The following is a 57,671-nucleotide window of genomic DNA, read 5'->3' on the forward strand; positions in this document are numbered from 1 at the left end:
CCATTTTAATAGCTACAATTCCGGCTTCAGTACCTTTATTGCCATGTATCCCTCCGCTACGGTCTATAGCCTGCTGAAGAGTATTATCTGTAAGCACGCAAAACACTACCGGCACATCGGTTTGAACATTAAGGTCTTTTATCCCCTGCGATACAGCTTCACAAACAAAGTCAAAATGCTTTGTTTCACCCTGTATAACACTTCCTATAGCAATAACCGCATCTACATTCTGCGTATCGATCATTCGCTTAGAGCCATAAATAAGCTCAAAACTGCCAGGTACATCCCAGGAAACAATATTCTCCTTTAGAGCACCATTTTCAAGTAAAGCTTCTATTGCTCCTTTATAAAGGCCTGAAGTTATATTTTCATTCCATTCAGAAACAACAATCCCAAACCGAAAATCTTTCGCGTTTGGGACTGTGTTTTTATCGTATTGTGATAAGTTTTTATTTACTGTAGCCATATTTATTCAGCCATTGCAATATAGGCATCAATAGTAGCTCCTTCCTGAGAAGTGCTGTATTTTTCTTTTATTTCTTTAAAATATTTAAGAGCATCCTCTTTTTGGTTTAAAGCAAGTGCAGTTTGTCCTGCTTTGAAAAGATAACGTGGCGTTATAAGATCGTTAGTTATACCTTTAGCCGCTTTATCATAAAACTCTAATGCCGACTTATTATCTTTTAACTGTGCAAAAGCATCGCCTGTAGCACCTTTTGCCATAGCATTAAGAACTTCATCTTTAGAATCAAATTGCTCTAACTGATCTACAGCCTCTTTATATTTACCTGTGTTTAGGTAAGCAGTACCTGCATAGTAATGTGCAAGGTTAGCAGCATCTGTACCCGAATTGTTTTCTATTATTCCAAGGAAACCTAATTTACCCTCTCCCCCGTTAAGGGCAAGATTGTATAAAGAATCGCTTGCTGTTGGTGCATTTACAGCCTGCTCAAAATATTGCTGAGCCTGGAACATATCTTCTGCAGCAGTGTTCTCTTTTGGATCTACTACCATTTTATTATAACCAAAATAAGCAACTGCAGCTAAAGCTATTACAACTACACCAACAATAATGCCTTTTTGGTTCTTAGCTACCCACTCTTCTGTTTTCGAAGCACCTGCATCAAGGGTGTTAAACACCTCTGCTGTTGTGCTTTTGCCGTCAAAAGTTTCTTCTACAGGTTCAACTTCGTTAATTTCTGCGGGTTTGGGAGCTTTATAGCCTCTTTTGTTGTACGTTGCCATTTATGTTATTTTAATGAGTGGCAAAAATAAAATTTTTATTGAATATTAAAATATCTTTTGTCGATAATTTTCGATAATTTGCGGCTTCTCTATAAAATAGCCCTAAATTATACAAAGTTCTCACAATCAGGATTCCGTTTGCTTCATGTACTTAAAGAATTTATCACTGCTTAACTATAAGAATATTGCCGAGGCAAATTATGAATTTGACCCCAAGATTAACTGTTTTACCGGAAAAAATGGTGTGGGAAAAACAAATGTGCTTGACGCTATATATCATTTAGCTTATGGTAAAAGCTATTTTAACCCGCTGGCAGTACAAAACATAAAACACGGCGAAGATTTTTTTGTAATAGACGGTACTTTTGAGAAAGAGCAACGCAATGAGCAGATTGTATGCAGCCTTAAAAAAGGCATGAAAAAAGTTCTGAAACGCAATGGTAAAATTTACGATAAGTTCTCTGAACATGTAGGCTTTATTCCTTTAGTTATTATTTCACCTTCGGATAATGACTTAATTGTAGAAGGTAGTGAAACCCGCAGAAAATTTATTGACAGTGTAATATCTCAGCTTGACGCCGCATATCTTCAGGAGCTTATAAATTACCAAAAGGTGGTAGCACAGCGTAATGCACTATTAAAATACTTTGCACTTAATCATACTTTTGACAAAGACACCCTTTCTATTTATAACGAACAGCTGGATACACTTGGACAGGCTATTTTTGAAAAGCGAAAACAGTTTCTGGAAGATTTTATACCTATTTTTAATAAACATCATCAGTCAATAACCAATGCTACCGAAAATGTAAGCCTTGTTTATGACAGCCATCTTCATAGTAAACGATTATTAACCCTGTTTGATGAAAACCTGCAACGTGACCGCGTACTGCAATATACCAGCGTAGGCATACATAAAGATGATCTTCTGTTTGAAATTGACGGGCATCCAATAAAAAAGTTCGGTTCACAGGGACAGCAAAAATCTTTTTTAATAGCCTTAAAGCTGGCTCAGTTTGAATTTATTAAAAAACAAAGCGGTGTATTGCCAATTCTTTTATTTGATGACATTTTTGATAAACTGGATGAAACCCGTGTTGCTAAAATTGTACAGATGATAGATGACAAGGTTTTTGGGCAGATATTCATTTCTGACACCCATCCGGAGCGAACAGAAAATATAGTTAAATCCACACATCAGAGTTATAAGATCTTTAATATGTAATTATCCATACTATAATTTGTTTGTTGGACAATGAGTTAAAAATCAATAATTTTACGATACTAATCCAGACATCATGATATCAAAAGACAGCCTTCAGTTTCTTGAAGATCTTAAACAAAATAACTATCGGGAATGGTTTCAGGCCAATCAAAAAAGATACGAAGAATATAAAAAAGACTATCGCCGGATGGTTGAAGCCTTTGTTGCAGAAATGAGCAAAGGAGATGAATCGCTAAGCCATTTGGAATTTAAAGACTGTTCTTTCAGGATCAATAAAGACATCCGGTTCTCTAAAGACAAATCGCCATACAAAACCAATATGGGTATATGGATGAGTACAGGCAACAAAAACACAAACCTGGCAGGTTACTATGTACATATAGAAAAAGGTGCCGGTTTTATTGCTGCCGGAGTTTATAATCCTGACGCTAATGACCTTAAAAAAATACGCAGTGAAATAGCCGGTTTTTATGAAGACCTTGAAGATATTGTTGCAGATGCTGATTTCAAAAAAATATATGGAGGTCTTGAACGCACTGAAAACAACTCGCTTAAGAAAGCCCCAAAAGATTATCCTAAAGACCACCCAGCTATAGAATTTCTTAAACTAAAAAATTTTGTAGCTGTGGCAAAAATCTCTGATAAAGAAATTGAAAGCAAAGACTTTATTAAAGAAACATCTAAAAAACTTTTAGTATTAAAACCGCTCGTAGAATTTTTAAACCGCGGCCTAACTACAGAATAAGCTTTTAAACTACTTTTGCACCACAAAAACCAACCGTACATATATTATGGAAATCATTGCTAATTATCCTTTAAAAAACCACAATACATTTGGCATAAGTGCATTGGCAAAAGAATTTATTCAGGTACATACTATTACTGAGCTTGCAGAAGTACTTAAACAGAATAAAAACAAAAAACTGTTTATACTCGGTGGAGGCAGCAACATGCTGCTTACACGAGATATTGATGCTCTTGTAGTACATATAGATTTAAAAGGTAAAGAAGTAATAAAATCTGAAAATGGTTTTGCTGAAGTAAAAGCAATGGCAGGCGAAAACTGGCATGAATTTGTTCAGTTCTGTATAAGCAATAATCTTGGCGGTTTAGAAAATCTTTCGCTTATTCCTGGCAATGTAGGCACTACCCCTATTCAGAATATTGGCGCATACGGCACTGAAATTAAAGACACTTTTGTTTCTTGTGAAGCTATGGATATTGCTACACAGCAAATTAAAACCTTTACTAAAGAAGAATGTGAATTTGCCTATCGTGAAAGCATTTTTAAAGGCAAACTAAAAGATCAGTACATTATAGTATCGGTTACTTTTAAGTTAACCACAGAAAATCATAAAATCAACACTTCTTATGGAGACATTGCAGCAGAACTAACTAAAAACAATGTTGTTATACCAACTATTAAAGATGTAAGTGAAGCTGTTACGGCAATTCGCCAAAGCAAATTACCTAATCCGGCAGAACTAGGCAACAGCGGTAGTTTTTTCAAGAACCCCATTATAACAGCCCAAGAATTTGAGAAGGCCTATTTACTCCATCCTACGATGCCACACTACAAAGTATCTGACACTGAAGTTAAAGTACCTGCCGGCTGGTTAATAGAACAAAGCGGTTTTAAAGGCAAACGTTTTGGCGATGCCGGAGTGCATGCAAAACAGGCTTTGGTACTTGTAAATTACGGAAATGCTACAGGCACGGAAATACTTGATCTTTCTAAAAAAATTCAGAATACTGTATTTGAAAATTTCGGTATTGCTATTGAAGCAGAGGTTAATATAATATAAAAATGCGATTCAAAATTAAACGTTCAAAAAACTGATTACTTAACAGCAAACAGTGAACACTTTTAACTAATTTTGCAGCTGAAAACAAAAATGCCGCCCCGCCTATATGCTTAACATTATTTTTTATGCATTTATAGCTGTTGTTGTAATACAGCTGGTATATTACCTTATAATTTTTGGAAAATTTGCTTTTGCACATGCACAGGAAATTACTCCTAAAAAAGTTCCGGTTTCTGTAATTGTATGCGCTAAGAATGAGGCGGAGAAAGTGAAACAATTTATTCCGCTGCTGGCAGAACAAAACTATCCTGACTTTGAAATTGTACTTATTGATGATGCTTCAAGTGATGACACATTGGATATTTTTGAAGAATTCGAAAAGCAGTATAGTAATATACGCCTAGTAAAAGTTGCCAACAATGAAGCTTTTTGGGGTAATAAAAAATACGCGCTTACTCTTGGCATAAAAGCGGCCCGTAAAGAATATCTGCTGTTTACAGATGCTGACTGCTACCCTACTTCTAAAGACTGGATAACTCACATGACATCTCAGTTTACAGCAAACAAAACTATAGTTTTAGGATATGGTGCTTATGAAAAGGTAAAAAATTCTTTTCTAAATAAACTTATCCGTTTTGATAATATGCTAACGGCTACCCAGCATTTTGCATGGGCAAAAATTGGCAGCCCGTTTTCAGGTGAAGGCCGAAATCTGGCTTATAAAAAAGATGAGTTTTTTAAAGTAAACGGATATATAGACCATATGAGTATCCGTATGGGTGAAGATGCACTTTTTCTTAATCAGGCGGCTACAAAAAAGAATACCAAAATTTGTTACACCCCTGAAAGCTTTACGCATTGTGAGCCTAAAAAATCTTTCGGAGCATGGAAAAAACAAAAGAGAAGACAGGTTTTTATTTCTAAATTTTTCAGGTTTGGAGACAGGTTTCAGTTAAGGTTATTTTTCCTTTCACAGTTTTTGTTTATCACATTAGCCATAGTTCTTTTTGCGTTGCAATACAACTGGATGTTTATGGTTCCTGTTGTTGCTGTCAGGTATCTGGGAAGCTGGCTTACAATGGGCTATAGTGCGGCTAAATTAAAAGAAAAAGATACCGTTTACTGGTATCCGGTTATTGAAATAATCCTTATCTTCACACAACTGAACGTTTTCTTTAACAATTTGTTTTCAAAACCTGCCCATTGGAAATAAACTCTCAAATAATACAGCAACATATAGAAAAAGGAAAAACAGGCGACCAGGTTGCCTTTACCTTTTTGCTTGATTTTTTCTGGAACGAGGTTTATGGTTTTATGCTAAAACGTACAGAAAACGAAGCTGACACAGAAGATATAGCAATTGAAACTTTTGCCAAAGCATTTGACAAAATAGCTACATACAATCCGGAATATGCTTTTAACACCTGGCTTATTGCTATTGCAAAAAATGTACACATAGACCTGCTTCGTAAAAAACGATCATCGCTGTTTATTGAAATTACTGACGAAGAAGATCAGCAGGCTTATAATGTTGCAGACAGCTCCCCTTCTCCGGAAGATAAACTTATTAAAGAGCAAAATCTTTCAAGCCTTTTAGAGTGTATAAAAAAACTAAAGCCTCAGTATCAGGAAGTAATTCAGCTTCGCTATTTTCAGGAACTCAGCTATCAGGAAATTGCCGGCCAGCTTAATGAACCTCTTAATAACGTAAAAGTAAAATTACTACGTGCTAAAAAACTGCTTGCAGAAATCATCAGCAAGAAAAATTAATCTCCATTTTTTTGAAGCAGCTTTAAAGTATGTTTCAATGCCTTATTTCCTTTAGAACCTTTAAAATGGCCCGGAAGCACATACTTAGGAGAAGGGTATTTTTCCATTAGTTTAATAACAGACTCATCCCAGGCTTCTACATTCGCATCAGCAATATTACCCAGACTGTTATTTTCAACACTTTTAATAAAACACCCTCCATAAAGAAATTTTTCCTTTGGAAACCATATTACTATATTATCGCGGGTATGTCCTTCTCCGGGATAAAAGGTTTCAAAACGATAACCACCAACATTAAAAACAGTATCTTTTTCAAAAGTATGCTGCGCTATCTTATTACCATTTTTAACCGAGAGCTCTTTTGTATATTTTGATGTATAAGTTGCAATACCTTTATTGGCAAAATATTCAAGCCCTGCAGATCTGTCATCATGAAAATGAGTGGCAATACACATTATTACTTTCTTATTATGCTTTTTCTCTATGCTATCTAAAAGTGGCTGAAACTGGGTTTCATCCCAAGGGGTATCAAACAACACCACCCCTTTATTTGTTACCAAATAAGCACTGTTTGAAGGAAAAGGATTTCCGGAAAATAAGTGATACGTTGTATAACTGTAAATAGTATTGCTGATTTTAGTAAATTTTAGTTTTGTATTTCCGTTTTGCGCCAAAGCTAAAACAGAAAACAACATAGCAATCATTCCTATTAAAATCTTTTTCATAGTTCAAATATAATAATTATTGAAAAAACATCCCCTTCTATTAATCTTACAAATATTTATGAATTTATTTACAATATAAATGTTTTCGAAAACGTTTTAGTTAATATAAATCATTATTAACAACCAAAATCATCTTACAATGTCAAAAGTTAGTGTTTTCGATCACGGATGGATTGACCTTGTTTTTGAAGGTCGCAATCAAAATTACGGAGCCTACCAACTACGTAAACAAGACTCAAAAACTACCATACTTGCTTTTTTTGCAGGTCTTGGTGTAATTGCTCTGTTAGTAGGAATACCTGCTATTGCAAGTCGCTTAAAGCCACTGCCAATACCAGACGAACTTACAGGTGTAGAAATTACTCCCACAACTATAGAAGTAGAGCCTTTTAAAATGCCTGAAACACCCAAACCCAAACCTGAACCAATTGTAGAAGAGCCTGCTGCTCCGGCAGCAGCACCTGCACAAAGTAATGTACCTACGATAGAATTGAGGCCATTTACAGCAACATCAGAACCTACGCCCACCCTACCCACAACAAGTGATTTTGAAAATGCTGTTCCGGCTGCAAACTCTACTCAGGGGACCAGCACACAAATTTCTTTAACACCGGGTACAGGAACATCTTTAACAAGCACAACAACTACTACAGCCGGTACAGGTGATGCAATTGAAACTTTTGTAGACGTTGCTCCTCTTTACCCGGGCGGTTTGAAAGAGTTTTATAAAGATGTTGCTGACAGATTCAGAACTCCCGATATTGAAACCTCAACAGTAAAAGTTCTCGTATCATTTGTAGTAGAGACCGACGGAACGCTAAGCAATATTAAAGCTACAAGAGATCCCGGCTACGGCTTGGGAGCAGAAGCGGTAAGGGTTTTAAAATCTCTTAAAGCTACATGGAAACCGGGAATGAAAGGTGGTAAAGCTGTAAGGACTGCATACAGTCTGCCCATAACCGTAAAAACGCATTAAGAAGTAAGCCCCTTTTTAGGGGCTTACTTCTTAATATTATTATCTGCTAAATATCTATTGAGGCTGATTCTCCTCAAAAACTACCGGTAAACCGGTTTTTTTTATAGTAACCGCATGATAAGGCTGAGAATCTAAAGCTGGCACAGGCTCTCCTTCCTGAGGTTCAGTCTTTTTAATTTTTACTGTTACTTTTCCATCCTGTTTAGTAACAGATGTTATTTCAATATCGTATCCCAATTCATGCCTGTATTGATCAAATACAGCTATAACCTCATAATTTGAAAAATTCACAACTGTATTGCTAAACGTTTTAACTTTAAATTTAAAGTCATTCCATTTCTCATCAGTTCGTATTATATAATAATAGGGTGTAATTTCAGCATTTGAACCACTTCCATCACCTTTTTTTAAAGTTGTAAACTCAAGTTCCACAGGAGTATTATTTGCCCCTCCGGTTTGTTCATTATTATCACTACTGCATCCAATAAGAGAGATTAATACAAAAGCTGCTAAAACAATTTTTTTCATAAATAATTGGTTTGATTAAATTAAGTTGCCGAAATTAAGAAAATAAATAACATCCCTACCAATGATTGTGACAGCTTTGCACATAAGTCAAAAATAGCTGCTGTTATACAAATAAGTAGTATCTTTGCATCTCAACGTTTTTATCTATGGAAACTGTTTTAGACACTATAAAACCTACTGCCTCTAACGGATTGCTTACACAAAAGCCCAAATGGCTTAGAGTAAAGTTACCTACAGGCAAAAAATATACTGAACTTCGCGGCCTTGTGGACAAATACAAGCTGCATACTATATGTACATCGGGCAGTTGCCCAAACATGGGCGAATGCTGGGGTGAAGGAACTGCTACATTTATGATACTGGGTAATACCTGTACACGTTCATGCGGCTTTTGCGGTGTTAAAACCGGACGCCCGGAAACGGTAGATTGGGATGAACCTGAAAAAGTAGCCCGTTCTATTAAGCTTATGAATATTAAGCACGCTGTAGTAACCAGTGTAGATCGTGATGACCTTAAAGACGGTGGCTCTATAATTTGGGCAGAAACCGTTAAAGCTATCCGCAGAATGAACCCTAACACTACGCTTGAAACACTAATACCGGATTTTCAGGGTATAGAAAGAAATATAGACCGTATTATTGAGGTTGCTCCTGAAGTTGTATCACACAATATGGAAACTGTAAAAAGGCTAACCCGTGAGGTACGTATTCAGGCAAAATATGAGCGTAGCCTTGAGGTATTACGCTACCTGAAAGACAACGGTATTAATCGTACAAAATCAGGCATTATGCTTGGCCTTGGCGAAACTGAAGAGGAAGTGATACAGACTATGCACGACCTTCGCAGTGTAAACCTTGATGTACTTACTATCGGGCAATACCTGCAGCCAAGTAAAAAACACCTTCCTGTAAAAGAGTTTATTACTCCTGAACAGTTTGAAAAGTATGAAAAAATAGGACTTGAGCTTGGTTTCCGCCATGTAGAAAGCGGTGCGCTTGTACGTTCATCATACAAAGCACAAAAACATATATTATAATTTTTTAAGTCAGAATGTCATTCTGAATGCAGTATAACGGAATGAAGAATCTCTATTGAGATTCCTCCTATCGTCGGAATGACAACCGTACGAAACAAATGACTACAAAAACAAAAATTGCCATTAACGGTTTTGGCCGCATAGGCCGAAACCTTTTCAGGCTACTGATAAACCACCCTTCTATAGAGGTGGTTGCCATAAACGATATTGCAGATGCCCGCACTATGGCGCATCTTATAAAATACGACAGCATACACGGCATATTACCTTATGATGTATCTCATACCGAAGACAGTCTGATAATAGACGGTAAACCCTACCTTTTTTTAAGAAACAAAAATGCTGCCGACCAAAACTGGAAATCATTAGGAATTGATATTGTTGTAGAATCTACAGGAAAGTTTAAAACACTTGAAGATGCTAATGCACATCTGGAAGCCGGAGCTAAAAAAGTAATTCTTTCTGCCCCGCCGGAAGATGACCGTATTAAAACAGTAGTATTGGGCGTTAATGAACACATACTGGACGGCACTGAAACTGTAATATCTAATGCCAGCTGTACCACAAATAATGCTGCTCCTATGATGAAAATCATTAATGATTTATGCGGAATAGAACAGGCATATATTACAACGGTACACTCTTACACTACAGACCAAAGCCTGCACGACCAGCCCCATAAAGACTTACGCAGAGCACGCGGAGCATCACAATCTATTGTACCTACTACAACTGGTGCTGCTAAGGCACTAACAAAAATATTCCCTGAATTTGATGGTAAAATAGGCGGAAGCGGAATACGCGTTCCTGTACCTGACGGATCACTTACAGATATTACCTGTTACGTAAAGCGTGAAGTAAGTATTGAAGAAATAAATGCTGCTTTTAAAGCGGCTGCCGAAAATGAGCTGGAAGGCATATTAGCATATACAGAAGACCCTATAGTATCGGTAGATATTTTAGGCAACCGGAACTCCTGCCTTTTTGATTCTCAATTAACATCAGTTATAGACAGAATGGTAAAAGTAGTAGGCTGGTATGATAATGAGATAGGATATTCGTCAAGAATAATAGACCTTATTTTATTTTTAGAAAGGTAAATTTTAATCGTTTTTTTGTCATTAGGACGAGAAGCAATCTCTATAGAGATTCTTCACTCCGTTTCATACGTTCAGAATGACAAAAAATAAAACTTTAATATTTAATAATAAGCTCCTTTATAAGTGCTCTCACTTGGGGTTCTGCTTTTTTTGCAGCTTCAAGCACCTCATCATGGCTTAGAGATTCTATACCTTCTTCATTACCCATATCGGTTATAACTGAAAGTCCGAAAACTTCCATATTCATGTGGCGCGCCACAATTACTTCCGGCACTGTTGACATTCCAACACAATCAGCTCCCACTATTTTAACCATTCTGTATTCAGACATCGTTTCATATGTAGGTCCCTGCAAACCCAGATAGATACCATCTTTTACATCTATTTCTTTTGCTAATGCAATTTCTTTAGCTTTGGCAATCATTTTTCTACTATAAGCTTCATGCATATTTAAAAATCGCGGACCAAAACGCTCATCATTTTCACCCCTTAACGGATGCTCAGGAAAAAAATTGATATGATCATAAATAATAACAATGTCACCTACTTTATAAAATGGATTTACACCTCCCGATGCATTCGACACAATAAGTTTATCTATTCCCAAAGCTTTCATTACCCTAACCGGAAAAGTAACCTCCTGCATAGTATAACCCTCATAGTAATGAAAGCGTCCTTTCATAGCTACAACATTATTTTGGCCTATCTTCCCAAATACGAGGCAGCCTGAATGACCCTTTACAGTTGACACAGGAAAATTAGGTATCTCGTTATAATTGAGTGTAAACTCTACATCAATATCATCTGTAAAGCTACCTAATCCTGAGCCTAAAATAACTCCATACTTCGGTGCAAAACCTGTTTTATCCGAAATATATTTAGCTGTTTCCTGTACTTTTTCCCACATACTCTAAAATGGTTTTATCAAAATCATCACTATCAGAAAGAAAACGGCTTTTTATTGGGAGGTAAAACAACTTATCTTTCGGCAGTTTACCCCTTAACCTCATATAATCTTTCTCGGTTGTTATAATTATTTTTTTTCTTGAAAGTTCTTCTAAGTAAACAAGTTCACTTTCCGTAAAATCATGATGATCCGGATACGCTAATACTTCATCTTCAGGCTGATGTAAATAATTAAAAAACGGTTCAGGCTTAGCAATACCTGCAACCAGAGCCTTATTCATATATTTTACATCATTAACATTACGTCTGCCAATTTCAGAATATACTTCATCATCATATTCTATAGAGGTAAAAAATATTTTTTGGTATGGTAACGGTTTAATTTTTTTTATAATATCCTGCTGTTGCTTTTTACTTAAAGCAATCGGGCACTTGGTTACAATAATAATTTTAGCTCTTGTAGCTCCACTCCTGCTTTCACGAAGGTTTCCTGCCGGCAGCAGAAAATCATCCGGATAAATATCGCCATAAGAAGTAAGCAATATATAAAATCCGGCTTTCACGCTGCGATGCTGATAGGCATCATCTAAAAGAATTACCTGGGGCTTTGGCGAAAGTAAAAGCAATTGATCGATCCCATTTTTTCTGTCGGCATCTACAGCGACACGAATGTTAGGAAACTTTTTATAGAATTGAAAGGGCTCATCGCCAAGCATAGCAGCGCTACTGCTAGTACTTCCTAAAACATAGCCTTTTGATTTTCTTTTATATCCCCTGCTTAATGTAGCTACTCTGTATTTATCTGATAAAAGGCGTATAAGATATTCCGTTTGGGGTGTTTTACCTGTTCCGCCTGTACTTAAGTTGCCAATAGCTATTACAGGTTGAGAATACACAAAAGATTTAAAAAACCCTATATTGTATAAAAAATTACGCACTGCAGTAATTATCAGATAAATTAAAGAAAATGGTAATAAAAGCTTGCGTAAAAATTTCATTTAAAAATATATGGATTACTATAACAGCAAAGATAATTTTTTAGGTTCATAAATTTACGTCGATAGCACTTACATATATTTTTTACCTAAAACATTAGAAACCTTTTTAAATTAATTGCATATTTTTTAAACATAACCCAACAATAATTATTAATGCTACTTTTGCAACACATCAATTCCAATTATGAAAATAAAAGACATACTTTCAGTACTAGAACAAATGGCTCCCCTAGCCTATGCAGAAGATTTTGACAACGTAGGACTGCTTACAGGCAATGCCAGTGATGAAGCTACCGGAGTTTTAGTATGTCATGATGCACTGGAAACTGTAATAAACGAAGCCATTACTAAAAACTGTAATCTCATAGTTTGCTTTCACCCTATATTATTTTCGGGATTAAAAAAAATTACGGGTAAAAACTATGTTGAGCGGTCTATAATAAAAGCTATTAAAAATGACATTGCTATATATGCGGTACATACAGCATTAGACAACCATAAAAATGGCGTCAATAAAATATTTTGCGATGTTTTAGGACTAACCAACACCAAAATTCTTATCCCTAAAGAAAATTATATTCGAAAACTGGTAACCTATACAATACCAGAGAATCTTGAAAAATTGCGAAATGCACTTTTTGATGCCGGAGCAGGCAATATAGGTAATTATGAAAACTGTAGTTTTAACTCACAGGGATTAGGAACTTATCAGGGCAATGAAAACAGCAATCCTGAAATTGGTATTCCGGGTGAATTTGTAGAAGCGAAGGAAATTAAAATTGAAGTTACTTTTGAAAAACATCTTGAAGCGAAAATTCTTAAAGCCCTTTTTAATAATCACGTTTATGAAGAGGTCGCTTATGAGATTTACAGTTTGAATAACACTCATCAAAATATAGGTTTAGGAATGACAGGAGAACTGGAAGAACCTATGGACGAGACAGCTTTTCTTAATTTTGTAAAAGAAAAAATGGATGCAAACGGAATAAGACATAGTGCATTTACAGGAAAAAAAATAAAAAAAGTAGCTGTATTAGGCGGATCGGGTAGTTTTGCCATTAAGAGTGCAATTGCCGCAGGAGCAGATGCTTTTCTTACCGCCGATTTAAAATACCATCAGTTTTATGAAGCTGAAGGCAAGCTTTTACTGGCTGATATAGGGCATTTTGAAAGCGAAAGATATACAAAAAACTATATAGTTGATTATCTTACGAAAAAAATCCCTAATTTTGCATTCATTTTATCGGAAGAAAATACAAATCCAGTTAAGTACTTATAAATATGGCGAATATCAAGGAACTAAGTGTTGAAGACAAATTAAGGGCACTTTATGATTTACAGTTAATTGATTCAAGAATAGACGAAATCAGGAACGTGAGAGGCGAACTTCCTCTTGAAGTAGAAGATCTTGAAGACGAAGTTGCCGGATTAAGCACAAGGCTTGAAAAACTGAAAACAGACCTTGAATCTATTGAGGAGCAGATAAAAGATAAAAAAGTGGCTATTGAAGACCATAAAGCTGCTATAAAAAAATATACTGAACAGCAAAAAAATGTGCGTAACAACCGTGAGTTCAACTCTCTTACTAAGGAAGTTGAATTTCAGGAGCTTGAAATACAACTTGCTGAAAAGCACATCAAAGAGATGAAAGCTTCTATTGAACACAAAAAAGAAGTTATTGCCCAGTCTTCAGAAAGACTTGATGCAAAATCATCTCACTTAAGCCACAAAAAATCTGAGCTTGACGCAATTATGGCTGAAACTCAGAAAGAAGAAACTTTCCTTACTGAAAAATCTGCTGAATATCAGGGATTAATTGAAGAAAGACTTTTAGCTGCTTATAACAGAATAAGAAGTAGTGTTAGAAATGGCCTTGCTGTAGTTTCTATAGAAAGAGGAGCTTCTGCAGGTTCTTTCTTTACTATACCACCGCAGACACAAATGGAAATTGCAGCCCGCAAAAAAATCATTACTGATGAGCACAGTGGGCGTATTCTTGTTGACAGCGTGCTGGCTGAAGAAGAAAAAGAAAAAATGGAGCAATTATTCTCTAAAATATAATTACTGAAAATCCCCGCCAAGGCGGGGATTTTTTTTAGTTCTCAATGCAAAAAATACTAACCTTTCTCATTTCTAAATCTTTGGGGTTATACATTAATCTCCTGAGCTTTATATATCCTAAAAAGGCCAGCTGGCTTGCTTATAAGTTTTTTAGCCATCCGCGCGATGGTAAGCTTATAAAAGAAGATCTCCCAGAAATATTAAGGGAAGCTGATGCCGAAATGATTACCCACAATGATTTTGTTTTCCAGATGTACACCTGGCAGGGTAACAGCACTAAGGTGCTACTTATGCACGGCTGGGAAAGCAACGCATCACGCTGGGAAGAATTTATAGGCTACCTAAAAAAATCAGGGGCTACTATCATCGCTCTTGATGCCCCTGCGCATGGATTATCATCAGGTTCAGAATTCAGCATGCCGCGTTATGCAGAATTTGTGAATGTGGTAGTACAAAAAGTAAAACCCGATTATTTGGTAGGACATTCTTTAGGTGGAGCCACCGCTTTATATTTTCAGTCGCATTATCAAAATGATTATATAAAAAAGCTTGCTGTACTAGGCGCACCATGCGACCTTAATACTCTTCTTAAGAATTACGCAGGAATGCTCAGTCTTAACAGCAATGTTTTTCAACTGATGGAAAAACATTTTTTTGAGCATTTCAGGATAAAAACACATGAATTCTCAGGAAGCATATTTGCTTCTAAAATCAAAATAAAAGGACTTATTGCTCATGATGTGAATGACACTGTGGTTTCTTTTAAAGAAGGTAAAAAAATAGCCGCAGCATGGCCCGATGCAAAATTTATAACTACAAAAGGACTTGGGCACAGTATGCATGGTGATGCATTATACAATACTATATATTCTTTCTTATTTGAGAAATAAGTTACAATTGTCGTAATTTTGCAATATGGAAGAAACGAAACGCCTCAATAAATTTATATCTGAAACCGGTTATTGCTCCCGAAGGGAAGCCGATAAACTTATTGAAGAAGGCCGTGTTACCATTAACGGTATTGTACCCGAAATGGGAACTAAAGTTACACCGGAAGATGAAATCCGAATAGATGGAAAGCTTATTAAGGAAAAAGCCGGTAAAAACATTTATCTGGCATTTAATAAACCCGTGGGCATAGAATGTACAACCAATCCTGATGTTAGGGATAATATTGTAGATTATATTAATTATCCTAAACGTATTTTCCCGATAGGCAGGCTGGACAAAGCCAGTGAAGGCCTGATTTTTATGACTGATGATGGCGATATAGTAAACAAAATACTTCGTGCCAGGAACAATCATGAAAAAGAATATATAGTTACCGTAAATAAACCCATTACCGATAGGTTTATCCAACGTATGGGTAATGGCGTACCTATTCTTGATACTGTTACCCGCAAATGTAAAGTAGAACAAATAAGCAAATACATATTCCGTATTGTGCTTACGCAGGGACTTAACCGCCAGATACGCCGTATGTGTGAATACCTGGGTTATGATGTAACAGCTTTAAAGCGCATACGAATTATAAACATCTCTTTGGATGTACCCATTGGCAGGTACAGAGAACTTACTGCCGCCGAAATAAAAGAACTGAATACACTTATAGAACCGTCCAGTAAAACAGAAGAAGCCAGCTTACCAAAAGAACAGCCCACACAAAGAATATCTGCAGCACGCAGGCCATCAAATCCTAACAGGCCACAAAGCAGAAATAACGGACCTGCTAAGCCTTTAAATAATAACAGAAGACCCGGCGGACCTAAAAAGAAGGACTAAAATTTTAGATTAAAACTTAAAGACTGAGCATATCTTTAAATAAAGATGACTGACGGCGTGAAATTTCTATTTCGGCACCGTTTTGCATTGTGGCTTTAAGTTTACCATTAAACCAGTTATCTACCGTATTTATATATTTAAGGTTAATAATCTGCTGCCTGTTTGCCCTGAAGAATATATGGTGAGGCAAACGCTCCTCTACCTGATGTAGTGACTTATATATAAGAGGTTTGCAATCTTTAAAGTAAACGCGTGTATAATTGCCTACTATTTCAAAAAGAAATACTTCACCAATTTTTACAAGCCAGCATTTTTCAGCATCTTTTATAAATATCTGACTTTCTTCATTCAAAAAGTCAGTAGATGAGTTATTTGGTGTCGGTTCACTATTAATTTTATCTTTTATTTTTTGTACAGCATCTGTAAACCTTTTTTGGTTTATTGGTTTAAGAAGGTAATCAAGAGCATTATACTCAAATGATTTTATAGCATACTCATCAAAGGCAGTAGTAAAAACCGTTACAGGAACCTCATCAAGCATTTCAAGTAATTCAAAACCATCTTTTTCCGGCATATTTATATCCAGAAATATAAGTTGTGGCTTCAACTCATTAATGAGTGTATAAGCACTGTCAACATTTTCAGCCTCTCCCACAATTTCGATTTCCTCATGCATTTTAATAAGCTCTTTCAGCTCATTGCGGGCAAGTCTTGAATCTTCTACTATTATCGTTTTTATGGTATTCATACCAAAGGGATTATAATTTTAGCTTCTACAAAATTATCGTTTTCTATGAGTGTAAAACTGGCTTTTGCACCATATAATAATAAAAGCCTTTGTTTAATATTTGCAAGCCCGAGTTTTGTTGACTCCTGTGCAATTGAAAGTGTACCGCTGTTTTCTACTAAGATAATAAGCTCATCGTTAATTTTAGCAACGTTTAATCGTACCTCTCCCCCATTTTTAATATTTCCAATACCATGTTTTACCGCATTTTCTATGAGCATCTGTATTACCATTGGAGGAATAACTATTGCCAGTATTTCAGGGGCTACATTCATACTAAACTTAAGGCGTTCTTCAAACTGAATCTTAGATATTTCTATGTAATTCTCTACAGTTTGCAACTCCTCTTTTATAGTAATTGTATTTACATCATTTTTGGTAAGGCTGTAACGCAGCATCTCAGAAAGCCTGGTTATTATATCCCTTGCCCTGGGTGCATCTTCAAGTATAAGCCCTCTTATATTATTAAGGCTGTTGAACATAAAATGAGGGTTTATTTGTCCCTTTAGCGTATTAAGCTGCGATTCTCTTAAGTTAGACTCCAGCTTAAGCTGATTCATTTTGACCTCATTAATATGCCTGTAAGCTTTTATAGCAATAATTATAAAGAGCCAAATAGTAAAAACAGCACTAAAATAAGGAATATTCAAAACCATCATAAAGGTTGTAAGCCCGGCGTGTGTATGCATAAAACCAAAATAAACAAGATCTAGTAAAGGCCAGATCGCAAAACTATAGGATATTACAACCAAAAAAAAGACCAGAATAACTTTTAAAATAGCCGCATTTTTTAGATCGTCAAATTTTATGAGGCGTTCTACAAAATATAATATAATGTTAGATAACATATATGCTACAATACCACATACCACACCCTCGCATATATAATAAGGTATTACAGTACCGTCCATCATTTTTTCGGGATACTTTATACGGTAAGAAACTTTGCTAAGTGTTAGCGAACATAATATATATATAACAAATATAAGCGAAGTGTAAATGTGATATTTTGTGCTTTTTAATAACTGCATTCTTTTATTTTCTAAAAAAATCAGGCAATGCTTTCATTGCCTGATAATAACTACTCAAATTAAAAAGATTTTTTTGATTGATGATTTAATTTATTTGAGCATTAAAAAAAAGACATAATAAAGTGTACAATGGTCTCTAAAATATAAATAGCCAGTGTTATCATAACTTTTTGTGTTTTATACCTTTTCAGGCTGGTTGATTTTGATATTTCAAATATAGGCCAATAAATTTCTTACATAATTAAATTTATGATGAGTGGCAATTTATTTAGGATGAATGGTTTCTAAATAATAAAAGTCTCACTTCATAATTTCACAAATAATACTATTTAAGAAAACGTATTCGTAGATTATTATATAAATAATAAAAAATATAACATTTAATAATACTTTAACAAGAATTGAACATTTGCGTGTTCAATTAGTCGAAGAGACCATAACCAAAACTTACCGAAATAAAAAATTCAATAAGGATATATTATTAAAAGCTTCAATTTTGTGATTTTATAATTTTTTATTAGGTAAAAACCTATATATGTAACAATAATAATAATTTTGTTATATATACATATTACTGATAATCATAAAGTTAACTTTATATATTAGCAAAACTTCTAAATTAAATAAAAAACTATGAAAAAAATTACCTTATTTTTTGGGCTGCTGCTAACAGCTCAAAGCTGGGCTCAGGAGTGTGACGCGCTGAGCTATTACACAGAAGATTTCGAATCTGTAACCGTTCCAGCCATTCCCGAATGTGCTACAGCAACTGCATCAGGCGGCAGTAATAGCTGGATGACTGCAAACAATCCGGGTAATGGATTTGAAAACAATGTTTTACAATATTCCGGAAATGCAAATACTGCTGACGCCTGGTTTTTTACCAAAGGCATTGTTATGACAGAAGGAACATGGTATAAAATATCTTATAAATATGGAAATAACAGTACAACTACCAGCGAAGATCTTGTAGTAACTTATGGTACCGATACAGGTGTATCGGGAACTGTTTTTCAAACACACGCCGGTATAACAGGCGGAGAAGCACAAACTCTTTCTATAGATTTCTTCCCTGCTCCGGGAACAGGCACTTACTATTTTGGATTTCACGCTAATAGCGCAGCCTCACAAGGCAATTTATATTTAGATGATATAGTTATTGAGCCTTCTACATGTAATACACCTACAGGTATAAGTGTTTCTAATCTAACCTCTACTTCTGCTACGTTCTCATGGAATGCAACTGAAAACAATAACAATGATTCATTTAGTGTATATCATTACGCTTATATGAATACTAATACACCACCTGCAGGCCCACCTGATTTAAAATATGAGCCTACAACCAGTGTAAACGTTACAGATTTAGCTCCGGGAACTACTTACTATCTTTTTGTACGCAGCCAGTGTGGACCAGTGTATGGTGACTGGAATGAAGCAGTTACTTTTACAACTCCGGAATGTGCGGCAACTACAGTTCCGTATTCTGAATACTTTGAAATAGCCACCGCACCAGAGCTTCCAATATGTATTGCTACATCTGAAGCAGAAACAGGCAGCCAGTGGGTAACTGCAAATAATCCTGGAAACGGTTTTACAAACAATGCTATGGAATATGCCGGTAATGATGAACCTGCAAACGCATGGTTCTTTACACAAGGCATAGAACTTACTGCAGGTAATTTTTACAAAATAAGATATACTTATGGTAATGATAGTGAAGAAACATCTGAAAAATTACAGGTTGTAATGGCTACCAGTCCTAATGCCGCTTCTTCTATTGGAACTATAAGTGATATGACTGATATTACAGGAGGCACAGCTGCAACATATACATCAGGAATCATTACAGTACCTGCCTCCGGTGTTTATTATTTTGGATTCAATGCACATAGCGATGCCTCACAAGGCAGCCTTTATGTAGATAATATTGAAGTTAAAGACTGGGATTGTGGAGTTCCTGTTAACGTATCAGTGTCTGACATAACTACAACTTCGGCTACAATTACATGGGAAACACCTGAAGAAAACACGAGCTTAGGATATCTTGTAGCACATCCTACGGAAAATGCAGCTCCGGAAAGCGGTGAATATGTAACCGGATTAACTAAAGAGCTTACAGACCTTGCACCAGGAACAACATACTACATTTTTGTTCAAAGCCAGTGTGGCCCGTTATTTGGAGACTGGAGTGAGAGTATAACATTTACAACTCCTGCATGTGAGACTACAACTGTTCCTTATTCATTAGATTTTGAATCGGTTACTGCACCTGCAATACCGGAATGTACAATAGCCTTAGATGCTCCAACAGGCAGCAACTGGGTAACAATTAATAATCCGGGCAATGAATTTACAAGCAATGCACTTGTGTATACAGGTACAGAAGAAGCTGCAAACGCATGGTTCTTTACCCAAGGTATAGAAATTACTGCCGGTACATTATATAAAGTATCTTATAAATACGGTAACAATAGCGAAACAACTACAGAGAATCTTAGGGTAACTTTAAATTCAAACCCTAATCCTGAATGGATAATAGGCAATAATTTTGCAACTCACGAAGGTATAACAGGTGGCACTCAGTCTCAAAATTCTATTGAATACTTTAACCTACCGGAATCAGGCGTTTATTATTTTGGCTTTAATGCGTACAGCGAAGCAGGACAGGGAAATATTTATGTTGATGATTTCTTAATTGAGGAAATAGATTGTGGTGAACCAACTAATTTACAAGCGACCAATGTTACTGACACTACAGCTACTATAACATGGGAAGCTGCTACAACAGGCAATGCTACATTAAGTGTTTATCAGTATTACGTTTCTACTACAGATACCCCTCCAACTGAAGGTGAAAATAGTTCGGAATTAACAGTTAATCTTGACGAACTTGATTCCGAAACTACCTATTATGTATATGTTAGAGCACAGTGTGGCCCTTCATGGAGCGGATGGGAATCTGTAAGTTTTACTACAGATGCAGTTGCAGGTCTTGGCAATGCAGACCTGAAAGGCCTTACAGTTTATCCTAACCCCGTAAAAGATGTGCTTAATCTTGACGCCAACGTTACGATTGAAAAAGTAGAAGTATACAGCATTACAGGCCAGCTTGTACATAGCGAAAATGTAAACAGCCAAAACACTACACTTAATCTTCAAAAGCTTTCTGCTGGCGCATACCTGGTGAATATTATAGGCGAAGGTCAGTCAAAAAGAATAAAAATAATTAAGGAGTAACATAATTTGATTAATTAAACTCCGTACAGGCGCTTTAGGGCGCCTGTACTTTTTTCTTATGTTTGATTTATACAATTAAGCATTTGAAGCCTGCAACCAAAGCCTTATATTATTTTGCGTACTTTGTAGTATTAAACAATATATATTATGAAAACTAACAAGCAACAAAAAATATGGTTTATAACGGGTGCTTCCAAAGGATTCGGATTACTACTGGTAAGGCAACTACTGGATTTAGGCCAGAAAGTAGCAGCAACATCACGTACTACAGATGAACTCATTAAAGCTGTTGACAGCACAAGTGAAAACTTCTTACCCCTGCAGGTAGATTTAGCCAGTGACACATCGGTAAAAGAAGCTATAGCAAAAACTGAAACTGCATTTGGCGGTATAGATGTTTTAATTAATAATGCAGGTTACGGAATTGGCGGAAGTTTGGAAGATGTAAGCGACAATGATATTCGCAGTGCTTTTGATATTAATGTTTTTGGAGTATTCAATACAATACGTCATACATTACCTTTAATGAGAAAACAGCAAGCAGGGCACATTATTAATATAGCCTCTATCGCCGGTATTGCACCGGGTTCGGGCTGGTCGGCCTATTCTTCCACAAAGTCAGCAGTTATTGGTATGTCGGAAGGTTTGGCACAAGATGTAAAACCATTGGGCATTACGGTTACTGTTGTAGCTCCTGGTGCGTTCAGAACAAGTTTCCTGTCTAAAGAATCTTTATCATTACCACAAAAAACTGAAAGTGGTTATAAAACCATTAATGAAACACTTCACAATTATCAGAATATGGACGGCAAGCAGGCCGGAAATCCGGAAAAAGGAGCTGCCATTATGATACAGACGGCCTTTGAAGAAAATCCTCCCTTGTATTTATTACTTGGCAGCGATGCTTACCGCAGGGCAACTACTAAATTTGAAAGTCAGATGGCAGCGTTTGAGAATCTGAAAGAGTTGACAACATCTACTGATTATTAGTAAAGAAAAGAGTCAATTAATTTTTATTTTTTAAGGAATGTTATTTAATATTCAAATCCCCATAAATGGGGATTTTTTTATGATCAAAAGTTATTACTTTCGCGCCACCAAATTATTCAATCACATGAAAAAAATCATTTTATCTACAGCACTATTATTTGCTATTGGATTTACAGCAAAAGCTCAAGAAATTAAGTACGGTGTAAAAGCAGGTGTAAACTTTGCTACTCTAACAGGAGACATTCCTGACGATGTAAAAACGCGAACAGGTTTCCACGCAGGAGCTGTTGCGGAGTTTAAGCTTACAGAAGAATTCTCTATCCAGCCTGAATTACTTTATTCTCAACAGGGTATGAAGTATGATGGGATAGACGCAGACACAGGCATCAAGGTAAAAACCACATGGAAAATGGATTACCTTATACTTCCTGTTGTTGCCAAGTATTATATTATCGAAGGATTCAGTATTGAAGCTGGTCCTCAGATAGGTTATCGTCTTGGAGCTAAAATAAAAGCTGAAGCAAGTGGTTTTGGAGAGAATGAGTATGACTTTAAAGATGACACAAAAGCTTTAGATTTTGGAATTATAGGCGGTTTGGCATATGATTTACCAATGGGACTATTTTTCCAGGCACGCTATAATGCAGGTATTACAAAAATAAATGAGGGCGACGATAGTGTACAAAATGATGTATTCCAGCTTTCAGTAGGATACAAATTTTAATTATAATCTAAAAAATCCCGGACTATTAATTAATCCGGGATTTTTTGTATTTAAAAGAAAGTTATTTCTTTTCTCTTTTTAGTTCTCGTGCAAGCAATGTGTTTTTAAGGAGCATTGCAATTGTCATTGGCCCTACACCACCCGGAACCGGAGTAATAAAAGATGCTTTTTTACTTACGTTCTCAAAATCAACGTCGCCTGTAATGATGTAACCTTTTGGATTAGTTTCATCCGGTACGCGAGTAATACCCACGTCTATAATCACAGCATCATCTTTAACCATTTCTGCTTTAAGGTAATTAGGCACACCTAAAGCAGTAATTATAATGTCTGCCTGAGTAGTTATCTGCGCAATGTTTTTAGTATGGCTATGCGTTAATGTAACTGTAGAGTTACCTGGGAAACCTTTACGCCCCATAAGTATACTCATTGGTCGGCCTACAATATGGCTGCGCCCAATTACTACAGTATGCTTACCTGCTGTCTGCACATTATAACGCTCTAAAAGCTCAAGGATACCAAACGGAGTTGCAGGTATAAACGTTGTCATGTCCAAAGCCATTTTACCAAAGTTTTCAGGGTGAAAACCATCCACATCTTTACTCGGATCTATAGCCATAAGCACTTTCTGATCGTCGATTTGCTGTGGCAAAGGAAGCTGAACAATAAATCCGTCAATATTATCATCCTGATTCAGTTCCTCAATTTTTTTTAACAGCTCAAGCTCAGAAATAGTGCTTGGCAGTTTAATAAGCGTAGATTCAAATCCTACACGCTCGCAGGCTTTTACTTTGCTGCCAACATAAGTAAGGCTGGCACCGTCATTACCTACAATTACAGCTGCAAGGTGAGGTACCTTTTCGCCATTGTTTTTCATTTTACTTACTACTTCGGCAATCTCATTCTTGATATCTTCCGAAACCTTTTTCCCGTCCAGTAATTGCATTGTTCTTGTTTATTTTGAAATAGATGTTTCTGTTTTTAGCTTAAAGCTGAATAAGCTGTAATTAAAAAAGACGCGTTTAACCGCGTCTCTGTATTTTAAGGCCTCATTCCTTTCATTCCGCCCATCATTCGCATAAGATTCTTTCCCGCACCTCCCTGCATCATTTTCATCATTTTGCTCATCTGGTCAAATTGTTTTAGCAACTGGTTTACCTGCTGTACAGAAGTTCCCGATCCTTTTGCTATCCTGTTTTTTCTTTTCACATCAATAATGGCAGGTTTTGTGCGTTCGCCAGGTGTCATAGAGTGTATAATTGCTTCAATATGTTTAAAAGCATCATCTTCAATTTCTACATCTTTAAGCGCTTTTCCTGCGCCGGGTATCATGCCTACAAGGTCTTTCATGTTACCCATTTTTTTAACCTGCTGTATTTGTGAAAGAAAATCGTCAAAGCCAAATTCGTTCTTAGCGATCTTTTTCTGAAGCTTTCTTGCCTCTTCTTCATCATACTGCTCCTGAGCTCTTTCTACTAACGACACCACATCTCCCATACCAAGGATACGTTCTGCCATACGGTTAGGATAGAAAACGTCAATAGCTTCCATCTTTTCACCGGTACCAATAAACTTAATAGGCTTATTAACTACCGATTTAATAGATATAGCTGCACCACCACGGGTATCACCGTCTAATTTTGTAAGTATAACACCATCAAAATCAAGTCTGTCATTAAATGCTTTTGCAGTATTAACAGCATCCTGGCCTGTCATAGCATCTACTACAAACAGGGTTTCATGAGGTTGTATTGCTTTATGAACGTTAGCAATCTCGTTCATCATTTCTTCATCAACTGCCAAACGGCCTGCGGTATCAACAATAACCACATTAAATCCGTTTGCTTTTGCATGTTTAATAGCATTCTGCGCTATTTCTACAGCATTTTTATTACCTTCTTCAGAATAAACTTCAACGCCTATCTGCTCTCCAACAACATGAAGCTGATTGATAGCCGCCGGGCGATAAATATCACAGGCAACCAGTAATGGTTTTTTATTCTTTTTGGTTTTCAGGTAATTAGCAAGCTTTCCTGAGAAAGTAGTTTTACCCGACCCCTGAAGACCTGACATTAATATAACTGTAGGGTTGCCCGAAAGGTTTACACCTGCAGCATCACCGCCCATAAGTTCGGTAAGCTCATCTTTAACAAGCTTAACCATAAGCTGTCCGGGCTGCAATGTGGTTAATACATTCTGCCCAATAGCTTTTTCTTTTACTTTAGTTGTAAAATCTTTGGCAATCTTAAAGTTAACGTCGGCATCAAGTAAAGCCCTGCGGACTTCTTTCAGTGTATCTGCAACATTTACCTCGGTTATCTTTCCGTGCCCTTTTAATATATGAAAGGCTTTGTCTAATTTATCACTTAAATTATCGAACATAAAATCAGGGTTTCTTTATAGAGGTGCAAATTTAAGAATTTGATTTTTAAGATAGAGGATTTAACGCAATAAAAAAACAACTACTTTCACTACAGCAATACCTTATGTTTCTTAATTATAAAATATAATTATTATTAAAATATAAAATGAAAAACCGACCTGGGAAGGGGCCGGTTTCTCTCGGAAAAAAACTTGAATATTTAAAAAAACACAACTATTCTAAACATGTATTGCAATCGCCTTCAAGTTCAAACAAAATTTGTACTTCATCAGGCAATAGCGCTTTTTTATAGACTCTAAGGTCGTCCATATAACCTTTGCAGCCATCACCAATATAATAATCTAAAATATTGGCAGAAATATCAGCTTCAGAAAACTGTTGACTGGCTTTTAACTCACCATCACGATACAAACTAATAGTATTGGCAGTATCTACTGTAATAGTAAGATGATGCCAGTTTTGCGTATCTACCGGCAAGGCAACGTCTGTTTTCCAGTCTGTATCAATCAATTGTACAGTGCCTGCTTTGAAAACAGAAGCATTAAGATCGCGTGCAGCAATATTAAACCCCTCATCATCAGTATTGCCTTTTGCAAAAAACTTTTCAATATCGTTATTATTTACATTTTGCATCCTGAACCAAAAGCTAACACTAAAAGCATCCCCCTGAACTATACTGTTATTGGTATTCCCGTGTATTTGTAAGAACTGAGTGCCATTAAATACTATAGCACAATTTTGATTGCCATTTCTGTCTGCTGTAAAACTGATATCAGATGGCACTATAACTTCATTGCCTTTTAGATCTTTTGCAATTCCGTTAGAAAAAGTTAAATAAAACAATAAGTCATCCACTAATATCTGCGGGTTAGAGCATCCCCCCTGCTGACATCCTTCTAAAGCATTATTTAATGCATCTACAAGTTCATTATTATCATTAACAGTTACGCCTGCACCTTCATTTACATTTAACGAAACCGGATAACGTATAGAGTAATACTCATTTGGCCCTAATATATTAATGGCCTTATATAATTCTTCATTATTGTTTACTATATAAGTATCCTGCATCTGAAAACCACTATCATAACTATAAATGGTCATAGGAAAAACGAACGTAACACAATTATCACCTATATATTGAAATATTTCGGCACAGGAATCTTTTAATGCATCAAACTCCTGCTCATTATTCACTATCACCTCTTCGTAATCAGAATTTTCAAGAACTACCGGATAAACAAAAGATATACTATCTTCATCATTATCATCTGCATTGAAAACAGCTTCTACATTATTAAAATCAGCTTCAGAAACTATGTCCATTTGCAAATTATTAACTACAACCTTCACAGGCAGTTTAACTTTAAAGCAACTTGTACTGTCTAAAACATTATCTGAAGCAGTTTCATTTACCGCCATTGACTTAAGCATGGCCGTAAGTGATGAACTATTATTTAATGCTTCAGTATTTTCACTTATGGAATCATTCTGACAAGAAATTGCCATAAATGAAAACACCAAAACACAAAACAGACTTTTAATCATTTTTCATTCTAATATTATACAAACAGCTACGGACTGAAATACCCTACCCGCTTTTTTATTTTTTTATTAAAACTTAAAAACCACGCTGTAAAGCGTGGCTCTTAATAATTTACATTCTTTTTCATGTATTGTAAAGCAAAAATTTATTCTGTATAAATTTTTTTGCAGGATAACTTTTATTCATGGAATAAAACATTCAATATTTAAAATACCCTACTTCAAATTTTCAAAATTTTTTATTACTGCATAAATAAAGCTAGTTTTTTTCGAAGGTAAGGTAATCAGTACCTCCGTTACCGCCGCTAACATCTACAAGTTTAATTCTCGTACCTGTTCTTTCAGCTACATCCCAGTCATCTGTAAGATCGGCAAATTCTGCCGGAGAAGCAAAACCAATATTTACATCAATATCACTGTCAAAGCTGTCATCATCATCATCCATACTATTGTCATCAATAACAGACCATGTACCCGTGTAAACATTCGTTCCGTTTGTAGCTGTAAGTACATTATTTGTTCCGAATGTAAAATCGTAACCTGTAAAATCTGAGGTATGATCATCATTATCCTCTACAAAATTTGTAATTCTCCATGTGCCCGATTTAAGATTGTTTGCAACAGCAGTAGCATTACCATTTACTTTAGATTTATCATCATCATCGGAGCATGCCGCCATACCGGATAAAATCAGACATGCAACTAATAATTGTAATTTTCTCATTGTTTCTTCGATTTGGTTAAGTTTACGAAATTATTACTTAAACACACTAAATAACATCATTTTAAAAATAGTTTAAGTAGTTTTTTATATTATTTAACATTAATGCAAACATATAAATTTATACTCCGCCAACATTAAACCAATGAGTATATATACCCACTGATTTAGAATTTGAGATAAAAAAATTAGAATTCGCTAAGATACATGCGCACTATTGTCATTCAGCATTTTTTTTGCAGCTTTGTAGCATGATATAATTTTTTTTATAATTTACGCCCAATTTATAAGCCAGAATGAAAGAGAAATCTCTTAAAGGCATATGTGAGGAAATTGTTTTTTCTAATTTTTTCATGAGCCACGCAAAATCGCTCAGAAATTACCTGTTTTATAAATACGGTAATGAAGAGCAGGCAGAAGATGTTACACAAGAGGCTTTTATAAAGCTATGGGAAAATTGTGCAAATGTGCCATTAGAAAAAGCAAAATCTTTTCTTTATACCGTAGCAAATAATACTACACTAAACCATATTGCCCATCAAAAAGTGGTTTTAGAATATTCTAAAAAAAGTACTGTAACCGGAACTGACAGGCAGAGTCCTGAATTTTTAATGGAAGAGGAACAGTTTAAAGTAAAACTGCAAAAAGCCATTGCCAATCTTACCGAAGCACAACGAACAGCCTTTCTGCTGCATCGTATAGATGGGAAAAAGTATCATGAAATTGCGGAAATACTAGGCATCAGCGTTAAAGCTGTAGAGAAAAGGCTTCATGGAGCCCTTACAGAATTAAGAAAAGAAATTGATAACCTTAGGTAGGGAATTTTAAACTATAACTGTTATAGTAAAAAAGGGATTAAAAATGAAAGATGAAGTAATGTTAGCGAAGTGGCTTAACAACGAGCTTGACGAGAAGGAATTGAAAGACTTCATGGCTACTCCTGAGTTTAGTACTTATAGCAAAATAAAAGAATATTCGGCACAACTTACTGTACCTGAAGCCGATATGGATGCCCTATATCACCGTATAGAAACGAACAGAAATAAGCCTGTAAAAGTAAAAAAACTAACACCGTGGATAGCAAGAATAGCTGCAATGCTTGTTATTACCCTTGGTGCATCCTATTTTTTATATATAAACCAAACAACTACCCAACTGGCTGAAAGTGGCCATAGAACCGAATTTTTATTACCGGATAATTCTTCTGTAACTCTTAATGCGGGTTCTGAAGCTGATTATAAAGAGTGGAATTGGGAAAATAATCGTAAATTGCAATTAGATGGCGAGGCTTACTTTAAAGTAGCCAAAGGCCAGACTTTTGATGTTGTAACCTCTATGGGTAAAGTAACCGTAGTAGGAACACAGTTTAATGTAAAAGCAAGGGAAAACCGTTTTGATGTAACCTGTTTTGAAGGTAAAGTAAGAGTAACCTGTAACGGAAAAACTGTTCTGTTATCGCCCGGCAAAAGTATATCTTTTGAAAATGGAAAAATGCTGCAAATGCAGGTTGAACAGAATCACAAGCCGGGATGGCTTACTTATGAAGTTGCCTACAACAATGAAAAACTTACCAGTATTATAAATGAAATTGAGCGTCAGTATAATGTAACTATTGAACTTAATATTCAGCATCCGGAAAAATTAACCGGTTATACAGGCTTTATCCGCATGAATAATTTAAACGAGGCCCTTGAGAGTATTACAACTGTTTACAAATTAAAGTCACAAAATACAGGCAATAAAATCATACTCTCTGTTGAATAATGCTAAAAATCCGGCAGTTTTTGCTGTTCTTACCGCTCTTCTTCATCGTCCCCAAAGCTTTTGGACAGGACGAAAAGAAAAGTATTGAACTCAAAACAATACTGGATAACATTTCTCTTCAATACAATGTAAAATTCAATTATGCAGAGGGAGATATAAAAGGGCATTCTATTTTTCCGCCACCTAAAACATTACCATTAAGGGCTAAGCTTGTTTATATAGCAAACCGTACTAATTTAAACTATAAAGAAGTAGGTGAGTATATTGTAATTTACTCCGGAGACAAACCTGGTAAAAAACGTTGTGCCTACATAATTGATGAGTTTGGATATCCGGTAGGCAACGCAGTTATACAATTACCTGACAATGAAAAAATTGTCACCAGAAACGATGGTTATTTTGAACTTCCTTCCTCATTTACCGGCATCATATATATAGATCACCTCAACTTTGAACCTGTTAGTATTAATATCAGGGATTTTACAGATGACTGTAAGGAAATTGTATTGAAACTTGAAATTCTTGAGCTTGAAGAGCTTGTTGCCGAACGATATCTTGCAACAGGTATCTCTAAAAAAAGAGATGGCAGTTTTACCATTAAACCAAAAAAATTCGGGATTTTACCCGGCCTTATAGAACCCGATGTTTTAAAAACAATGCAGCAGCTTCCGGGCATTAACAGTATAGACGAAACAGTATCTAATATTAATGTGAGGGGCGGTACCCACGACCAGAATCTTTTTTTATGGAATGGCATCCGGCTGTATCAGACAGGGCACTTTTTCGGGCTTATTTCTGCCTTAAACCCGAATCTTGCCAATGAAATTAAAATATTTAAAAACGGTACATCTGCATTTTACGGAGAGAGTGTATCCAGCGCTGTAGATATCTCTTCCCATACTACTGATATTGGTAAAGGTAATTTTACCATAGGTGCTAATATGATAAATATAGATTTCTACACGAAGATTAAAGCTTCTGAAAATTCTAATTTTGAATTATCTGCCCGTCGTGCTTTTACTGATGTTTTAGATTTTCCTACCTACAGTAAATATTCTAAAAGGATATTTCAAAACACCGTAGTAACCGGGCTTGATAACAGTACAGATGTAAATTATAAAAGCGATAAAGAATTCTACTTTTACGACTTTACCGGGCAGTATCATCAAAAAATAGGCTCAAAACATAACTTATATGTAGATGTAATAGGCATAAATAATAATCTTGACTTTACACAAGGCACAATTAATTCGCAAACAGTAGTAACTGAATTTAGCAGCCTCAAACAACTTACCCTCGGCGCTTCAGCCAACTGGAAATCACAATGGAATGACAATCATAGCAGTGAAGCAGGATTTTATACTTCATACTACAATGTAGACGGAAGAAATGCTGCCATAGAAACACAGCAGATAATGGAGCAGGGAAACAAAATACTGGATATAGGTTTCAAACTTGCCGACAGTCAAAAAATAACAGAACAATATAACCTGCATACCGGCTATCAGTTTAATGAAGTGGGAATTAAGAATTCAGACAACGTTAATGAACCTTCTTATAACCGTACAGTTAAAGAAGTTTTACGCACACACTCTGCTATAGGAGAACTTGATTATGACTCTGAAAATAAAAAGATCCATTCACGTGGCGGTGTAAGGTTTAATTATATTGAGCAGTTTTCTATGTTTTATGCCGAGCCACGATTACAATTTAACTATTTACTGGCTCCAAGCTGGCAGCTGGAAGTCCTTGCAGAAATGAAAAGCCAGACAGCCTCACAGATTGTAGAACTTCAGGGAGACTTTTTGGGTATTGAAAAGCGCAGGTGGGTGCTTTCTAATAATAATGATATTCCGGTTCAGAGAAGCAGGCAAATTAGCATTGGTGCAACATTTAAGCAAAATGGCTGGCTTATATCTCTTGAAAATTTTTATAAAAAAGTAAAAGGCATTACCACGGCAGGACAGGGATTTCAGGATCAGCTTGAACTGCGTAACGATATTGGCAGCTATACCGTTATTGGAAGTGAGTTTCTGGTACAAAAGCAATTTAAAGGGTTTTATACCTGGCTGAGCTACAGCTATAATAATAACAATTACAGGTTCAATGCCTTTTCAGACAGAAAATTTCCAAGTAGTTTTGAAATAAATCACAGCATTAATACAGCCGCTATTTATGAATGGAATAATTTTAAGGTTGCTTTAGGATCAAAATGGTTCACCGGCCGCCCTGTAACCCTGCCTATAAGTTCTGAGCTTAATTTTGCAGCAGCATCCAAACCCGAAATCACATATAATTTCCCTAACTCAAATAATATTGAAAACTTTTTTCAGGTAAATTTCTCGGCAACTTATGTAATAAAAGCCACCGAAAATTCGCAATTACAGTTGGGTATATCAGTACTTAATATCTTCAACAGAAAAAATATCATTAACCGTTATTACCGTATCAGCAGCGAAAATAACGGAATTGAGGTAGTAAATACATATGCTTTGGAGAGAACACCAAACGCATTGATAAAATTTAGTTTTTAAGCATAAAAAAAATCCGCCAATAGGCGGATTTTATAAGCTGTAAGTAATATTATTTCTTGATTACCTTCTTAATAATTGTCTGATTATTGTCAAATTGAACTTTAACAATATAAATTCCATTTTGTAATTGGGACATATTTATTACATCAGTGTTTCCTGTAAATACAGTTTGTCCTAAAGTATTAACTACATTAACGGTTTTTATTCCAAGTCCGTAAGCTTCAATGTGAGCAACATCATTTACAGGATTAGGATAAATACTTACCGCTTGTTCTGTAAAACTTTTATGATTTAAAATAAATCCGTTATAACCATCTCCTGTCATATAAACAGACATTGGGAAGTAGCCCTGTCCACCTGCAAACTGAGCATCAGGAACCTGTATATTAAAACTATGTTCTCCAGCTTCTAAATTACCAAGATCTATTACACGGTTTGGTATTTTGTCACCCGGACACCAGTTATTCCAGCTCCATGCCGAATTAGTATCAGGCCTTGGCGGAGGGTTAGATGTACCGTTACATAAGTAGTAAATACAATTTATTTGTGTATTGTAGTCTATAAACGGAATACATGAGATACCTCCGGGTTTGTATTGAAGCTTAAGTTCTTCATCAAAATAAACAAAGTGATTACGTCTAACATATTCTTCACCATTAGTATTAGATCCGTGGTTAGAAGTTATAAGATGCAACTGAGCATTTTGAACAGCACTTTCAAGGTTTAAAGTAATTGTTTTAGTAGTTTCTCCTAACACATCTGTACCTTCAAGCGTATAATTTTTTAATTCATATTTGTATGACATCGGAGCTATGAATGATGTTTCGGGAGTTTCAATCGAGCTGTCAGTAGCAGATTCAAAAGTAAGCGATCCCATATAAACATCATTTCTACCGGCACAGCCAGGTATTTCTACAGCCGCCCCACCCTGACCGGGACCTCCCTGATAGCCATATACTTCAAGCTCCACCCAAAGATCATATTGGGATGTAATGGCTGTGTTATGAAAAACGTTGGTAAGATGATCTAAATCATATACATAGGGAACTTCAGTCACAGAAGTTTCATTTTTATCCATAAATGGAGTTATGAAACGACCTAATTCAATTCTTCTTACGTCATCATAATTATAGCTTGTAGTATTTTTAGGAACAAAAGCGAGGTTGATATTACCTATCCTGTCATAATTATCACAAAGCGGATTAAGGGTAACCGTCATGGTAAGTGTATTACCAAAAGAGTCAAGCTGATCCTGAGTCAGCATTTTGGAATATGAAGAATTGCTCAAACGAATTGCTCCTTCCGGAACAGGTTCGTTAACAGTAGCTTCGTACATTCCGTAGTAAACCGCCTGATTAAATACAGTAAGAGTATAAGGCGTATCATCTTGTGCAATACTCTTTACAGGAGTAAAAAAAGAGGCACATAAAGATAAAATAAGTAAAGTTTTTTTCATTAGGGTTAATTTAGAGGCGTAATTTAATAAAAACCTCACTAAAACTTTACTATTAACCTCTAAAAGTTACGCTTTTAAAGAAAAAAAACAAATTCTTATACAATGTATATTTAAAACTGAAAATAAATGAATGGTTGAGGCCCTGCGGCAGCCGCTGCATATACTAACCAGAAAATTAAACCTAAAAGTATACCTTTCACTATCATTGGAGTTTTATCGAAAGCTTTTTTAAGAGCTATAGAAATATTTTCAGGAAGAAAATGCCACACATATCCAATCAGCATAAGCATAAATACATTTTTGTACCCCATTATTATAGTCTCCCACTGATCCGGACTAAAAGTTACATTGCCTATATTATTTATTACATCCAAGGCTGTAGCAAAATCTTTAGCACGGAAAAACAGCCAACAGAAAGCCACAAAATGGAATGTCAGAATTACTGAAATAAAAGTCCATACTCTTTTCGCACCTGTTTTTGGTGCGTTTTTCTTCTCAGGAAAGTATTCCGAGAAAAGCCTGTGTACGGCTAATGCCATACCGTGTAAAGCCCCCCAAATAATAAAACGAAGACTTGCCCCATGCCAAAGTCCACCTAACAACATTGTTGTCATAAGGTTTACATTGGTAAACATGGTTCGGTCTTTATCTTTAGAGAGTACAAAAGTCAGTGTAAAAATCAATAACGATCCTACTCCTAATATTAACGGGATATTACTGCTTGGTCCGTAAGTTGCGCCCCATACTATAAGCGCTAAAAAGAATACAGCCGGAAAAAAGAATCCTGCAAAAGAGCCATGTCGGTTACCACCTACCGAGATATAAAGAAAATCCTTTAACCATGTAGAAAGTGATATATGCCATCTTCTCCAAAATTCTGTAATAGATGAAGATTTATATGGTGTACGGAAGTTTGTAGGCAATTTAAACCCAAGTAACAGAGCAATACCTATTGCCATATCACTATATCCTGAAAAATCGCAATATATCTGTATAGTATACCCATACGCTGCCATCAGATTCTCAAAAGGTGTGTATGCATTGGGCAAATCAAAAACCCTGTCAACAAAATTTATAGATATATAATCTGATATTACTGTTTTCTTTATAAGTCCGCCAATGATAAGAAAAAGTGCCCTGTTAACATCATCTTTGGTTAGATTAAGCTTGGCGTATATCTGCGGAATAAAATCTTTAGCGCGCACAATAGGCCCTGCCACAAGTTGTGGGAAGAACGATACAAAAAACAAATAATCAAGATAGCTTTTTGCAGGTGTTATTTCCTTACGGTAAATTTCTATAATATAGCTTATAGACTGAAAAGTATAAAATGAAATACCCACAGGAAGCATAACTTCATAAAAAGAAAGATGCCCCCCAAAAAGATCATTATAATTACCCAGTATAAAATTGGTGTATTTAAAGTATCCTAAAAAGGTAAGGTTTACAATTACACTAAACCATAAATAAACTTTTCGCTGCAGGGTGCGGGTTTCCCGGTACAAAAAGTAACTCAGGGTATAATCTACTACAGACGATAATATAAGAAGTAAAAAATACTCCCTGCTGCACAGGTAGTAAAAGTATATTGAAAAAGCTGCTGTTATTACTATTCTTGCCCTGAAGTTTTTCCTAACAAGTATGTAAATGAAATAGAATATAAGAAACAGCCTTAGAAACTTTGCGGTATTAAACAACATAGGTTCTTTAGGATTGTATAAAAACCATTCCTGTAGATCCTGAACCGTAATTTGCGGCACTATATCTGTCAGCTGCATTAGTCCCTGTTTAATTTAAAATTATCATAAGCCTCAAGGATAGCTTCACTAAAAAGCAATCCTTGTTTTTCATATCCGTCTTTTGAGTAATGCACCCTGTCAGTACTCATCAATCCTTTAGAAGCATTGCGATTTACGCTGAATAACCCTCCCATTTCAGAAAATAAATCCCATGTCGCATAATTTTGTTCTGTTTCCTGAGCAAGTATGATCTTACTATATTCGGCAACAAAAACATTAGGATATTTCCTTTTAAAAAGTGATGGCGGCGGTGTTATAACCAGTATAGCTGCATCAGGATTTTTATCTCTTATATTTTTAATAAATAAATTAAGCTGCTCTTTATAATTAGCCCCGATCATTTTATCAAATGATTCATTCGTACCCAGGGAGATAACAACCAGATCAGGTTTTAAAGCCGGAAGCTGTTCAAAAAACAGAGGGTATTTATTATAATCAGAACACTTAGCTCCGTTTACACCTATACTGCTGTATATTAAACCAGGCTCATCTTTTTCTAATACAAGTCCATTTAAGGTATAATCTTTATAACCTTTACCAGGCAACATATATATTTTAGAAAGCGCATTAGTACTATGATAATAATTTGAAAGTGTATCTGCAGAGAGTGATAAAGGGATAAATTCAGATCGCTTTATCTCTTTTTTCTGCATTTCTTTCGTTGGTATTTTAAGTGTTTTTCCAGCCCTTATAATATCGCTTCTAAGCCCGTTAATTTTTTTTAACTGGGCTACAGTAACATCGTATTTATTTGCAATACTGCCCAGCACCTCTCCACTTTTAATTTTATGTGTTATTTTCTTTGGGACGGAGGATTCTAAAACAATAGTTTTAGAACTTGTAGCCAGATCAAACATTGGTTTATTTCCTGGTGTAATTATCCTTATGGTATTAAAATCATAAGAAGTATCTCTCAGATTAAGTTCTATTACAAAATTTTCTGAAGTTTTCAGGGCTATTCCACTAAGGCCAACGTTCATGCCTTCTTCAGTAGAATATATATTTCTCCTGCTTTGCCAGCTAACGTTAGAATTATAACGTACATAGTGCCCTCCATTAGTTTTTGCCAGGTTATGCGGGAAAGTAAACCCACAGCCTGCATTTCCAAATTTTTCCTGAAGCTTCTTACGGATAAATCCTGTCATCAGATCCGCCTGAATATGAGAATCTCCAATATGTACAATATTCACATGCCCTTCTTTCTCCTGCTCTAATTTATAAAGCTTTTCAAAAAACAGCTTCATTGCCTCAGTATTTGTAATACTGTTATCACCTACAACAATATCTGTGGTGTCAATATCTGCAATATCTGTTACCACAGAATCTATTACTACTTCAGTAGTATCAACCTGTGCTGCAGCAGAAAAGCACAACAGTATGCAAAAAAAAGTAGATAGCTTACTGCGCATGTGTTGTATCGGTTTTTTGAATTATAGAATCCTGTTTCTTTATTTCAGGCTCAATTATTTCAGGCTCAATATTTTTGTGCCCTCTTAACTTTTTATACTGTTCGTAGCCGTTATTTAGCTGTTTATAAATAAGGTCGGATATTTTTTTAGCCCCTCTGTAGTTAAAATGTGTATAGTCTTTATTCGCCATAGCCGGTACCTCTTCAACCCATTTTACCATAGAACCGTCGCCACCCATAAGGGTGTAAAGATTTACATAAGCAGAACCACTGCTCACCGCATATTTTCGCTGGGCGCGTGTTAAAGGCACTACTGCAGAATCTGTCTTCATTTCCAGATCATACTTGGTAGATTTATCTGCAGACGATATAATAAGTATTGCTACGCCTGGAAAACATTCTCTAAGATGAGCTATAACCTTAGCCATCTTTCTTTCATACCATGTATAATTAAGAGAACCGTAGTTAAGCACATTGGTACCATATTGCAGCACAATAAGATCGTAACCCAGCTTATCATTAAAGGCTCTCATCACACTGGTATCGAAAGTAGAAATTGGCAGTCCCGAATTTCCTCTGTTAGAGAAGTTATCTACATGCACCCCACGTCCGTCGTCAAAATTAAAACCATAGAATGGTATAGAATCTGACGCTGTAAATTGTGCTTTAAACGACTTAATATCACCTAAACCTATACTTAGTGTATTAACCTTATTTACAGGGTTTAGTTTTTTATGAATCGTATCTTTACCAACAATAAAATCTACTACCGCCTGCTTATTACCCGATTTTCCGTAGAAAAGAGTTGGATTATTAAGAGTTTTTATATTTGCAAAATTGCTTGCTTTATATTTAACCCACACAGGATCTACAGTATCTTTTTTTACAAAAAACACCTGCCCGCTTATACCAAAAGGTTTTTTAGGATTTTTTACATTAAGAAAGGATAGTGTTTTCCAGTTTGATGAAAACTGATGTGAAACTGTACTCCTGGATTGTGCCGATTCTGATGTAATATTCACAAAGCCTACACCTTCTCCGCCAAACCTGGCCTGAAGGCTGCTTCTAAATTCTTTCACTATCATATCACCATCGGTCATAGAATCACCAAAATAAGCTATTCTAACATTTCCCTGCTTTTTAGTTTCAAGCTGTAAAAGCTTTTCATAAAAATTTACAAGGTGCTGGTAACCTTTATAATCATCAAAGTTCTCTGCCGGAAATTTTATACCATTTACTTCCTCAAAATCTATTTGTGTGTTTTTTTCCAGTGTATCTTTTTCAACAGGGGCATCTTTTTCCTGAACAGCCTCAAGCATCATACTGTCTACCACAACATTTTTTGTATTGTTGGTGGTTTCAGTAAATATTTTTTTTGGCAAAACCTGTCGAAAACCAATAAGCGCCACTATAGCAATAACTATAATGGCAAATGACTGAAAAAAGTAGGGCTTATTCTGGCTCACTGTAATGGTTGTATTTAAAATTACATGCGTTCAGGCATGTTAATACCCAGTAGTCCGAATGCCGCTTTTATAGTTTCGCCTACCTTTTTAGAAAGCTGAACCCTGAATATTTTAGTATCCATATCTTCTTCTCCAAGTATAGAAACTACCTGATAATATGAACTGAATTCTTTAGCAAGATCATAAGCATAGTTAGCTATAATAGCAGGACTATAGGATTGTGCTGCGTTTTGTACTACAGTGCCAAACAACTCTAATTGCTTGATAAGTTCTTTTTCTTTTGCATGGAGCGGAGCTGTTGTTATATTTTGCTCAATATCAAAATCAGATTTACGAAGTATAGCTCTTGTTCTCACATAGCTCATTTGTATGAAAGGCCCCGAATCTCCATTAAAGTCGATAGACTCATTAGGGTCAAAAAGGATACGCTTTTTAGGATCTACCCTAAGCATCTGATATTTAAGAGCTCCTAAACCTATGGTTTCATATAATTTAGCTTTTTCCTCTTCAGAATAACCTTCCAGCTTACCTAATTCATCTGATATACTTTTTGCTGTAGCAGTCATTTCTTCCATCAAATCATCTGCATCTACAACAGTCCCTTCACGGCTTTTCATCTTTCCTGAAGGAAGATCTACCATTCCATATGATAGATGAGACAGGTTTTGCGCCCAGTCATATCCTAATTTTTTAAGGATAAGGAAAAGGACTTTAAAATGGTAATCCTGCTCATTTCCTACAGTATATACCATACCGCCAACATCAGGAAAATCTTTAACACGCTGTATAGCGGTACCAATATCCTGGGTTATATATACCGATGTACCATCGGAACGCAATACAATTTTACGGTCAAGCCCATCAGATGTAAGATCAATCCAAACCGAACCATCAGGGTCTTTTTCAAAAACACCTTTTTCAAGTCCGTCAGCAACAACATCCTTACCTAAAAGGTAAGTATTGCTTTCATAGTAATTCTTGTCAAAGTTTACGCCTATGTTATTATAAGTCTCTTCGAAGCCTTTATAAACCCAGCCGTTCATTTTGTTCCAAAGTGCCATTACCTCAGCATCCCCAGCTTCCCATTTACGAAGCATTTCCTGAGCTTCAAGCAATATAGGCGCTTTCTTTTTGGCTTCTTCTTCACTCATTCCCGTATCAACCAGGTCACTTATTTCTTTTTTGTAAGCCTTATCAAACTCCACATAATAATTACCTGCAAGCTTGTCACCTTTTATGTTATCACTTTCGGGAGTTTCACCATGCCCAAACTTCTCATAAGCAAGCATAGACTTACATATATGAATACCCCTATCGTTTATAACCTGTGTTTTATAGACTTTTTTACCCGATGCTTCTATAATATTAGCAACAGAATATCCTAATAGCACATTACGCACGTGGCCAAGGTGAAGCGGCTTATTTGTATTTGGCGAAGCATATTCTACCATAACAGCTTTACCGTCTGCTGCAGGGGCAGGAAACGCAAAATTTTCATCCTGCTTTATTCCATTAAAGTAATTAATATAGTAAGCGTCTGAAACTACTAAGTTCAAAAAACCTCCTACTACATTAAACTTCTCTACCTCAGCAGCGTTATCTACAAGATACTGCCCTATTTTATTACCAAGTTCAGCAGGATTGCTTCCTTTAATAACTTTAAGAAGCGGAAAAATAACCATAGTAATATCGCCCTCAAATTCTTTCCGTGTAGCCTGCAGTTCTATTTTTTCTACAGTTACACCAAACAAAGCATCTATAGCCTTTTCTATATGGAAAGTGAGAATTTTTGATATTGTCATTTTGTATTATTTTTTAAGCGTGCAAAGATAAGTATATTTCAGCAACCCCCCGGCAGGAAAAATTTAAAAAAAGATGTTAATTAAAGTATTCATTTCTAATACTTCAATTAAATAAAAAGCTAAAAATAGTATTTTATATAGCCCATGAAAAAACTTTTTTTTCATTTTTCTGTAACAAAAATATCTAAATTTTGTCTTATCACTATATACATGAAATTATAAAATTAAAATCATATGTTTCATGCATAAAAAGGTACTTTGTATTGCATATTAGTTTTAAAGTGCATACATTTGCCCAATCATCAATCAAATCAACGAGCAATGAAATTTAAGCTTTTATGCATGCTCCTTTTAGGAAGCATCATGACTATGACTGCCCAAAACCCTGGCAGCATAACAGGTAAAATTATCGACAACACTACAAAGGAACCTTTACCTTACGTAAGCATTGTAATTAAAGACAATGGCACAGTGGTAACCGGCGGCATTACAGAAGATAATGGAACTTTTACAATTAAAAACCTTGCGTTAAAAAATTATGCTGTCGAAATACAGTTTATGGGTTATAAAACCCAAAATTTAACAGCTGCCCTTAGCGAATCTGCTAAAACTATTAATTTAGGAACAATAACCATAAAGGAAGAAGCTACTACACTTGATGAAGTTAATATTGTTAAGGAAATAAGCACAATAGAGCAGAAACTTGACCGCAAGGTTATAACGGTAGGACGCGATCTTACTACTGCAGGGGGTACAGCCTCAGAAATTATGAACAACATACCATCGGTAAATGTAGATCAGGATGGTAATATTTCACTGCGTGGTAATACAAATGTAAGAGTACTGGTAGATGGAAGGCCTACTAATATTTCTCCTGCACAGTTACTAAAGCAGATACCTTCTACTTCCATCAAAAAAATTGAACTTATAACCAACCCGAGTGCTAAATACAACCCGGAAGGAATGAGCGGTATTATTAATATTGTACTGCATAAAAATACTAACGACGGTTTTAATGGCAGCTTTAATGCAGGTATTACTTTTGGTCAGACCCCTAAAGTAAACAACTCTCTGGATATGAACTACAGAACCGGTAAAGTAAACTTTTTCACCAACGTAGGCAGCAACTCAGGTAAGTACTTTAATGGTGGGTATGTTCAGCGTCAGGATATTGAATCACGCCAGCTTATTGATGTTGTTAATGATAACGACAATGTGCTTGGTAAATTTGGAATGGATTATTATATAAATGATAATAACACTTTATCTGTTTACACTAATCAGAATTATGGCAGCGGTAAAGCTACAATAGGTACTGATATAGTATATGGCCCGGATGAGACATCTGAAAATATATCCCAACAATCAAAACTTGATGGCGATAACCGAAACAACTCTTACAACTTAGCCTATAAACATAAATTTGAAAAAGAAGGCCATACATTAGATTTTGAAGGAAATTATAACGATTCTAAAAACACTCAATACGTAGATTACACAACTACAACAGGTAACGAAGCTGCAAAGCTGTATAACGATGACGTTATTGACAAGCGACAAAATGCTACTTTCAACCTTGATTACATTAACCCGCTAAATGATAAATCAACTTTAGAACTTGGTGCAGAAGCAAGGCTTATACGTTCTGACAATACTTATAATTCTACAAATCCACTAATACCTGTTGAACAGCGAAACGTAGGATATACATATGATCAGGATATTTATTCTGCTTATGCTACATTCGGGCAGAAATTTGATAAATTCAGCTATCAGTTGGGCGCACGTTTTGAAAGCTATAAAGTAAATGCCAATTACAACGGGACACCGGCTTTTAAAGACGATTATATTACAGTATATCCATCAGCATATTTAACCTATAGCCTTAATGAAAAAAACATGCTGCAGTTAAGCTACAGCAGGCGTGTGGACAGGCCAAGCCTTGAGCAAACCAAACCCATCAGGGAGTTTGCCACGCCACTTGTAACGTCATTAGGTAATCCTGAATTAAAACCCCAGTTTACAAACTCTGTAGAACTTAATTATACCAGAATGTTTGGCAAAGGCTCATCAATAACCGGAGGTGTTTATTACAGGCTCATAAATGACGAGATAAGCAGAATACTTTACCCTAATGAAAGTACCGTTAATGAGCAGGACCAGATAATGAGTTTTGGCAACTTCAAACATAATAATGCTTTTGGTTTTGAGCTTTCGGCAAATTATAAAATATTAAAATGGTGGGATATCCAGCCTGCAATAGATTTTTCAAGCATCTCACAAAAAGGTGTTATTAATATAGAGCAGGAAGACGGAACATTTGATACAAAAATTAAAAGCATTACCGCAAATGCATTTAATGCAAGGTTAAATAGTAATTTCAAAGTAAATAACCGCCTTAGCTTCAACTTATTTGGTTTTTACCGCGGGCCAGTTAATGGGGTACAAAACAATTCTAAAGATATGTATAAAATAGATAGCGGTGTGCGTTATACATTATTAGATAATAAAATGACTTTAAGTGTACGCTACAGCGATATGTTTAAAAATATGCGTTATGGCTTTGACACAAAAAATCCATTTACTCAGGAAGGTGAGTTCAGATGGGAAAGCAGAACTGTTTATGTGGGTATAAACTATATGTTTGGAGGCGGAAAAAACAGGGCAATGCAACGTAAGCAACGCGATAATAATACAAAACAGGCAGGCGGAGGAATGTTTTAATCCTCAACTGCAAACAACTTAATATGATTCCATATTAAATTTAGGTTTAGGTTAGTAAAAACCCCGGGAGTTGCGCCCGGGGTTTTGTTTTATAGAAAGAATATGTTTTACATAACAGAGGTTTAAACTCCTTATCTCTATCACTGCAAAATCTCTATAACAGCATTGTGTTTTACAGCAATATATAACTCATCAATCTCATCATTAGTCACAGCAATACATCCGGCAGTCCAGTCTTTACGGTTGTGAAACCATCCTGTATAGCCTCTGGCATTTGGCAGACCATGTATCTTAATATCACCTCCGGGTGATCTGCCTAATTTTAGTGCATTAGCTTTATCAATAGTATTAGGATAAGAGATTCCTAAGTTTTTATGATAACTGCTATGAGGGTTTCTGGCATTGATGGTATAAATACCTTCAGGTGTTTTGTTATCACCTTCATATTGTTTGTGACCTTCGGGACTTTTCCCTAAAGCAATAGTATAGGTTTTAATTAATCTATTACCCGAATACGCCTCCATTTTTCTTTTACCTTTATACACTATAAGTTTATCTATAACTATACCTTTTGGTAATGGTTCATCAGGATACCAGCACCAAACAACTATAGTAGTGAGCACTACCAACAATAGCCAGAACATATATTTAATTATTCTTTTCAGTATTATTAATTTATAAATACAATTTAAATAAAAATTCCACTTACTAACCTATTCAGCATTAGAAAGTGGAATATATATTTTAATCTTAAAAGTTTAAGATTGTCTGCTTATGCAATTACCATTTAATTATAGCACTGCCCCAAGTAAATCCGCTGCCAAAAGCGGCAAGCACAACAGTATCACCTTCTTTAATTTTACCCAGTTCCCAGGCTTCGGTAAGTGCAATAGGAACAGAAGCCGCAGTAGTATTACCGTATTTCATTATATTATTATAAACCTGGTCGTCGCTTAACCCAAATTTTTGCTGAATAAACTGAGATATTCTAAGATTTGCCTGATGCGGTATAAGCATATCAATATCGCTTACCTGAAGATCATTTGCTTTAAGCCCTTCCATAATAACTTCGCTAAAACGGACTACTGCATTTTTAAATACAAACTGGCCATTCATATATGGATAGTAACTCTCATCATTAGGATCTGCATCAGCAATAATATCAGTTACCCAGCGTTTGCCCATACCGGGAGCAATAAGAGAAAGTTCTTCTGCGTGCTGGCCTTCAGAATGCAGATGTGTAGATAGAATACCTTTACTAAGGTCTTCTTCTCTTGAAAGCACAGCAGCACCGGCACCATCACCAAAAATTACAGATACTCCACGTCCTCTTGTTGTCATATCAAGCCCTGTAGAGTGAAGCTCAGAACCTATAACTAGTATATTTTTATACATACCGGTTTTAATAAACTGATCTGCTACAGATATTGCATAAATAAATCCTGAACACTGATTACGAACATCAAGTGCTCCTACAGTTCTTTTCATGCCCAGATCACGCTGAACCAAAACACCGGGCCCAGGGAAATAATAATCAGGACTAAGGGTAGCAAATATTATAAAATCTATTTCTTCTTTATCTATACCTGCCCGTTCTATAGCTATTTTAGCCGCTTTAACCCCCATTGTTGTGGTAGTATCGCCATCACCTTTTACTACATGCCTTCTTTCTTTAATACCTGTACGCTCCTGGATCCACTCATCATTGGTCTCCATAATTTTAGACAGATCGTCATTTGTTACAACATTATCCGGAACGTAATAGCCTAAGCCTGAAATTTTTGAATGATACATGGATTGGTTATTTTATTAAAAATAAGTCTGTAAAAGTAAACATTCTTTAAAAATGAAATGCAAAAGAATGCTAATTTTTAGATTTTTACATTCTTAAACTAATAAATAGAATGCGCACTTATAAAGCTTTAACTTTATATTCAGCTAAAGGCTTCCGGATCTAAAGCAAGTGTAACTTCAAGGTTAACCTCAAGTTCTTTCGGATTTTCAAAAAAGATTACCTGGCGGTTTAATGCCGCTTTTATAAGATAGCGGTTACCTTTAAAATAGCATTGCTTAACTATAACACTAAGCGGACCGCCCGGAGTTATTTTTAGCTGATGGGGATAAATAAGCACAGTCTCATCCGGATTTTGGGTGAGCGTTAGCAGTTCAAGCTTAATTTCATTTACTTCCCCAAAAAGCGAAGCTGTATATTTATCTTTTGGGTTATAGTATATTTCTTTTGAAGGAGCTTTATCCAATACTCTGCCCTGCTTTATAACTATAGTTTCATCTGCAAAAGACAGTGCATCTGTACTATCATGCGTTGCTACAATAACAGTAATGCCCTTTTGTTTAAGATAAGCGAAAAGATTTCTTCTTAAAGCGTTTTTCCTGAAATTGTCTATATGGCTAAAAGGCTCATCCAGCAAAAGAACTTCAGGTTCCAGTGCCAGTACTTTTGCAAGAGCTATCCGCTGTTGCTGCCCACCGCTAAGGTATTGTGCCTTTACATCGGCAAAAGCATCCATTTCAACAATTTGCAAAAGCTCATGAATACGCTGCTGCTTTTCTTCAGGATAAAAATTAGAAAGATAGCTTCCAACATTTTCGGCAGCTGTCACAAAAGGCATTAAATCAAAATCCTGCGCCAAATACTTCATATAGGGCATACCGGGAATAAGATTGTTCTTTGGCCCTGTTACTACTTCACCTCTATAGGTTATCTCTCCTTCATTAAGATCATACAGACCGTAAATAAGTTTTAGCAATGTGCTTTTACCACAGCCACTTTCGCCAATAACAGCAATGTTATGACCTTTTTTTACTGTAAAATTTATATTGTGGAGAATTATCTTATCGGTATAACCAAAAGAGATGTTCTTAACTGCAAGCATTTGTTTTTTATTATTCTGCAAAAATATTCAATTCTTATATACTAAGCACTGCGCTTAACAAATATTAAGATGAAGATTATCCCATTAACTAATACAGCCATTTATAGCAGGCATATTATATTTTTATTAAAATTTATTCTGTAAAATATTCTGTTAGCTCAAAATCATGAAAATTCATTACAAAGAAGCAACTTAGGAGTTTTAATTTTAATACTATTTTAACCATTATAAACTCAATAATTATATAATAAAATTCGTTTTTTAAAATATATCACCTCTACTCAGCTTTATTGGAACGGGTTAAAATACCAAAGGCGCCTTTCTTAAAGAAAAACGCCTTTACCAACCTAACCAATAATAAACATCCCTTACTATACTAAGTGCAAAAAGCACCAATAGCCCAGCAAGAAGATTTTTATATATTTACGAAAAAATCTAAGAAGTAGTTTTATAATTTAACATTAAATAAATTAAGTATAGTTCAGAAACCAGTAGAACATGAAAAAAACAATCACAGTATTAGTATTAATGGCATCGTTGCAGTCTTTTTCGCAGATGTACAAATCCCGTAACCGTTTTAACCAATTTTCTTTAGAAGCAGAGTATGGTTTAACATACACGCGAAATCCTAACCAGACAGATTATAATCATATAGGATTGGGATTCCGGTATATGATAGATGAATACTGGGGTATTAAATTTGATTATGCTCATGATAAAATAGAAGATAATGGCACAATAGGCACAGGAAGTATTTATGACAGAGGGTCTGTACAGGCTGTTTATAATATTGGCCGTCTCTTTAATTTCAGAGAGCTTACTAACAGTACGGTAAACCTGTTATTACATAGTGGCGTAGGTTATTCAAGGCTCGATATTTATCAAAATAAAGATCATGACCATATTGGAAATTTTATTCTTGGCGGTACTGTACAGGTATATATTTCTGAATCACTTGCCCTTACAGGAGACGTTTCCGGCATTCTGAACTTCAGGCAGCAAAACCGGTTTGACAGTAGCTATACCGGTGAAACTTTTACAGGTAAAATGCTTACTGCAGGCATAGGACTTACATATTATTTCGGGCGAAATAAAAATACTGCCGACTGGAGATAAAAAACAAAAATCGGCTAAAAGTTTAAGCCGATTTTTTTATTGCATAAACTCAAACATAGCTTGCACTACCTGTTGCGGATTTTCTTCCATAATAAAATGTCCGCTATTTTTGATCTCTTTCACAACAACCGAATCTGAAAATGGAGCCAGACAATAGGTTAGCATTTCACACCCTGCTTTACTGCCAATGGCAGCAATAGGTATTTTTATCCTGCCATACTTTTTAATATCTTCTATATCCTGTATAAAAGCCTGATACCAGGCATTAGCCGCCCGGATATTTTCTTTTTTATTATAATGATATGCATATATTTGTCTGTCATGATCATTTATTGCAGATTTATTAAGTAACATAGAATCAAATATCCAGTCCTGAAGTAAATGATATCTCCCGTCAAATAATATTTCTGGTAATTCTTTTACCTGATTAAACGCTACCCACCACGGATAAACCGGCATGCCAACAGGAAGCATAGGCAATTTATACATATTCTCATCCGGATGTGGAGTATCCAACATAATAAGTTTCGAAGTATATGTCTCATAATTTGTTGCGAAACTAAAAGCTACATTCGCTCCTATATCATGTCCCGCAATACATACCTTTGAGTAACCTAAAGACGTAATGAGTTCTAGGATATCTTTAGCCATGTTCTTCTTATCATAGCCATCATGAGGTGTATCGCTACTCCCCATTCCGCGAATATCTACAACTATAACGTGATATTTTTCAAATAGAGATGGCAATATTTTATGGTAAGCCCACCACGTTTGCGGCCATCCCGGCAACAATACTAAAGGCTCTCCCTGTCCGCCTGTTACATAGTGTATATTTGTGCCGTTAACCTCAGCATATTTATTTGAAAAACCGGGAAGTAATTTTACCAGCTCTTCATCTGATACAGATAAATTCATTTTATATTTATTTAAAGGATATATTATTCAGATTTTTTTTCTTTCAGGCCGATTCCGTTACTAAAAGAAAACCATGCAAAACGCTTTGCTTCATTTCTGGCTATATCTCCATTATCAATAGATAATATAGCTGCATCGGCAATGCTCCCAAAAAGATTGAATATCCATACCACAGAGAGTTGTTTACTTATTACCCCTTTCTCCTGTAATGTGTAAATAATTCTAACCCATTTAGATTTCACATCGTCACCCTTAAAATCATCATTACCTCCTGCTTCAGTATAAGAACTTCTTTCATAAAGCCTCTTAATAAAAACCGATTTACTTCCACTTTCTATAACAGCAGATAACATTGCTTGAAGTTTTTTTACATTATCGGTATTAGAGTTATAGGCATTAACCATAGCTGAATTGCATGAAGACATTGCAGCATCTTTACATGCTGTAAGTAATTCGTTCTTACCACTAAAATAACGTTGAAGGGTTCTTCTGCTCACGTCTGCAAGTTGCGCTACATCTTCCATGGTAAAGGGTAAATTTTTACCAAATAATATAATAGCTGCATTTATAATTTTTTCTTTTGAACTTTTCATGTCACAAATATATACAATTTGTCACAATATTGTGACAAATTATTTTTATTTACAAAAAAATAGCTGCTCAATGAGCAGCCATTTTAATTATAATTATATAGCGTAAACAATTATTGCTTAGCTTCTTTTTCAGCATCCTGAACCATTTTCTCATTTGCAGTAATAGCAAATTCTACACGACGGTTTTTAGCCATATTCTCTTTAGTTGTATTTTCTACTAAAGGCTCTGTTTCACCACGTCCCATAGTAACAATTCTGCCTGAATTTATACCTTTACCAGTAAGGTAAGCTTTTACAGATGCAGCTCGTTGTTCAGAAAGTTTCTGATTAAGCTCGTCACTTCCACTACTGTCAGTATGTCCAACAATCTGAATGTCAGTATCAGGATATTCGTTAAATACAGGAATAATTTTATCAAGGTTAGCTTTAGCCGTAGATGTAAGCGTAGATTTTCCAAGATCAAAATTTACAGAGTTTTCACCTAATGTAATTTTAATACCTTCTCCTACTCGTTCTACATCTGCCCCCGGAAGCGCCTGATCTATTTTTTGAGCCTGCTTATCCATTTTGTTACCTATAATACCACCTGCAGCACCACCAACAGCACCACCTATAATAGCACCAAGGGCAGTGTTCCCGCCTTTACCAACGTTATTACCAAGTATACCCCCGATAACAGCACCTGAAGCAGCTCCAATTGCTACACCTCTTTGGGTATTATTTGTATTTTTAACCGCGTCACAAGAGCTAAAACCAATACTTGCAGCTAAAGCAATGGTAAGCATATAAATTTTTGTCTTTTTCATGATCAGATATATTTGGGTTTTTATTGATTACATTTTTGAAAATTGGTACACAACTTCTACAGTTTTACCACCTACATTTACATTATCTACCAACTGGAAAGAATTTTCACTTTGGTTTCTCATTTTTAAAAAGTAGCCTTCTGTTACTCTTTTTGCTTTTTGACCTTCGGTAATTTTAAGTGTAAAATCACCTGTTTTAGTTACTGTCCATACAATAGGGCTGCTAAAAGAAGGGCAGTTTGCACCACCTCCTAAATTCATTGTTCCTTTATTATTATTGGAAACAAAACTCCAGCTACTCCCTACAAAGCATTTTGAATCGGCAACGTCAAAAGAAGTTACTTTGATATAATCCGAACCCGGGTATGTTACATTAGTAATTGTCCAGTTCCCTTTAAGGCCCATTTGGGATTTCGTATCAAGGGATCCACATGAAGCCAGCATCATGACAAACATGCCTAAAAAAAGAAATTTTTTCATAGTGTTAATAAAGGTTTTAAAGGTTTAAATCCATTCTGATTTTTCAGTATAAAAGTAGTGAATAAGCAAGCTATTTTACAATAGGGACATTATTTTTTTAATAAGAAAAAAATTAAAGATTTGTAATCCATATCTATTTATAAATCATGTAAATACCCATTTTAAAAGGTCTTATCATATAAGAGCTTTAAAACATTGGCACTGTATTAATCTTTTCTTAAATCATCTTTTCTTTAACAAATATGTCTTGTAAACTGTATCAAATTATCAAAAAAACAAATGCCAATTTGTCACCATATAGCTATTGGTATCTTATTTGAATGGAAGAAAGAAACTAAATCATATAAAAAACATATTACTATGACAACAGGAAAAATTAATGTTTCGGTAGAGAACATATTTCCCTTAATCAAGAAATTCTTATACAGCGATCACGAGATCTTTTTACGTGAATTGGTTTCAAACGCTACAGATGCTACGCTCAAATTAAAACACCTTACCGGTATTGGCGAAGCAAAAGTTGAATACGGCAACCCTGTTATTGAAGTAAAAATTGATAAAGAGGGTAAAAAGCTTCACATCATTGACCAGGGAATTGGTATGACAGGTGAAGAAGTAGAGAAATACATTAATCAGGTTGCGTTTTCAGGTGCTGAAGAATTTTTAGAAAAGTATAAAGACTCTGCCAAAGATTCAGGTATCATCGGACATTTTGGTCTTGGTTTCTATTCTGCATTTATGGTGGCAGAAAAAGTTGAGATAATTACAAAATCATATAAAGATGAACCTGCAGTACACTGGATATGTGACGGCAGCCCTGAATTTACACTTGAACCTTCTGACAAAACTGAAAGAGGTTCTGAAATAATACTGCATATTGCCGAAGATTCACTTGAATTTCTTGAAGAAAGCAAAATCAGCGAACTGCTTAGAAAATATAACAAATTTATGCCGGTACCTATTAAGTTTGGTACCCGTACAGAGACACTTCCTAAGCCGGAAGATGCTCCTGAAGATTATAAAGCAGAAACAATTGAGGTTGACAACATAATAAACAACCCTAATCCGGCTTGGACTAAACAACCATCTGATCTTACAGAAGAAGATTATAAAGCATTTTATCATGAGCTGTACCCTATGCAGTTTGAAGAGCCGCTTTTTAATATTCACCTTAATGTAGATTATCCTTTTAACCTGACAGGTATTTTATATTTCCCTAAACTTTCTGCCGACTTACAGGTACAGAAAGATAAAATACAGCTTTACCAAAACCAGGTTTTTGTAACTGACAATGTAGAGGGTATTGTTCCTGAATTCCTTACCATGTTACGCGGTGTAATTGACTCTCCGGATATCCCTCTTAACGTATCACGATCTTACTTGCAGGCTGACGGTGCCGTAAAGAAAATTTCAAATTACATTACACGTAAGGTTGCCGATAAGCTTAAATCGTTGTTTAACGAAAACCGTGAAGATTTTGAGCAAAAATGGAACGATATTAAAATAGTACTGGAATACGGTATGCTTAGCGAGCCTAAATTCTATGAAAAAGCAGGTGCTTTTGTACTATATCCAACCGTAGATGGTAAATTCTTTACACTTGATGAACTAAAAGAAAAACTGGCTCCTAACCAAACTGATAAAGATGGTAAGCTTGTAGTGCTTTATGCCTCAAACAAAGATGCACAACACAGTTATATAGCTGCTGCGCAGGATAAAGGTTACGAAGTACTGCTACTTGATTCTCCTATAGTATCACACCTTATACAGAAACTTGAAGCTGATAACGAAAACTTCACGTTTGCACGTGTAGATGCTGACCATATTGATAAGATCATTAAAAAAGATGAAGAGCAGACATCTAAACTTAGCGATGAAGAAAAAGAAAAGCTAAAAACTACTATAGAAGAATTCATTCCAAAATCGGGCTACACTGTACAGCTTGAAGCTATGGACAGTAATGCTGCTCCATTTATGATAACACAGCCGGAATTTATGCGCCGTATGAAAGAAATGAGCGCCAGCGGCGGGGGCGGTATGTTTGGTATGGGTAACTTCCCGGATATGTATAATCTGGTTGTAAACACAAATCATGAACTATCCTCAAGTATAATAAGTAATACTGATAAAACGCACCAGGAGGCATTAGTTAAACAAGCTTTAGATCTTGCCAAGCTGTCGCAAAATCTGCTTAAAGGTGAAGAACTTACTGCTTTTGTGAAGCGTAGTTTTGAACTTATAAAATAGTATTGAGGTAACAGATCTTAGTATTATAACCTGCAACTTTCGTTGCAGGTTTTTTTATTTATATTTGATAAATTTTAAAATAGTATGTTTAGTTTATTTCGCAAAAAGAAACAAAGCAGAAAAGAGAAGTCAGAAGAATTACTCAAAAAATCAGGTATAAAAACTAATGACTGGCTCCCTGACATTGAACCTGATGAAGAAATAATATTACGAAGCCCTGTAGAAATAGCCGAAAGAGTGACCATACTTTGTATTATAAATTTTGTAGCTTTTAATACTTTTTCAGGAGAAGAAGCTCTTGAATATATACACTACCATAATCTTTCAAATCTTTTAACTCCCCTGGAAATAGAATTTTTAAATAACCCAACAGAGGAAAAAAAGTTTAAGGAAAGCTGGAAGTGTGAAGGAATATGGGTACTGCTTTGGTCTTTAAACATTGTTGAAGACCTTGAATTTCCCGACCATTTATGTGATTTAAATAAAATCACTCCGGAGAATTATCCTATAGGAGATAAAAAAGACCCCAATGATTTTATAAATAACAGTTGGGAATTAAGATCGAAAAGCCAAATACTGGATGCTAACGATCTATATTACCGCATGGACTGGGCCTGTGTTGATGCACGCATTAATGGTAAGGAAATGCAAATAGTCCATCCCGGAGTAGTATATGAAAGACATTACGCTCTTAATTGGCTGATAAATTATATGGATCAGGAGTGGGACGATATTAGTTGCGACACATAATACATAGGTTACGCTGGATATATTAACCAACTTAGATTTTAGTAAGTTTGGCATGATAACTCTTACCTTCGGCAGTAGCAGTAATATATACATCTTTCCCTTTAACTTCATCTATAGTAACCTGCATTACAGTACCTGGTGGAAGTTTAAAATTTGGCAGGGTTGACATAACAAGCATGTTTTCGTATTCGCAATCGCTTATCCATTTAATCTTTGATATTGCTATATACTCGCGTTTTTTATATTCTTCTGTCCACGACTCGCCATTTATTCTTACAATAACATCATCACCATCAGTATCTTTATACCTAAACGTACCACTATGCAATAGCTTACAACCCGAAGCTATAGGGGTAACTGCTGAGTGAACTATAGTATCAGAAACACGGGAAACCACAGTGTCTTTAGTAATTATGCTGTCTTTAATTATTTGCTTTTGTTCAGCAGCCTCAGCATTGTCCGTTTTCTCTTTGCCACAGGAAACTACAATTAACAGGCATATTATAACAGATATTCTATGTATTGCAAATTTTATCATAGATCAAATATATAAAAGAATTAACTTTGGTTAAACAACATTATTATGATACTACCCTGGCATCTTTACCTAATGGCTGTACTTTATATTTTAGCAGGAATTAATCATTTCAGGATGCCAAGAATGTATTTAAAAATAATACCGCCTTATTTGCCATCTCCCAAAATGCTTAATGCCATTAGTGGCACAGCTGAAATTTTATTTGGTATAGTATTGTGTATTCCTTCAGTTTCCAATTGGGGAGCATGGGGAATAATAGCTTTACTTATAGCTGTTTTTCCTGCAAATGTATATATGGTTACCAATGAAAAAGCCGCTTTAGGATTACCTGCATGGGTACGATTAATACGTCTGCCATTACAGGCAGTGCTTATTTTCTGGGCGTATATCTACACTTAAACTTTTATTTTTATATACTGATTAAAAAGATTAAAGTGAATGTAAGTCTTTTTTCACACGAAAAAATTCAATGATTTCACAATCTTCCCTAAAAGAATTAAAAATTACTCAACGATTTTTTTAAAATTGTCAAAAAACACTAAAAAAACATCTTATATATACATTTAATAATTTTTTTTAGTAATATTGATTAACGAATCTTAAACATTTAAAACATTATCTGATTAATTTTTCATCTGATGAAAAAGAGTAACCGTACAGAATTGGACAGGGAAGCGTTAGAAAGGATTGTAACGCTTGCCCAGGAGGAAAAAAAGCCTTTTGAAGAGATCAAGAAAGAATTTGGAATATCTGAAAAGGAAGTGACAGAGATTATGCATAAGAGATTATCATCAGATAATTTTGAATTGTGGAAGAAAAAGGTGGCAGCCAAAAAGCCTAAACCTAAACCAATAAACAGTTTTGAAGATGATGAACTGGATTCTAAGTATTACATCAAGAATAAATTTTAATATGCAGCTCCTATTTAGGAGCTTTTTTTTACACCAAACATAAAATAAACGCAACTAATTTTTAACTTTATTTATTTTTTACTTAATTTTGTTAAAACAAGCTTACTTTAAGTTAAAAATTAAACCATGCAATTACCAAAGCTGCCTATTGCCTGCCCCAGCTGCTCCGGAGCACTTCATGTATCTCAGTTATCATGCCCTTCCTGCAGCACCCAGGTTTCAGGAAATTATCCATTACCTGTTTTATTAAATCTTCCCGCAGATGAACAGGCTTTTATTTTACAGTTTGTTCTCTCCGGCGGAAGCCTCAAAGAAATGGCTTCACAAATAGGTATCAGCTACCCTACCGTAAGAAACCGGCTGGATGACCTTATAGAAAAAATAAAACGACTAACCCCTGAAGAATAAATAACCACCACCATAGTATGAAAAAATTACTTTTTAATCCGTTTGAAAAATATGACGGACGCCCGATTCTTGCCCTCGGATTAGCAGCTACATTAATAGGCAGCTTTTTAGGTTTTATCTTTAATGCCCGTTTTGACGGGGTTATTGATATGCATTTTACTGATAAAGTAGCTTTCGCCGAGCCTTTTAGTGATAATGTATTTAATATTGCCTTTTTGTTTATTGCGCTTTATGTTGTTGGCAGATCTATTAACAACAAAACAAGGCCAATAGATATATTAGGAACAGTAATGCTGGCCAGACTGCCTTTTTATTTTGATACATTAACCAACATAAATGGTTATATGACAGCATTTGGTGAAAAAATAATGAACCTCGGATCAGATATTACGAATATAAATCCCATGGAAATTTTACTACCTACTTTATTATCACTAATTACAATACCGCTTTTAGTATGGTATATAGCTATACTTTATAATGGATTCAAAACAGCAACTAACCTTAAAACAACCACTCAAAAAGTATGGTTTGCGGTAGCATTGATAGTTGCCGAAATACTGGCAAAAATACTATTCTATATAATTCACCAATAAACAATCAACATATGAAAAGGTCACTTGTGTTATTATTACTTATGCTCACTTCAACGCTGTTTGCACAGGACATTACAGGCAAATGGCAGGGTAACCTTGTGGTACCCGGCGGTAAGCTAAAACTTATTGTAAACATTGCCCAGGGTGTTGCAGGTTATACTGCGACTATGGACAGCCCCGACCAGGGGGCTAAAAATATTCCTGTCCCAAATATCGATTTTACAGAAAACATATTAACATTCGGAGTTCCGGCAGCAGGTATCAGCTACAAAGGAAAGCTTGAAAATGGCACTATAAAAGGTACCTTTACACAGGGTGATTATACCCTTGCATTGGATTTAAGCAAAGGGGAAGCAGTAGAAACAAAATTGAACCGCCCGCAGGAGCCTAAAACACCTTTTCCTTATTATACAGAAGATGTAACTTTTAAAAATGAAAAAGCAGGCATTACCCTTGCCGGAACATTAACACTACCTAAAAAAGATGGTAATTATCCTGTTGTAATATTAATAAGCGGAAGTGGGTCTCAGGACAGGAATGAAGAAATACTCGGACACAAACCTTTTCTTGTACTGGCAGACCATCTTACCCGAAATGGTATAGGAGTATTACGTTACGACGACAGAGGTGTTGGCGGATCTGGAGGGAACCCTGCAACAGGTACTTCGGCAGATTTTGCTACAGATACCCAGGCCGCATTAGATTACCTGAAAACAAGAAAAGAAATCAATAAAAAGAAAATAGGCCTTATAGGCCATAGTGAAGGCGGACTTATTGCACAGCTTATTGCAGAAAAGAATAGCGATATAGCTTTTATAGTTATGATGGCCGGGCCGGGAATAAAAGGAAATGAGCTTATGATATTGCAAAATTATCTTGTAGGTAAAGCAAACGACATACCCGAAGATGAGCTTACAAGCATGGGCAGTACTGTTAGAAAAGCCTATGACATTATACTTACCGAGAATGATGAAAAAGCAAGAAAGCTTGCAGTTTCTGAAATTTTCGAAAAAGAATTTGGGCCGTTTTTTGCTTCAAAAGGAGTACCAAAAGATGAAATAGGCCGCGTAGTATTAGGACAGGTTGAACAGGTTACTTCTCCCTGGTTTGTATATTTCCTTAGGTACGACCCTGCCCCTGTTTTACAAAATATAAAATGCCCAATTCTTGCCCTTAATGGTGAAAAAGATACACAGGTTGCTGCAAAGGCAAATCTTGATGGCATAAAAAGAGCCGCAGAAAAAAGTGGGAACAAAAAAGTAGTTACTAAAAGCTTCCCCGGGCTTAACCACTTATTCCAGGAGTGCAGCACGGGCAGTATTCAGGAATATGGCACTATAGAAGAAACTATATCACCGGTTGTACTTACCGAAATTACCAACTGGATAACCAAACAATAAAACTATGTACAGAATTGCAATTCTTTTTATATTAATAGGTATTGCCGTAAAATATGCTAAAATGTATTTCCTTATTGCCGGCTATAACACAATGTCGGCAAAAGGGAAAGAAAAAATAGACATTAAACGCGTTGCCACACTTATTAGAAATGTAATGTTTTCAATGGCCGGATTAATATTTTTAGGCAGCCTTATAAGCTATTATTTTAACTGGCCGGAAGTAGAAAGCTACATTTTTTTTCCAACAATAGTGATTGGTGCTTTATGGTTAATGATACAAACTAACTCGAACAAATATCGTATTAATAAATAATACTCAACATATTATGATATTTTTTATCTTTATCATGTAACAAAACTGCCATTCAATCGACTTACATGATATCAAGACCATAATTATGAAAAAATTTATCTGTACACTTGCAATTGCAGTGTCTTTTGGCAGTATGGCTTTTGCCCAGAAAAGCAAAGACTTAAAAGTTGCCATTGATCTTAAAAATGTAAAAGACGATAAAGTAATGGTTACCATTACACCGCCTGCTATTGACACAGAAACAACTACCTTTTTTATACCTAAAATTGTTCCGGGAACTTATTCTGAAGACAACTATGGTAAATATATTGAAGGCTTAAAAGCATTTGATAAAAAAGGAAAAGAGCTTACAATTACAAGGCCGGATGAAAACTCATGGAAAATAGAGGGAGCTAAAAAACTGGCGAAGATTACCTATTTTGTTAATGACACTTATGATATAGAAAGCACGCACGAAATATTTTCTCCTGCGGGAACTAATATTGATGCCGATAAAAATTTTGTACTTAATATTCACGGATTTATAGGGTATTTTGAAAATAAAGGCGAAGTTCCTTATGAAGTAACCATAACTCACCCCTCTACTCTATGGGCAGCAACTTCTCTTGTAGATACTGACAATAGTAATGAGGTAGATGTATTCAATTCTCCGCGTTACCCTGATCTTGTAGATCATCCTATTATGTATTCTAAACCTGATTACACTACTTTTACAGTAGATGGTATGGAAATACTTATTGCAGTATATTCTCCTACCGGACGTATTACAGCAAAAGAAATTACTCCGGAAATGGAACGAATGATGCGCGCCCAGAAAAAATTTCTAGGCCCCATAAACACTACTAAAAAGTACAGCGTTCTTATATATCTTACTAACGGCACTCCTACAGATGCTCATGGTTACGGAGCTCTTGAACACACTACCTCTACCACTGTAGTAATGCCTGAAGAGTATCCATTAGAACAACTGCTTGCTACCTTAAAGGATGTTGTATCACATGAGTTTTTTCATATAGTTACACCGCTAAGTGTACACTCTAAAGAAATCCATTATTTTAATTACAACACTCCAAAAATGAGTGAACATTTATGGATGTATGAAGGTGTTACAGAATATTTTGCCAACCTTTTCCAGGTAAATCAAGGACTTATCAGCGAAGATGACTTCTTTA

At 35.6% G+C, this 57,671-nt stretch carries 54 protein-coding genes (1 of these 54 cut by a window edge); 29 read left to right on the top strand and 25 right to left on the bottom strand.

Annotation, left to right across the window (positions count from 1 at the left end; translation table 11 throughout):
* On the bottom strand, positions 1 to 466 hold a 466-nt coding region (gene ribH, locus NHE85_RS01750; protein WP_252809084.1), incomplete at its 3' end, for a 6,7-dimethyl-8-ribityllumazine synthase.
* A gap of 2 nt (positions 467 to 468) precedes the next feature.
* Entirely contained in the window at positions 469 to 1,245 is a 777-nt protein-coding gene (locus NHE85_RS01755) for a tol-pal system YbgF family protein (RefSeq protein WP_252809086.1), read from the bottom strand.
* A 145-nt stretch (positions 1,246 to 1,390) separates the two neighbouring features.
* Here NHE85_RS01755 and recF point away from each other — a divergent pair, with 145 nt between their 5' ends.
* The 5 genes from recF to NHE85_RS01780 all read left to right on the top strand — a co-directional run bounded on the left by recF (position 1,391) and on the right by NHE85_RS01780 (position 6,045).
* Positions 1,391 to 2,470: a DNA replication/repair protein RecF gene (gene recF / locus NHE85_RS01760; protein WP_252809087.1), complete on the top strand. Its 1,080-nt coding sequence runs from the start codon at positions 1,391 to 1,393 to the stop codon at positions 2,468 to 2,470.
* Between the two features lie 73 nt (positions 2,471 to 2,543).
* Positions 2,544 to 3,215 carry a DUF2461 domain-containing protein gene (locus NHE85_RS01765; RefSeq protein WP_252809090.1) on the top strand — a complete coding sequence of 224 codons (672 nt, stop codon included), beginning with the start codon at positions 2,544 to 2,546 and terminating at the stop codon, positions 3,213 to 3,215.
* Positions 3,216 to 3,261: 46 nt separating this feature from the next.
* Positions 3,262 to 4,275 (top strand): UDP-N-acetylmuramate dehydrogenase, encoded by a 1,014-nt coding sequence (gene murB / locus NHE85_RS01770; protein ID WP_252809092.1) that lies wholly within the window; start codon positions 3,262 to 3,264, stop codon positions 4,273 to 4,275.
* A gap of 106 nt (positions 4,276 to 4,381) precedes the next feature.
* Positions 4,382 to 5,488 carry a glycosyltransferase gene (locus NHE85_RS01775; RefSeq protein WP_252809094.1) on the top strand — a complete coding sequence of 369 codons (1,107 nt, stop codon included), beginning with the start codon at positions 4,382 to 4,384 and terminating at the stop codon, positions 5,486 to 5,488.
* Positions 5,479 to 6,045, top strand: a complete 567-nt coding sequence (locus tag NHE85_RS01780; protein ID WP_252809096.1) for an RNA polymerase sigma factor — start codon at positions 5,479 to 5,481, stop codon at positions 6,043 to 6,045. The genes NHE85_RS01775 and NHE85_RS01780 overlap by 10 nt, the downstream gene beginning before the upstream one ends.
* On the opposite strand, the gene bla is transcribed toward NHE85_RS01780, so the two are convergent.
* Complete coding sequence (bla, locus tag NHE85_RS01785; protein WP_252809099.1) at positions 6,042 to 6,770, bottom strand: BlaB/IND/MUS family subclass B1 metallo-beta-lactamase; 729 nt, start codon at positions 6,768 to 6,770, stop codon at positions 6,042 to 6,044. The genes NHE85_RS01780 and bla overlap by 4 nt on opposite strands.
* Before the next feature lie 139 nt (positions 6,771 to 6,909).
* On the opposite strand from bla, the gene NHE85_RS01790 reads away from it, so the two are divergent.
* The gene (locus tag NHE85_RS01790; RefSeq protein ID WP_252809101.1) at positions 6,910 to 7,746 is read left to right on the top strand and encodes an energy transducer TonB; all 837 of its coding nucleotides are present in this window, start codon (positions 6,910 to 6,912) and stop codon (positions 7,744 to 7,746) included.
* Between the two features lie 54 nt (positions 7,747 to 7,800).
* On the opposite strand, the gene NHE85_RS01795 is transcribed toward NHE85_RS01790, so the two are convergent.
* A complete protein-coding gene (locus NHE85_RS01795; RefSeq protein ID WP_252809103.1) occupies positions 7,801 to 8,274 on the bottom strand; it encodes a protease complex subunit PrcB family protein in 474 nt (157 codons plus the stop codon).
* Positions 8,275 to 8,420: 146 nt separating this feature from the next.
* Between NHE85_RS01795 and lipA the strand changes: the two genes are divergently transcribed.
* Positions 8,421 to 9,311 carry a lipoyl synthase gene (gene lipA, locus NHE85_RS01800; protein ID WP_252809105.1) on the top strand — a complete coding sequence of 297 codons (891 nt, stop codon included), beginning with the start codon at positions 8,421 to 8,423 and terminating at the stop codon, positions 9,309 to 9,311.
* Between the two features lie 98 nt (positions 9,312 to 9,409).
* On the top strand, positions 9,410 to 10,411 hold the full coding sequence (gene gap, locus NHE85_RS01805; protein WP_252809107.1) for a type I glyceraldehyde-3-phosphate dehydrogenase: 1,002 nt from the start codon (positions 9,410 to 9,412) through the stop codon (positions 10,409 to 10,411).
* Between the two features lie 94 nt (positions 10,412 to 10,505).
* Here gap and NHE85_RS01810 read toward each other — a convergent pair whose 3' ends face one another.
* On the bottom strand, positions 10,506 to 11,318 hold the full coding sequence (locus tag NHE85_RS01810; RefSeq protein ID WP_252809109.1) for a purine-nucleoside phosphorylase: 813 nt from the start codon (positions 11,316 to 11,318) through the stop codon (positions 10,506 to 10,508).
* Positions 11,290 to 12,315, bottom strand: a complete 1,026-nt coding sequence (lpxK, locus tag NHE85_RS01815; protein WP_252809111.1) for a tetraacyldisaccharide 4'-kinase — start codon at positions 12,313 to 12,315, stop codon at positions 11,290 to 11,292. Before lpxK ends, NHE85_RS01810 begins: the two co-directional genes overlap by 29 nt.
* 184 nt (positions 12,316 to 12,499) lie before the next feature.
* Between lpxK and NHE85_RS01820 the strand changes: the two genes are divergently transcribed.
* The 4 genes from NHE85_RS01820 to rluF are packed head-to-tail and all read left to right on the top strand — an operon-like array spanning position 12,500 to position 16,158.
* Positions 12,500 to 13,594, top strand: coding sequence for a Nif3-like dinuclear metal center hexameric protein (locus tag NHE85_RS01820; protein ID WP_252809113.1), 1,095 nt, complete (start codon positions 12,500 to 12,502; stop codon positions 13,592 to 13,594).
* A 2-nt stretch (positions 13,595 to 13,596) separates the two neighbouring features.
* Positions 13,597 to 14,376: a zinc ribbon domain-containing protein gene (locus tag NHE85_RS01825; RefSeq protein WP_252809116.1), complete on the top strand. Its 780-nt coding sequence runs from the start codon at positions 13,597 to 13,599 to the stop codon at positions 14,374 to 14,376.
* 44 nt (positions 14,377 to 14,420) lie between these two features.
* Positions 14,421 to 15,266 carry an alpha/beta fold hydrolase gene (locus tag NHE85_RS01830; RefSeq protein ID WP_252809118.1) on the top strand — a complete coding sequence of 282 codons (846 nt, stop codon included), beginning with the start codon at positions 14,421 to 14,423 and terminating at the stop codon, positions 15,264 to 15,266.
* A gap of 25 nt (positions 15,267 to 15,291) precedes the next feature.
* Positions 15,292 to 16,158, top strand: coding sequence for a 23S rRNA pseudouridine(2604) synthase RluF (rluF, locus tag NHE85_RS01835; protein ID WP_252809121.1), 867 nt, complete (start codon positions 15,292 to 15,294; stop codon positions 16,156 to 16,158).
* Between the two features lie 16 nt (positions 16,159 to 16,174).
* On the opposite strand, the gene NHE85_RS01840 is transcribed toward rluF, so the two are convergent.
* Both NHE85_RS01840 and NHE85_RS01845 read right to left on the bottom strand, forming a co-directional pair.
* On the bottom strand, positions 16,175 to 16,906 hold the full coding sequence (locus NHE85_RS01840; RefSeq protein WP_252809123.1) for a LytTR family DNA-binding domain-containing protein: 732 nt from the start codon (positions 16,904 to 16,906) through the stop codon (positions 16,175 to 16,177).
* Positions 16,903 to 17,976, bottom strand: coding sequence for a sensor histidine kinase (locus NHE85_RS01845; RefSeq protein ID WP_252809125.1), 1,074 nt, complete (start codon positions 17,974 to 17,976; stop codon positions 16,903 to 16,905). Before NHE85_RS01845 ends, NHE85_RS01840 begins: the two co-directional genes overlap by 4 nt.
* Before the next feature lie 633 nt (positions 17,977 to 18,609).
* Here NHE85_RS01845 and NHE85_RS01850 point away from each other — a divergent pair.
* The 3 genes from NHE85_RS01850 to NHE85_RS01860 all read left to right on the top strand — a co-directional run bounded on the left by NHE85_RS01850 (position 18,610) and on the right by NHE85_RS01860 (position 22,930).
* The gene (locus NHE85_RS01850) at positions 18,610 to 21,216 is read left to right on the top strand and encodes a fibronectin type III domain-containing protein (protein ID WP_252809127.1); all 2,607 of its coding nucleotides are present in this window, start codon (positions 18,610 to 18,612) and stop codon (positions 21,214 to 21,216) included.
* Between the two features lie 147 nt (positions 21,217 to 21,363).
* The gene (locus NHE85_RS01855) at positions 21,364 to 22,206 is read left to right on the top strand and encodes an SDR family oxidoreductase (RefSeq protein ID WP_252809129.1); all 843 of its coding nucleotides are present in this window, start codon (positions 21,364 to 21,366) and stop codon (positions 22,204 to 22,206) included.
* 124 nt (positions 22,207 to 22,330) lie between these two features.
* On the top strand, positions 22,331 to 22,930 hold the full coding sequence (locus tag NHE85_RS01860) for a porin family protein (protein ID WP_252809131.1): 600 nt from the start codon (positions 22,331 to 22,333) through the stop codon (positions 22,928 to 22,930).
* 61 nt (positions 22,931 to 22,991) lie between these two features.
* On the opposite strand, the gene NHE85_RS01865 is transcribed toward NHE85_RS01860, so the two are convergent.
* The 4 genes from NHE85_RS01865 to NHE85_RS01880 all read right to left on the bottom strand — a co-directional run bounded on the left by NHE85_RS01865 (position 22,992) and on the right by NHE85_RS01880 (position 27,582).
* Positions 22,992 to 23,876, bottom strand: a complete 885-nt coding sequence (locus NHE85_RS01865) for a bifunctional 5,10-methylenetetrahydrofolate dehydrogenase/5,10-methenyltetrahydrofolate cyclohydrolase (protein ID WP_252809132.1) — start codon at positions 23,874 to 23,876, stop codon at positions 22,992 to 22,994.
* 95 nt (positions 23,877 to 23,971) lie between these two features.
* Entirely contained in the window at positions 23,972 to 25,312 is a 1,341-nt protein-coding gene (gene ffh, locus NHE85_RS01870) for a signal recognition particle protein (RefSeq protein ID WP_252809134.1), read from the bottom strand.
* Between the two features lie 214 nt (positions 25,313 to 25,526).
* Positions 25,527 to 26,822: a LamG domain-containing protein gene (locus NHE85_RS01875; RefSeq protein WP_252809136.1), complete on the bottom strand. Its 1,296-nt coding sequence runs from the start codon at positions 26,820 to 26,822 to the stop codon at positions 25,527 to 25,529.
* 295 nt (positions 26,823 to 27,117) lie between these two features.
* Positions 27,118 to 27,582: a hypothetical protein gene (locus NHE85_RS01880; protein ID WP_252809138.1), complete on the bottom strand. Its 465-nt coding sequence runs from the start codon at positions 27,580 to 27,582 to the stop codon at positions 27,118 to 27,120.
* A 293-nt stretch (positions 27,583 to 27,875) separates the two neighbouring features.
* On the opposite strand from NHE85_RS01880, the gene NHE85_RS01885 reads away from it, so the two are divergent.
* Genes NHE85_RS01885 through NHE85_RS01895 form a run of 3 tightly spaced genes read left to right on the top strand, consistent with a single transcriptional unit; the run spans position 27,876 to position 31,877 of the window.
* The gene (locus tag NHE85_RS01885) at positions 27,876 to 28,397 is read left to right on the top strand and encodes an RNA polymerase sigma factor (RefSeq protein WP_252809140.1); all 522 of its coding nucleotides are present in this window, start codon (positions 27,876 to 27,878) and stop codon (positions 28,395 to 28,397) included.
* Between the two features lie 43 nt (positions 28,398 to 28,440).
* Entirely contained in the window at positions 28,441 to 29,343 is a 903-nt protein-coding gene (locus NHE85_RS01890) for a FecR family protein (protein ID WP_252809142.1), read from the top strand.
* A gap of 20 nt (positions 29,344 to 29,363) precedes the next feature.
* Positions 29,364 to 31,877, top strand: a complete 2,514-nt coding sequence (locus NHE85_RS01895; protein ID WP_252809144.1) for a TonB-dependent siderophore receptor — start codon at positions 29,364 to 29,366, stop codon at positions 31,875 to 31,877.
* 49 nt (positions 31,878 to 31,926) lie between these two features.
* On the opposite strand, the gene NHE85_RS01900 is transcribed toward NHE85_RS01895, so the two are convergent.
* The 5 genes from NHE85_RS01900 to argS all read right to left on the bottom strand — a co-directional run bounded on the left by NHE85_RS01900 (position 31,927) and on the right by argS (position 39,808).
* Entirely contained in the window at positions 31,927 to 33,333 is a 1,407-nt protein-coding gene (locus NHE85_RS01900) for a peptide-N-glycosidase F-related protein (protein ID WP_252809146.1), read from the bottom strand.
* Positions 33,334 to 33,443: 110 nt separating this feature from the next.
* Positions 33,444 to 35,111, bottom strand: a complete 1,668-nt coding sequence (locus NHE85_RS01905) for an MBOAT family protein (RefSeq protein ID WP_252809149.1) — start codon at positions 35,109 to 35,111, stop codon at positions 33,444 to 33,446.
* A complete protein-coding gene (locus NHE85_RS01910; protein ID WP_252809151.1) occupies positions 35,111 to 36,541 on the bottom strand; it encodes a GDSL-type esterase/lipase family protein in 1,431 nt (476 codons plus the stop codon). Before NHE85_RS01910 ends, NHE85_RS01905 begins: the two co-directional genes overlap by 1 nt.
* Entirely contained in the window at positions 36,531 to 38,006 is a 1,476-nt protein-coding gene (locus NHE85_RS01915; protein ID WP_252809153.1) for an SGNH/GDSL hydrolase family protein, read from the bottom strand. The genes NHE85_RS01910 and NHE85_RS01915 overlap by 11 nt, the downstream gene beginning before the upstream one ends.
* Before the next feature lie 20 nt (positions 38,007 to 38,026).
* Positions 38,027 to 39,808 carry an arginine--tRNA ligase gene (argS, locus tag NHE85_RS01920; protein ID WP_252809155.1) on the bottom strand — a complete coding sequence of 594 codons (1,782 nt, stop codon included), beginning with the start codon at positions 39,806 to 39,808 and terminating at the stop codon, positions 38,027 to 38,029.
* A 321-nt stretch (positions 39,809 to 40,129) separates the two neighbouring features.
* On the opposite strand from argS, the gene NHE85_RS01925 reads away from it, so the two are divergent.
* The gene (locus NHE85_RS01925; RefSeq protein ID WP_252809157.1) at positions 40,130 to 42,532 is read left to right on the top strand and encodes a TonB-dependent receptor domain-containing protein; all 2,403 of its coding nucleotides are present in this window, start codon (positions 40,130 to 40,132) and stop codon (positions 42,530 to 42,532) included.
* Positions 42,533 to 42,672: 140 nt separating this feature from the next.
* Here the strand turns inward: NHE85_RS01925 and NHE85_RS01930 are convergent, their stop codons facing one another.
* The 3 genes from NHE85_RS01930 to NHE85_RS01940 form a co-directional block, all read right to left on the bottom strand.
* On the bottom strand, positions 42,673 to 43,176 hold the full coding sequence (locus tag NHE85_RS01930) for a murein L,D-transpeptidase family protein (RefSeq protein WP_252809159.1): 504 nt from the start codon (positions 43,174 to 43,176) through the stop codon (positions 42,673 to 42,675).
* 136 nt (positions 43,177 to 43,312) lie between these two features.
* Complete coding sequence (locus tag NHE85_RS01935) at positions 43,313 to 44,326, bottom strand: 3-oxoacyl-ACP synthase III family protein (protein ID WP_252809161.1); 1,014 nt, start codon at positions 44,324 to 44,326, stop codon at positions 43,313 to 43,315.
* 140 nt (positions 44,327 to 44,466) lie between these two features.
* Positions 44,467 to 45,426 carry an ABC transporter ATP-binding protein gene (locus NHE85_RS01940; RefSeq protein WP_252809163.1) on the bottom strand — a complete coding sequence of 320 codons (960 nt, stop codon included), beginning with the start codon at positions 45,424 to 45,426 and terminating at the stop codon, positions 44,467 to 44,469.
* Between the two features lie 498 nt (positions 45,427 to 45,924).
* Here NHE85_RS01940 and NHE85_RS01945 point away from each other — a divergent pair, with 498 nt between their 5' ends.
* Positions 45,925 to 46,542, top strand: coding sequence for a hypothetical protein (locus NHE85_RS01945; protein WP_252809166.1), 618 nt, complete (start codon positions 45,925 to 45,927; stop codon positions 46,540 to 46,542).
* Positions 46,543 to 46,578: 36 nt separating this feature from the next.
* Here NHE85_RS01945 and NHE85_RS01950 read toward each other — a convergent pair whose 3' ends face one another.
* The 4 genes from NHE85_RS01950 to NHE85_RS01965 all read right to left on the bottom strand — a co-directional run bounded on the left by NHE85_RS01950 (position 46,579) and on the right by NHE85_RS01965 (position 49,336).
* A complete protein-coding gene (locus NHE85_RS01950; protein WP_252809168.1) occupies positions 46,579 to 47,457 on the bottom strand; it encodes an alpha/beta fold hydrolase in 879 nt (292 codons plus the stop codon).
* Positions 47,458 to 47,480: 23 nt separating this feature from the next.
* Positions 47,481 to 48,050 carry a TetR/AcrR family transcriptional regulator gene (locus NHE85_RS01955; protein WP_252809169.1) on the bottom strand — a complete coding sequence of 190 codons (570 nt, stop codon included), beginning with the start codon at positions 48,048 to 48,050 and terminating at the stop codon, positions 47,481 to 47,483.
* A 110-nt stretch (positions 48,051 to 48,160) separates the two neighbouring features.
* A complete protein-coding gene (locus tag NHE85_RS01960; RefSeq protein ID WP_252809170.1) occupies positions 48,161 to 48,856 on the bottom strand; it encodes an OmpA family protein in 696 nt (231 codons plus the stop codon).
* Between the two features lie 27 nt (positions 48,857 to 48,883).
* Positions 48,884 to 49,336, bottom strand: a complete 453-nt coding sequence (locus tag NHE85_RS01965; protein ID WP_252809172.1) for a lipocalin family protein — start codon at positions 49,334 to 49,336, stop codon at positions 48,884 to 48,886.
* 360 nt (positions 49,337 to 49,696) lie between these two features.
* Between NHE85_RS01965 and htpG the strand changes: the two genes are divergently transcribed.
* Positions 49,697 to 51,583, top strand: coding sequence for a molecular chaperone HtpG (htpG, locus tag NHE85_RS01970; RefSeq protein WP_252809174.1), 1,887 nt, complete (start codon positions 49,697 to 49,699; stop codon positions 51,581 to 51,583).
* An 84-nt stretch (positions 51,584 to 51,667) separates the two neighbouring features.
* Complete coding sequence (locus tag NHE85_RS01975) at positions 51,668 to 52,333, top strand: DUF4272 domain-containing protein (RefSeq protein WP_252809175.1); 666 nt, start codon at positions 51,668 to 51,670, stop codon at positions 52,331 to 52,333.
* A gap of 31 nt (positions 52,334 to 52,364) precedes the next feature.
* Here NHE85_RS01975 and NHE85_RS01980 read toward each other — a convergent pair whose 3' ends face one another.
* Positions 52,365 to 52,871 carry a hypothetical protein gene (locus NHE85_RS01980; RefSeq protein ID WP_252809176.1) on the bottom strand — a complete coding sequence of 169 codons (507 nt, stop codon included), beginning with the start codon at positions 52,869 to 52,871 and terminating at the stop codon, positions 52,365 to 52,367.
* 45 nt (positions 52,872 to 52,916) lie between these two features.
* On the opposite strand from NHE85_RS01980, the gene NHE85_RS01985 reads away from it, so the two are divergent.
* From NHE85_RS01985 to NHE85_RS02015, 7 genes are all read left to right on the top strand, one after another.
* The gene (locus NHE85_RS01985; RefSeq protein WP_252809177.1) at positions 52,917 to 53,270 is read left to right on the top strand and encodes a DoxX family protein; all 354 of its coding nucleotides are present in this window, start codon (positions 52,917 to 52,919) and stop codon (positions 53,268 to 53,270) included.
* A gap of 239 nt (positions 53,271 to 53,509) precedes the next feature.
* Positions 53,510 to 53,782 carry a DUF2805 domain-containing protein gene (locus NHE85_RS01990; RefSeq protein ID WP_252809178.1) on the top strand — a complete coding sequence of 91 codons (273 nt, stop codon included), beginning with the start codon at positions 53,510 to 53,512 and terminating at the stop codon, positions 53,780 to 53,782.
* A gap of 126 nt (positions 53,783 to 53,908) precedes the next feature.
* Positions 53,909 to 54,190, top strand: coding sequence for a DUF2089 family protein (locus NHE85_RS01995; protein WP_252809179.1), 282 nt, complete (start codon positions 53,909 to 53,911; stop codon positions 54,188 to 54,190).
* A gap of 17 nt (positions 54,191 to 54,207) precedes the next feature.
* On the top strand, positions 54,208 to 54,786 hold the full coding sequence (locus tag NHE85_RS02000; RefSeq protein WP_252809180.1) for a YIP1 family protein: 579 nt from the start codon (positions 54,208 to 54,210) through the stop codon (positions 54,784 to 54,786).
* An 11-nt stretch (positions 54,787 to 54,797) separates the two neighbouring features.
* A complete protein-coding gene (locus NHE85_RS02005; RefSeq protein ID WP_252809181.1) occupies positions 54,798 to 56,186 on the top strand; it encodes a S9 family peptidase in 1,389 nt (462 codons plus the stop codon).
* A gap of 4 nt (positions 56,187 to 56,190) precedes the next feature.
* The gene (locus NHE85_RS02010; protein ID WP_252809182.1) at positions 56,191 to 56,499 is read left to right on the top strand and encodes a DUF3784 domain-containing protein; all 309 of its coding nucleotides are present in this window, start codon (positions 56,191 to 56,193) and stop codon (positions 56,497 to 56,499) included.
* An 85-nt stretch (positions 56,500 to 56,584) separates the two neighbouring features.
* A protein-coding gene (locus NHE85_RS02015; protein ID WP_252809184.1) for a PDZ domain-containing protein crosses the window boundary here: on the top strand, positions 56,585 to 57,671 show its 5' portion. It continues 743 nt past the right edge of the window; only the first 1,087 of its 1,830 coding nucleotides appear in the window; it begins with the start codon at positions 56,585 to 56,587; its stop codon lies beyond the right edge, outside the window.

It is taken from the genome of Flavobacterium sp. NRK1 (genome assembly GCF_024054175.1).
Lineage (GTDB): Bacteria > Bacteroidota > Bacteroidia > Flavobacteriales > Flavobacteriaceae > Flavobacterium.

Bases quoted from the DNA above. Each gene is read 5' to 3' on its own strand.
- NHE85_RS01850 (WP_252809127.1), top strand. From the start codon at position 18,610: ATGAAAAAAATTACCTTATTTTTTGGGCTGCTGCTAACAGCTCAAAGC.
- recF (WP_252809087.1), top strand. From the start codon at position 1,391: ATGTACTTAAAGAATTTATCACTGCTTAACTATAAGAATATTGCCGAG.
- lpxK (WP_252809111.1), bottom strand. From the start codon at position 12,315: ATGAAATTTTTACGCAAGCTTTTATTACCATTTTCTTTAATTTATCTG.
- gap (WP_252809107.1), top strand. From the start codon at position 9,410: ATGACTACAAAAACAAAAATTGCCATTAACGGTTTTGGCCGCATAGGC.
- NHE85_RS01925 (WP_252809157.1), top strand. From the start codon at position 40,130: ATGAAATTTAAGCTTTTATGCATGCTCCTTTTAGGAAGCATCATGACT.
- NHE85_RS01930 (WP_252809159.1), bottom strand. From the start codon at position 43,176: ATGTTCTGGCTATTGTTGGTAGTGCTCACTACTATAGTTGTTTGGTGC.
- NHE85_RS01990 (WP_252809178.1), top strand. From the start codon at position 53,510: ATGAAAAAGAGTAACCGTACAGAATTGGACAGGGAAGCGTTAGAAAGG.
- bla (WP_252809099.1), bottom strand. From the start codon at position 6,770: ATGAAAAAGATTTTAATAGGAATGATTGCTATGTTGTTTTCTGTTTTA.
- NHE85_RS01960 (WP_252809170.1), bottom strand. From the start codon at position 48,856: ATGAAAAAGACAAAAATTTATATGCTTACCATTGCTTTAGCTGCAAGT.
- NHE85_RS01900 (WP_252809146.1), bottom strand. From the start codon at position 33,333: ATGAAAAAAACTTTACTTATTTTATCTTTATGTGCCTCTTTTTTTACT.
- NHE85_RS01810 (WP_252809109.1), bottom strand. From the start codon at position 11,318: ATGTGGGAAAAAGTACAGGAAACAGCTAAATATATTTCGGATAAAACA.
- NHE85_RS02000 (WP_252809180.1), top strand. From the start codon at position 54,208: ATGAAAAAATTACTTTTTAATCCGTTTGAAAAATATGACGGACGCCCG.
- NHE85_RS01955 (WP_252809169.1), bottom strand. From the start codon at position 48,050: ATGAAAAGTTCAAAAGAAAAAATTATAAATGCAGCTATTATATTATTT.
- NHE85_RS01890 (WP_252809142.1), top strand. From the start codon at position 28,441: ATGAAAGATGAAGTAATGTTAGCGAAGTGGCTTAACAACGAGCTTGAC.
- NHE85_RS01975 (WP_252809175.1), top strand. From the start codon at position 51,668: ATGTTTAGTTTATTTCGCAAAAAGAAACAAAGCAGAAAAGAGAAGTCA.
- NHE85_RS01940 (WP_252809163.1), bottom strand. From the start codon at position 45,426: ATGCTTGCAGTTAAGAACATCTCTTTTGGTTATACCGATAAGATAATT.
- NHE85_RS01905 (WP_252809149.1), bottom strand. From the start codon at position 35,111: ATGCAGCTGACAGATATAGTGCCGCAAATTACGGTTCAGGATCTACAG.
- NHE85_RS01865 (WP_252809132.1), bottom strand. From the start codon at position 23,876: ATGCAATTACTGGACGGGAAAAAGGTTTCGGAAGATATCAAGAATGAG.
- NHE85_RS01910 (WP_252809151.1), bottom strand. From the start codon at position 36,541: ATGCGCAGTAAGCTATCTACTTTTTTTTGCATACTGTTGTGCTTTTCT.
- NHE85_RS01985 (WP_252809177.1), top strand. From the start codon at position 52,917: ATGATACTACCCTGGCATCTTTACCTAATGGCTGTACTTTATATTTTA.
- NHE85_RS01965 (WP_252809172.1), bottom strand. From the start codon at position 49,336: ATGAAAAAATTTCTTTTTTTAGGCATGTTTGTCATGATGCTGGCTTCA.
- NHE85_RS01880 (WP_252809138.1), bottom strand. From the start codon at position 27,582: ATGAGAAAATTACAATTATTAGTTGCATGTCTGATTTTATCCGGTATG.
- lipA (WP_252809105.1), top strand. From the start codon at position 8,421: ATGGAAACTGTTTTAGACACTATAAAACCTACTGCCTCTAACGGATTG.
- murB (WP_252809092.1), top strand. From the start codon at position 3,262: ATGGAAATCATTGCTAATTATCCTTTAAAAAACCACAATACATTTGGC.
- NHE85_RS01945 (WP_252809166.1), top strand. From the start codon at position 45,925: ATGAAAAAAACAATCACAGTATTAGTATTAATGGCATCGTTGCAGTCT.
- NHE85_RS01755 (WP_252809086.1), bottom strand. From the start codon at position 1,245: ATGGCAACGTACAACAAAAGAGGCTATAAAGCTCCCAAACCCGCAGAA.
- NHE85_RS01790 (WP_252809101.1), top strand. From the start codon at position 6,910: ATGTCAAAAGTTAGTGTTTTCGATCACGGATGGATTGACCTTGTTTTT.
- NHE85_RS01820 (WP_252809113.1), top strand. From the start codon at position 12,500: ATGAAAATAAAAGACATACTTTCAGTACTAGAACAAATGGCTCCCCTA.
- NHE85_RS01860 (WP_252809131.1), top strand. From the start codon at position 22,331: ATGAAAAAAATCATTTTATCTACAGCACTATTATTTGCTATTGGATTT.
- NHE85_RS01885 (WP_252809140.1), top strand. From the start codon at position 27,876: ATGAAAGAGAAATCTCTTAAAGGCATATGTGAGGAAATTGTTTTTTCT.
- NHE85_RS01830 (WP_252809118.1), top strand. From the start codon at position 14,421: ATGCAAAAAATACTAACCTTTCTCATTTCTAAATCTTTGGGGTTATAC.
- NHE85_RS01795 (WP_252809103.1), bottom strand. From the start codon at position 8,274: ATGAAAAAAATTGTTTTAGCAGCTTTTGTATTAATCTCTCTTATTGGA.
- NHE85_RS02005 (WP_252809181.1), top strand. From the start codon at position 54,798: ATGAAAAGGTCACTTGTGTTATTATTACTTATGCTCACTTCAACGCTG.
- rluF (WP_252809121.1), top strand. From the start codon at position 15,292: ATGGAAGAAACGAAACGCCTCAATAAATTTATATCTGAAACCGGTTAT.
- NHE85_RS01765 (WP_252809090.1), top strand. From the start codon at position 2,544: ATGATATCAAAAGACAGCCTTCAGTTTCTTGAAGATCTTAAACAAAAT.
- NHE85_RS01840 (WP_252809123.1), bottom strand. From the start codon at position 16,906: ATGAATACCATAAAAACGATAATAGTAGAAGATTCAAGACTTGCCCGC.
- ffh (WP_252809134.1), bottom strand. From the start codon at position 25,312: ATGTTCGATAATTTAAGTGATAAATTAGACAAAGCCTTTCATATATTA.
- NHE85_RS01825 (WP_252809116.1), top strand. From the start codon at position 13,597: ATGGCGAATATCAAGGAACTAAGTGTTGAAGACAAATTAAGGGCACTT.
- NHE85_RS02010 (WP_252809182.1), top strand. From the start codon at position 56,191: ATGTACAGAATTGCAATTCTTTTTATATTAATAGGTATTGCCGTAAAA.
- NHE85_RS01950 (WP_252809168.1), bottom strand. From the start codon at position 47,457: ATGAATTTATCTGTATCAGATGAAGAGCTGGTAAAATTACTTCCCGGT.
- htpG (WP_252809174.1), top strand. From the start codon at position 49,697: ATGACAACAGGAAAAATTAATGTTTCGGTAGAGAACATATTTCCCTTA.
- argS (WP_252809155.1), bottom strand. From the start codon at position 39,808: ATGACAATATCAAAAATTCTCACTTTCCATATAGAAAAGGCTATAGAT.
- NHE85_RS01845 (WP_252809125.1), bottom strand. From the start codon at position 17,976: ATGCAGTTATTAAAAAGCACAAAATATCACATTTACACTTCGCTTATA.
- NHE85_RS01935 (WP_252809161.1), bottom strand. From the start codon at position 44,326: ATGTATCATTCAAAAATTTCAGGCTTAGGCTATTACGTTCCGGATAAT.
- NHE85_RS01775 (WP_252809094.1), top strand. From the start codon at position 4,382: ATGCTTAACATTATTTTTTATGCATTTATAGCTGTTGTTGTAATACAG.
- NHE85_RS01855 (WP_252809129.1), top strand. From the start codon at position 21,364: ATGAAAACTAACAAGCAACAAAAAATATGGTTTATAACGGGTGCTTCC.
- NHE85_RS01875 (WP_252809136.1), bottom strand. From the start codon at position 26,822: ATGGCAATTTCTTGTCAGAATGATTCCATAAGTGAAAATACTGAAGCA.
- NHE85_RS01995 (WP_252809179.1), top strand. From the start codon at position 53,909: ATGCAATTACCAAAGCTGCCTATTGCCTGCCCCAGCTGCTCCGGAGCA.
- NHE85_RS01980 (WP_252809176.1), bottom strand. From the start codon at position 52,871: ATGATAAAATTTGCAATACATAGAATATCTGTTATAATATGCCTGTTA.